The organism is Bradyrhizobium sp. CCBAU 51745 (assembly GCF_028128715.1).
In the GTDB taxonomy this organism is placed as follows: domain Bacteria; phylum Pseudomonadota; class Alphaproteobacteria; order Rhizobiales; family Xanthobacteraceae; genus Bradyrhizobium; species Bradyrhizobium manausense.
In genome coordinates, this window is record NZ_LBJP01000086.1 from 171,224 (window position 1) to 227,786 (window position 56,563).

Consider the following 56,563-nt stretch of genomic DNA (forward strand, 5'->3'; position numbering starts at 1 on the left):
CGGCCCCGACGCGCCGCCGACCTTCATCACCAACGTCATTCCTATCGCCTTCAGCATTTCGGGAAGCGACTTGTCGGCAAGGCCCGGCAGTGCCGCGAGCACCGCCTCGAAACCGCGCTTCATGTTCAGCCCGTGATCCCCATCGCCAATCGCCTGGTCGAGGCTCGTCAATTCCTCCGCGTGCTCGATCACTGAACCCGCCAGCGCTCGCACCAATCTTTCCCTGGCTACCCGATCAAGGCTCATGCCGCCACCCTCCAGCCATTCGCATCGAAAAACAGCGGTTTGTTGAGACAGAGTGACACGACATCTCCGGCGCCAAAGCCCGCCTCGGGATCCGCCAGGGTCACAACTGGCCGGCCGGCGAGGTCGAGATGGAGATGGCTCTGGTCGCCGAGATGCTCGACCCGCTTGACAATTGCCGAGACCTCGCCGCCGCCGCGGGCGATTGCCAGATGCTCGGTCCGCGCGCCGACCGTCGTGGCACCGGCAGGCCCACGGCCGAACAGAGCTGCCGGAAGCAGATTGATCGTCGGCTGGCCCAGCCTTGCTGCGACATGCGCGTTGATCGGGTTCTCGTAGATCTCGCGCGGCGAGCCGATCTGCAACAGCCGTCCGCCCTCGATCACGCCGATGCGCGAGGCCATGGTCATCGCTTCGGTTTGGTCGTGGGTGACATAAAGAATCGTCGCGCCGAGATCGACCTGGATGCGCTTGAGCTCGAGACGCAACTCGCCGCGCAGCTTGGCATCCAGCGAGGACAGCGGCTCGTCCATCAGATAGATCGAGGGCGAACGCACCAGCGCCCGGCCGATCGCAACGCGCTGCATCTGCCCGCCCGAGAGCTGCGTCGCCTTGTTGTCCAGCTTGTTCTCGATGTGAAGCAGACGCGCGACCTCCTGCACCTTCATGCGAATATCGGCTTCGCCCACGCGGCGGGTCGGCGCGCGCAACGCGAAGGCCATGTTCTCGAACACGGTGAGGTGCGGATACAGCGAATATTGCTGGAAGACGAAGGCCACATCGCGGTCCGCCGGCGCATTGCCGGTGACGTCACGCCCGTCGATCCGGATCGAGCCGCTATCCGGCTGCTCCAATCCGGCGATCAATCGCAATGCCGTGGTCTTGCCGGCGCCGGTCGGCCCGAGCAGCGCGACGAACTCGCCGTCGCCGACGGTCAGCGACAGATCCCTCAAGGCCTGCGTCTTGCCGAAGGCCTTGGAAACGGAGACGATCTCGACCTCAGCCATGCGCAACTCCCTCATGCAGCGCAGTGCGAATGGCCCGGCCCGACGCCTTGTCGAAGATCGACAGCGTGTCGGGCCGGAAGTCGAGCCCAACGGTCTCGCCCGTCCGAAACGATCTGCTGCTGGGCGAGCGGGCCTTGAGCGCGCCATAGCTCGTCGTCACCGTCACGATCTGCGTCGTGCCCAGATATTCTGTGCCATAGACCTCGCCGCGCACCATGCCGCGATCGGTGAAGCGCACATGCTCGGGTCGCACGCCGAGCACGAGCTCGCTCTCCGCCATCGCCTCGCGTGCAGCCGGAATGGCCACATCTCGCTCGCCGAGCCGGATTGCCTCGGCGCCGCTCTGCAGCCCGCCACGGAACGGCAGGAAGTTCATCGGCGGCGAGCCGATAAAATCCGCAACGAACAGCGAAGCCGGCCGGTCATAGATGTCCCGCGGGCTTGCGACCTGCTCGACAACGCCGTTGTTCATCACCGCGATCCTGTCGGCCATCGCCATGGCCTCGAGCTGGTCATGGGTGACATAGACGGTGGTCGCGCCGAGCCGGTCATGCAGGGCACGCAGCTCATGAATCATGGCCTCGCGCATCTCGGTATCGAGCGCGCCGAGCGGCTCGTCCATCAGGAAGCATTTTGGCTTGCGCACGATCGCCCGCCCGAGCGCGACGCGCTGCCGGTCGCCGCCGGCAAGGCCGGAGACGGAACGGTCGAGGAGATGGGAGATCCGCAGGATGCGCGCGGCCTCGACGACCCGGCGGTCGCGCTCGGCCGCACCGATGCCCTCGCATTTCAGGGGAAAGCCGATGTTGCGCCGGACATTCATGTGCGGATAGAGCGCAAACAGCTGGAACACGAAGGCGATGTCGCGCGCCGAGGCGCGGTTCATCGTCACGTCCTTGCCGTCGAGCCTGATCGTGCCTGCCGTCGGCAGCTCCAGGCCGGCGATCATGCGGAGCGTTGTGGTCTTGCCACAGCCGGATGGTCCGAGCAGGCAAAGGAACTGGCCGTCCTCCACGGTGAAGCTTGCGGACTTGACAGCATGGAAGTCACCAAAGGATTTGTCGAGCGCCTCGACCTTGATCTGTGCCATCGCGCTACTCCCGGACCTTCGACACGATGGTGAACATCACCGTGCCGAACAGGGTTGTTGCGAACGACCAGGAATACAGAGTCAGTGAGAATGGCTGCATCAGCATCACCACACCGGCAGCGATGATCGCGGTCGCCACGGCTTCAAGCGGGCCGCGGCGCAGAATGCGGTCTGCAAGCCCGCGAGGGGCGATGGATGGGGTAACATCGACACTCATTTGCGGACGGCTCCAAAGGTGATGCCGCGCAGCAGATGCTTGCGCAGAAGCACCGTGAACACCACAATCGGCACCAGGAACAGCGTGGTGCCGGCGGCGACCGCGGGCCAGTCCTGCCCGCCCTCGCCGATGATGATCGGAATGAACGGCGGCGCCGTCTGCGCGTTGCCCGAGGTGAGAAGCACGGCGAAGGCGTATTCGTTCCAGGCGAAGATCAGGCAGAAGATCGCGGTTGCCGCAATTCCCGTGGTGGCCTGCGGCAGCACCACCTTCACGAAGGCCTGGAAGCGGGTGTAGCCGTCGATCATCGCCGCTTCTTCGTACTCGCGCGGGATTTCGTCGATGAAGCCCTTGAGCAGCCAGACGGCGAGCGAGACATTGACCGAGGTGTAGAGCAGGATCATCCCGAGCCTGGTGTCTGACAATCCGATGGTGCGGTACGTCAGATAGATCGGGATCGCGACCGCGATCGGCGGCATCATCCTGGTCGACAGGATGAAGAACAGCAGATCATCCTTCAGCGGCACGCGGAACCGCGAGAAGCCGTAGGCCGACAAAGTGCCGAGCGCGACAGCGAGCACGGTCGAACCGAACGCGATGATCAGCGAGTTGACGAAGCGCGGCACATAGTTCGAGGGACCGGCAACCACCATGTTGCGGCTGCGCGCGATGTCGTCGCACATCCCCTGCGGCGGTCCCAGCGAACGGATGAACTCGGGCGTCTGGCGCGAGCGCGTCGTGAACAGGTTGCAGAAGCCTTCGAGCGACGGCTTGAACAGCACCTTGGGCGGATAGGAGATCGCATCGTCAGGCGACTTGAACGCGGTGAGCATGATCCAGACCAGCGGGATCATGGTGATGACGGCGTAGAGCACGACCAGCGAACCGGCAAAGCGCCGCGTCGTGGCCGAGGGCTCGACGACCGAATGGGCTGTGGTGGCTGAGGTCATCGGCTTTTCACCTTGTTCAGCGCCTTGACGTAGATATTGGCGAGACCGAAGACCGTCACGAACAGGATGATCGCGAAGGCCGAGGAATAGCCGGTGCGCCAGCTCTCGAACGCGGCCCGCTTGAGCGTGATCGAGGCAACTTCGGTGGTCGATCCCGGCCCCCCGCCGGTCAGCAGATTGACCATGTCGAACATCTTGAAATTCTCGATACCGCGAAACAGCACCGCCAGCATGATGAACGGCAGTGCCATCGGCAGCGTGATCGACCAGAACTGCCGCCATTTCGACGCGCGATCGACCTCCGCCGCTTCGTAGATGTAATCGGGGATCGAACGCAGGCCTGCGAGGCAGATCAGCATCACATAGGGCGTCCACATCCAGGCATCGACGATGACGATGGCCCAGGGGCTCAGCGTGACGTCGCCCAGCATCTGGAAGGACGAGGCCGCGCGTCCGGTGAAGAAGGCGACGACGTAGTTGAACAGTCCGATCTGGGGCTGGTACAGGAACGTCCAGAAATTGCCGACGACGGCCGGCGACAGCATCATCGGCAGCAGGATGATCGTGGTCCAAATCCCGTGGCCCCTGAACTTCTTGTCGATGAGATAGGCCAGGCCAAATCCGAGAACGGTCTCGATCACGACAGTCCAGATCACGAAATGCGCCGTCACCTGCATCGCCGCCCAGATGTCGGGATCGGTCAGGATCGACTGGTACCAGTCGGCGCCCAGCCAGATCGTCGGCACATTGGCTCTGTTGGCGCGATAGTTCGTGAACGACAGATAGATGGTCCAGAGCAGCGGAAAGATGTTGATCGCCAGTAGCAACACGATCGTCGGCGTGATGAAGAGCCACGCGAGCGTCCTGTCCGACAGGCCGCGGATACGATGCGCCACACTGGGCCGGACCATGACGGCCCGATAGGTGATCCGCGAAGAGGCACTCAATTCATTCATTGCAGCGACCGATCCTGGCACCCGGGATGTCGACGATGCGACAGTTCCGGTCATCGAAGGAAAGCCCGGAGCGCGAGCGCACGCGCTCCGGGAATCAACCTCAGAACTTCTTGCCTTCTTCCTTGAAGATCGCCTTCCAGTCCTTGACCAGACCGTCGAGCGCTTCCTGTGCGGTGCCCTTGTCGGCCACCACGTAATCATGCACGCGCTTCTGCTCGGCTTGCAGCAGCTGGGCGTAGGACGGCTCGGCCCAGAAGTCGACCACCATGCCCATCGATTGCAGGAACTCCTTGGCGAACGGCGCACTGCTCGGGAAGCTCGGATCGTTCAGCACCGACTTGGCGCAGGAATAGCCGCCGAGCGCCCACCACTTCTTCTGGACGTCGCCGCCGGAGAACCACTTGATGTATTGCAGCGCCTCGGGCTGGTTCTTCGAGTAGGAGACCACCGAGATGCCCTGTCCGCCGAGCTGCGTCGCCTGCGCGGCGGGACCGGCCGGATTGACGAAGAAGCCGATCTTGTCGCCGCCGACATTCGGGTCCTTGTAGAGGCCCGGGAAGAACGCGAAGAAGTTCATCTGCAGTGCGACCTGGCCGGACTTGAAGGCATCAAGCCCTTCCGACATGTAGGAGTTGGAGGCGCCGGGCGGCGTGCAGCACTTGTAGAGCTCCTTGTAGGCTTCGAGTCCCTTCACCGCGTTGGCCGAGTTCACGAACCCGTCCATCGCATAGGGCTTCTTCGGATCGTCGTATTTGAAGCCGTAATCGTAGAGGTAGTTCGAGACGCCCATGGTGATTCCTTCCGAGCCACGCTCGGTATAGATCGAGGCGCCATAGACCTTCTTGCCGTCGATCTCGCGGCCCTGGAAGAATTGCGCAATGTCCTTGAGCTCATCGAGCGTCTTCGGCACACCGATTTCGCGGCCGTACTTGGCCTTGAAGTCCTTCTGCACGTCCGGCCGTGCGAACCAGTCCTTGCGATAGGTCCAGCCCACCGCATCGCCCATCGCCGGCAGCGCCCAATAGTTCGGCGTGTTCTTCGGCCATTCGGAATAGCCGACCACCGTCGCCGGCATGTAGTCGTCCATGCTGATTCCTTCCTTCTTGAAGAAATCGTTGAGCTTGACGTACTGGCCGTTCTCCGCGGCACCCCCGATCCATTGGGAATCGCCGATGATGAGGTCGCACAGCGAGCCGTGCGAATTGAGTTCGTTCAGGAAGCGATCGGCATAATTGGTCCACGGCACGAATTCGAACTTCATACCGATACCCGATTTGGCGGTGAAGTCCTTCGACAATTCGACCAATGCGTTGGCCGGGTCCCATGCGGCCCAGCACAGCGTGATGGTCTTGCCTTGCGCCTGCGCGGGCGTGGTGCCCGCTCCGACGCCAAATGCGGCGGCGACTGCCCCGCATGCCACTACAAGCGTCTTCGTCGTCCGTTTCATTACACGTTCCCTCCTGGTGGACCGGCCATCGACATGGCGCGGCTTTCCTACCCGCTCGAATGCTTCGAGCAGAGCAACACAGTCCATGACGAGCTGAGTAACTAAACTGGTGTTTCCTCGCGCCACCCGGATTCTATAGGCCCGGCAGGCTCGATTTGTTTAGTGAACCACCAATTACTAAACATTGCAAGCGCAGTTTCTCAGGCTTCCGGCATCGGGCCCGCGGAGATTGCACTCCGCCTCCAGCACACGAAAATTCGGCGCGCCTACAGCACTTGTAGCCCGATTGATTTGATCACCGGCGCAAGGCTTGCCGAGGTGGCATCGACAACCCGCTGGAATTTCTCCGGACTTGAATCGCTGTCGGGCTCCATGCCCTGCGCGCGATAATTCGCCTGCAATGCTGGATCGGCCATCGCCGCCCGCGTTGCCTGCGCGATGCGGTCGATGATCGCATCGTCGGTTTTTGTCGGAGCGAAAAGGCCGAACCATCCCTCGTAGCTGAGATCAGGCATGCCGGATTCAATCGCGGTCGGGATGTCGGGCGCGCCGCTCAAGCGCCTGTCGGTGGTAACCGCAAGCAGCCTTATTTTGCCGGCCCGTCTCAGTTGCTGCAATTGGTCCGACATCACGGCAATGACGAGCGATATCTGGCCGCTGACGAGATCGTTGGTAGCCTGCGAGACTCCCCGATAGGGAACGTGGACGATATCCAGGCTGCCTGCCTGCTGCTTGAACAGCTCCCCCACGAGGTGATTGCCGGTGCCGATGCCCGGGGTCCCATAGGACAGCCTGCCCGGTTTGCTCCTGGCATAGGCGATCAGGCCTTGCAGATCCATAGCAGGCAGCGACGGATGGACGGCGAAAACCAGTGCGCTGCTGATCAGGCGATAGATCGCCCGGAAATCCGCGACCGAATAGGAAGGATTTGGCGTCGTCAGCGGAATGATGACCTGCGTGCTGCCGTTTCCCAGAAGCAGCGAATAGCCATCGGGCTTCTCGCGCGCCACCGCGGTTGTCCCGATCGCGCCGCCTGCACCGCCAACATTTTCCACAAATGTCGGACCGAGTTGATAGGACATCTTCTCGACCCAGGGGCGACCGATCTGATCACCTGAGCCGCCGGCCGCATAGGGAATCACAAGGCGAATGGGCCGCGATGGATAGTCAGCGGCTTTCCCGCTGCGCGAGAGTCCGGGGAGCGCAACGGCAAACGTGGCCGCGTTGACGAAATCTCGTCGCGAAAGGGAAGGCATGTCCTATTTCCGAACGTCGTAAGCTTTGATCAGCGGCGGGACCGGCTCCCAAAGCTCCAAACGCAGGAGACAGCCATCGTCAATGGCACATGCGATCAGCGTGCCATCACGGAATGCGCGCAGAACGAGAGTGTCCATCCGTTTTCGACTAAGGTCCCTGCGCAAGCCAGACAGCTCGGTGGAAGAGCAAGCCTCATCCACCAGTCTAACGCCTTCATCTAACTACAATATTTTCAAATGCGCTGGGCTGGCTGAAGCTACGGCGCGTAGACCTGAAGCGCTCCCGCTGCTTTCGTCGGGTTTACTGTACGCTTCGTTCTGATAGGACAAGGACAGACAACTTTGACTCCCCGCTGCGGGGACGATGGCGCGTGTCAGACAACAACCAAGACTCGGCCATTTCTTTTGGGCCATTTCGACTGTTTCCGAAGTCCCGTCTCCTGGAGAAGGACGGCGCGCATCTTCATGTCGGCGGCCGCGCGCTCGACATCCTGATCTTCCTGGCCGAGCGGCCCGGCGAAGTGGTCGACAAGCGGGAGCTCGTCAAGCGTGTCTGGGCCGACGTGAATGTCGACGATGGCAGTCTCCGTTTCCACATCGCGGCCCTGCGCAAGACACTCGGCGACACCGGCAAGTCGGCCCGCTACGTCGTCAACGTCCCCGGGCGCGGTTATTGCTTCGTCGCGTCTCTCACCCAGATTGCTCCCGCGCCTTCTGCTCCCGCGACGGCTATCCCTCCGCCCCGCTCCCTTCCCGCTCCGCTCGCGCGGGTGATCGGGCGAGACGAGGTCATCGAGAAGATTTCGGCCGGGCTCGCGATGCATCGTTTCGTGACGGTGGTCGGCCCAGGCGGCATCGGCAAGACCGCGGTGGCCGTGACCGTCGGCCATCGCCGGCTCGCCCATTTCGACGGGCATGTGTTCTTCGTCGACTTCGGACCGGTGCGGAAGCCTGAACTCGCAGCAATCACCATCGCATCAGCGCTCGGGCTATCCGTCAATGCGGAGGATCCGGTCCCGGCCCTGTTGACGCACCTGCAGACGAAACCGACGCTGCTGATCTTCGACAGTTGCGAGCACGTGCTGGAGACGCTTGCACCGCTGGTCGAGCGCCTCGTTCGCGAGGTGCCTCGATTGCATGTGTTGGCGACCAGCAGGGAATCCTTCCGCAGCGAGGGCGAAAGGATCTTTCGGCTGTTTCCACTGGATTGTCCGCCTCGGAGCGACGACCTCACCGTAACCGACGTCCTTGCCTATCCAGCCGCCCAGCTCTTCGTCGAACGTATCGCGCAGAGCTCCGGACCGTTTCAGCTGAGCGCAGAAGACGCGCCGCTGGTGGCCGACATCTGCCGCCGCCTCGACGGCATCGCGCTCGCGATCGAGCTCGCTGCGGGGCGCGTCAACGCCTATGGCATCGCCGGCACGGCATCCCTGCTCGACAGCCGCTTTTCGCTGCAATGGCGCGGACGGCGCACGGCCATCCCGCGACATCAGACGCTCGGCGCCGCGCTCGACTGGAGCTACGACCTGCTTCCCGCATCCGAGAGCGCGATCTTGCGGAGATTGTCCGTGTTCGCCGGGCCGTTCACGCCGGAGGCGGCTGCCGCCGTCGCCTCGGGCGACGGGCTCAGTGCCGCCGCGACCATGGAGGCGATCGACAATCTCGTCACGAAATCGCTGATCGCACCGTCAGCTGCGCGAACACTGCGCTATCGCCTGCTGGATACCACCCGCTCCTACGCGCTTGGCAAGCTGAACGAGGCCGGTGAAGCGAGGCGGATTGCACAGCGGCACGCCAAATATTTTCGCGACCTTTTCGAGCGCGCCGAGGCCGAAACGTCCGCTCCACTGGCGGACTGGCTCGACACCTACGGCGCCGAGTTGGACAATCTGCGCGCTGCGCTGGATTGGGCTTTTTCGCCTGAAGGCGATGCCCGGCTCGGCATCGCGCTGACGGCGGTGGCGGTCACGCTCTGGATCAGGCTTTCGTTGTTCGCCGAGTGTCGCGAGCGCGCCAGGACGGCGCTTGCCGCGCTGGGAGACCATGACGACGAGCGCGTGCGCATGCAGCTGCTGGCAGCGCTCGGCTGGTCGTTGATGTACGGCGAAGGACGCGCACGCGAGGCCCGCCCGATCCTCGAGGCCACGCTTGAACTTGCCGAGAAGCTCGACGACAAGGATTTCCGGTTGCGGGCCCTCTGGGGCCTCTCAATCGACCAGTTCAACAATGGAGCGTTCGGCAGGGCACGCGCGCTTGCCGACCGTTTCGCCGAAGCCGCGGCGCATTCACCCGACAACACGGATCTCATGCTGGCGGACCGGTTGACGGCCGTCGTGCTGCATTATCTCGGAGACCAACGCGAGGCCCGCCTTCGTATCGACCGGGTGAATTCGTCCCTGCATGTGCTGGCCGAGAAGCCGAAGATCTTCCCGCTCGATCTGCGGATTTCGACGCAATACTTCCGCGCCCGCATCCTGTGGCTCCAGGGTCATGCCGATCAGGCTCTGGCGTTGGCCGAACAGAATATCCACGAAGGGCGGGCCAACGGCCACGCCCTGACATTCTGTAGCGTGCTCGGACAAGCCGCCTGCCCGATTGCCTTCCTCGCCGGCGACTACGAGGCCGCCGAGCGCTACGGCACCGAGCTGCTCGAGCACGCCGATCGCCACGCCATCCGGCTCTGGGGGCTGTGGGCCCGTGCGTTCAACGCGCTGGTCGCTGCAAAGCGCACAGACGTCGACGCAGGCTTGCCGCTGTTGCGAGACGAGCTCAATCGCGCCGGCGATGCGCGCTTCCTGCCGCGCTTCCTTCCCCTGCTTGGCGAGCTCGCCGCGTGCTTCGGACAAGCCAATCAGGTTCACCATGGCTTCGACACGATCGAGAGCGCGCTGGCGCGCTGCAACGACAGGCAGGAGCGCTGGTATCTGCCGGAGCTGCTCCGCATCAAGGGTGAGCTGATGCGGAAGGAGTCACCGCAATCGGATGCCGCAGATGCCTGCTTTCACGAAGCCATGGAGCTGACAGCACAGCAAGGCGCGCACTTCTGGCAGCTGCGTTGCGCGATCAGCATTGCGCAACTCAGGATCGGACGAGACCAGCGCGCCGAGGCGCGCGCGGTGCTCGAGAAGGCATGCAACGCCATGGCCGAAGGATCAGCGATCGCCGACATGCAGATGGCGCGCGACCTGATCGCGCATTTGCGGGTCTGAATCCAACGTGTCTCGCGACGCCGCATCATGGTCGTGGCGCGCGGTTCCCGTCGTTCGATTCATCCAGCTCTCGGAATAAAGCCAGGGACACCGGTCTCAATCACCGAGTTGAATCTGACGTTCGTCTTGATCTGTTCCCGTATTTCCCGCATGGCCTCATCAGGCAAAGCGGAGATATCGATATTTTCCCGAATGCGCCGAGGGTTTGTCGAGGTGGTCAGAAAAGCGGAGCCGCGTTGTACGGCCCATGCCAGTGCGATCTGAGCCGGCGTCTTATGCAGGCGCTCCGCGACGGCGGTGATCACCGGGTCGGCCAAGACGTTCGGCTTCATGGCGTGTCCAAGCGCCGCAAACGCTTGCAACACAATGCCGTGCTCGCGGCAGAAGTCGAGCAGCTCCCATTCGGGAAGATACGGATGCGCCTCGACCTGCACCATGGCAGGCCTGATCCGCGCGACGGCCACGATCTCGCGCAGTTTTTCCAGGGTAATGTCCGAAAGGCCGATCGACTTGCAGTGTCCTTGATCGACGAGGCGCTCCATCGCGTGCCAGGTCTCAGCCAGCGTCACGCCTTTATCATAGATGACGTGGCCGCCCGCGTCCCGCGGATCCTGATCGTCGCCGGGCTGGAAGGCAAAGGGCGTATGGATGATGTAGCAGTCGATATCGTCGAGTTGCAGGCGCTTGCGGCTCGCGTCGAGGGCGGGCTTGACCCGCTCCGGCCGATGATTGGTATTCCACAGCTTCGTCGTCACGAACAGGTCCTGGCGTCGAAGCTTACCCGCCGTGAACGCGCCCTGCATCGCATCGCCGACGGCCGCTTCATTGCGATAGCGCTCGGCGCAATCGAGGTGCCGGAAACCGGCTTCCAGCGCGTCATCGGTGGCCCGTCTGGTCACGACTGGATCGGGAATGAGCGTGCCAAATCCCACTGCGGGAATCGTTCCGGACTCATGAGTGGGAATCCTCGTGTAGCGAAGCGAATCGGAGGTGGTCATATTGATGCTCCTTTGACGATCGCTCGCCGACGCTGCGGACGAGATGATCGAGGTTGCGGGCCAATGTCATGTCGCGGCTCGCCGGCATCAGCCGGCAGGCCGCGGCTTACGGAGAAAGAACACGAGCGGGATCACGACCAGCATGGCGAACATCAGGATCTCGAACTGATCGATCACGGCCACCGTAGCCGCCTGATGCGTGACCATGCCGTTCAGCGCCGCAAGACCCGGCTTGCCGATCGGGCCCACCGTGTTCGCAGCGATACGGAAGGGCGTGAGATGCTTGGCAAGCGCGACGTGCACGGCCTGGGTGTTGGCATAGAAGAACAGCTGAACCACCGCGATGCCGATCGTGCTGCCATAGAGGCGCGACAGATTGATCAGCGCGCTGCCTTCCGAACGCAGCCTCGGATCAAGTGTGCCGAATGCGGCCCTGGCGAGCGCCGGCAGCAGCATGCCGAGACCCGCGCCCTGGAGGAAACCGGCCTCGACGACAGGTCGCCAATCCATCTCGGGCGAATAGCCGAGCATCAACCAATTGGCATACACCACCAGCGCCATTCCACCCATGAGGAACGGCCGGTAGTCTAACTGGATCGGAGCAAGGCTCGTCAGCACCAGGGCCCCCACCAGGGCCACGCCGCGCGGAATGCTCATGTAACCGGTGGTGTCGACGGGGTAGTTGAGCAACTCTTCCAGCATCGGGGACGTCAAGGCCAGTGTCGGCAGCAGCACGAAACCGAGGGCGAAGGAAATCACCGTCGAGAGTACGAGATTGCGGTCCGTGAATAGCGCCGTACGGAGGAAGTGCTCCCTGGTCGTCATGACGTGGACGATGAAGAGATAAAAGCCGAGGAGCGAAACGCCCGCTTCGACCCGGATCTCCATCGAGGCGAACCATTCGAGGCGCTCGCCACGATCCAGCAGCATCTGGAGCCCGATCATGCCGAGCGAGAAGGTGATCAGGCCGAAGAAGTCAAAGGTCTTGCTTCGTTCAGCCCGCTTCTCGGTCAAGAGCGTAGCCATCGTCAGGAAGACGAAGGCCGTCATCGGCAGGCTGACATGGAAGATTGACGGCCAGCCGTAATATTCACTGAGCCAGCCGCCAATGGCCGGGCCGGTGCTGATGCCGAGCAGCGAGCAGACGGTCCACGCCAGGCTCACGCGCGCATGCCGGGCCGTCGGTGTCACCTCAAGCAGGATCGTGAGCGACAACGGCGCGAGCGGCCCACTCGCCGCGCCCTGGACAATCCTGGCCAGCACAAACTGATTGGACGTCGTTGCCAGTGTGTCGAGCATGAGACCAAGCGCGAATATAGCGAGGGCCGTCTGATAGACCGCCTTGCGACCATAACGCGTCGCCAGCCATTGCGTGACGGACATTGTGACGGCGCTAGCCGCGATGTAGGACGAGAATACCCAGCCGACCTCGTCATTCGCCATCGACAGCGTTGCCTGGATGTGCGGCAGCGCGGCGTTTGGCACGGAAATGTTGACCGCTTGCATGTAGGTCGCAAGGAGCGCCCCGGCAAACATCACATGACGACCGTCTGCCGCCGCGGTGGATCGGTGGGGCGTACTCATTCGACCTCGGTCGCAGTCGCGGGTTGGAGCAGATGCAGCCAGTTGCGGCGATGGCCCGTATCGACCCGCGCCGTCACGCTGATGCCGGAGAACAGCGGCCGGCTCGGATCAGAATCGTCGAGTTCGAGGCGCACCGGCAGCCGCTGCACGACCTTCACCCAGTTTCCGGTCGCATTCTCGGCCGGCAGGACCGAAAACTCCGATCCGGTGCCGGGGCTCATGCTGACGATATGCCCTTTGAATTTGTGGTCAGGATAGGCATCGACGTCGATCGTCGCCTGCTGGCCGGGACGCATGTGAGTCAGGCCGGTCTCGCGAAAATTCGCCTCGATCCAGACGTCCCGACTCGACATCAGCGAGAACGTGGGCGCACCTGCACTGACGAAGCCTCCGACCTGCAGGTCATCGACCTTTGTCACGATACCATCGTCGGGTGCCCTCACCGTGGCATAGGAAAGATCGAGGCGAGCCCGGTCTAGCTGCGCCCTGGCCGCGCGAACCGTCGGATGACGGTCGACATCGATGTCGGGGTCGCCGCTAAGCGCGACAACTGTGTTGGCGATTTGCTGATCGATCGATGCCGTCCGATTGCGCGCAACCTTCAAGTCGGTCTCAGCCCGCTCATAGACCGCGCGCGGCGTGAAGTCGGAAACGACCAGCATCTTCTTGCGGTCAAACTCGCGCTCGCTAAAATCGGCGGAATCCTTCGCCGATTGCAGTTCAGCCTGCTGCTGACGGTAGGTTGCCTTAAGGGCATCAATCTGGAGACGCGCACTCCCGAGCCGGGCCTCGGCCTGATCGACGGCAATCTGATAGGGCTCGGGATCGATGCGAAACAGGACCTGGCCGCGCCGAACACGCTCGTTGTCGCGCACCGCGATCTCCACCGCCTGGCCGGAAACCCGCGCATTGATCGTCACTTTCGCGGCGCGCACGAACGCGTCGTCGGTCGAGACGTATTGTAGTTGCGCGACATACATGTAGGCGCCGATCAGGGCGGCCGCTAGCGGCGCCCCGAGCATCAGGGGCCGGCGCAACCGCCTGGCAATATCCGCCTCGAACAACGGCGCACCGGCCGCACCGCTGCGAAGGCTCTTGCTATCGCCCAGCCAGCCGGCGATTGGCGCAAACATCGAACCCATCGTCCTTACCTTGCCTTATTTAGCTAACGATCGTTACAAATATCTGTACTCAAATGTCGCAATCAAGACGGCCGGCCATTGATTTTTATAACGATGCATACAAATATACGTGTAGACCGTCGCAACCAGGATCATGCTGATATGGCACGGAAGAAGAGCGGCACTGGCCCGGTGCGCCGCGGACGACCACCCGCCTATGATGCGAAGACGGCCCTGAAGCGGGCCACGGAAACGTTCTGGCGGACCGGCTATTCCGGCACGTCGCTTGACCAGGTTGCCGCCGCGACCGGCATGAGTCCGCCGAGCCTCTATGCGGTGTTCGGCAACAAGCACGCGATCTATCTCGAAGCGCTGGCACGCTATTGGGAGATGAGCCTTTCGGCGACGCGTGAGGCCCTTGCGGGGGACCATCCCTTGGACGAAGCCCTGATGCTGGCCTACGACGCGGCGCTATCGATTTATTTTTCCGGCAGGGGCACCGCGCGCGGCTGCTTCGTGGTCGGAACCGCGGTGACCGAAGTCGCGGAAGATGCGGCCATTCGCAACAGCGTTGCGGCGGGACTGCGCGCGATCGATGCTGATTTCGAAGCCCGCTTCCGCCGCGCGCAGGGGAACGGCGAACTGCCCCCGGACGCCGATCCTGCCGCACTTGCGATCCTTGCCGCCGCGACGATGCAGACCATCGCCATTCGCGCACGCGCCGGTGCCCGCCGGGCCGAGTTGCGCGAGCTTGCCCGGAAGGCCGTGAACGTGATCTGCGGGCGCCGACCGAAAGGGGAGCAGTGCACGGCAAGCGCCTGAGGTCGCAGGTTCGACGGGCCGAGCGAGGCCGCAGCGAGCCAAGCGCCATCAGCGCACCGACGCACGGGTGCATCAGTCGGAATCGTGTCATCCGGCTCACCGATCCAATGTGTGGTCTTTACGCTAAGCGTCCGGTCACGACTCGCTTTCTTGCGTGTGACCGGCGGGGCTCACCCCAACCCGTCGACGATGCGGATATCCCGCGCGCAGGCATCGCCGACCGCCTGAAGTGCTTCGCGATAGGCGCAGCTCTCGTGAGCCGCGATGGCGAGCTCGACACTGTAGCCCTTCGCCATTGCTAGCCTCCGGCAACGGCGGCGCGTCGGGGCAGCTTCCAGTCGGGCCGGATGAAGTGACAGGTGTAGCCGTCAGGGTAGCGTTCGAGATAGTCCTGATGCTCGGGCTCGGCCTCCCAGAATTCACCAACGGGAGCGACTTCCGTCACGACCTTGCCGGGCCACAAGCCCGATGCTTCGACATCGGCAATGGTGTCTTCGGCAACGCGCTTCTGCTCATCCGACGTGTAGAAGATCGCAGAGCGGTAGCTCGTCCCCAGATCATTGCCCTGGCGATTGAGCGTTGTCGGATCGTGAATCTGGAAGAAGAACTCCAGCATGGTCCGGAAGCTGGTCTTCGCGGGGTCGAAGATGATCTCGATCGCTTCGGCGTGACCGTCGTGATTGCGATAGGTGGCGTTCTTCACCCGTCCGCCGGTGTAGCCGACGCGCGTTGCGATCACACCTGGCTGCTTGCGGATGAGATCCTGCATGCCCCAGAAGCAGCCTCCAGCCAAAACCGCGCGCTCTGTCGTCATGTGTCAGCTCCCGTCGTGCCAGGGATGTCCATCCGGTTCCAGCCCTTCAGCGAGGAACCGGATGGCCAATCTATTCGAAGCGGGCCGACTAGACCAGCTTGGCGTCGAGGCTGATGTCGGCGTTGAGGACCTTGGATACCGGGCAGTTCTTCTCGGCCTCGCCGGCAATGCGGGCAAAGCCGGCATCGTCGAGATTAGGGACCTTAGCGCGCAACGTCAGCGCCGACCTACTGATCTTGAATCCCTTCCCTTCGGGCTCGAGGGTGACGGCGGCCTCAGTGGAGAGCTCGGTCGGGGTAAAGCCCGCGAGTTGAAGACCGAACGCCAGCGCCATCGTGAAGCAGCCGGCATGCGCGGCCGCGATCAATTCCTCGGGATTGGTGCCCTTCTCGTTCTCGAAGCGAGTCTTGAACGAATAGGGCGTCTCGGCGAGCACGCCGGATTCGCTAGAGAGATGGCCGGTGCCGTCGCGACCAGTGCCCTGCCATACAGCTTTTGCCTTGCGGATCATCTCTCGTTTCTCCTTGCTTGATTTGGGGTCGTCCAGCGGCGCTCCCCACCGATGAAAGAGCCATTGGCGCGCCGCCCCCGTGTCGCCTACAACCGGTCGAGCGCCGCAGCGGTTCCATCAACTGCCAACCTGTCGGACGTGGAAGCCCACCGGGTTCTGGCGTGGGCCGCGCATCAGGTCGGCAGCGGCTGGCCGGCCTGCTCGCGTACGATGTAATCGGCGTACCAGTCCGGCCAGTTCTCGTCGTGTCCGCCGGTTCGCTTCTCGTGCTCGCCATGCGCCGCGGCGGCGCGCCGCAGCGCGCCTGCAAGCTCGCTTGACGAGGCGAACGCGGTGTCCTCCGCTTCGATGCGACCCGGCAACCGGGTCGTGACCTCCTGAAGCAGCCAGCCGTTGCCGTCTGGATCTCTGAATGAAGCAAACGAGCTGTAGCTGCCGCGTTTCGGATCAGCGCCGTTGAGCCTGATGCAGCCAAATAGATAAGGCTCGTCCGTCCCGGCGTGAACATCGCCGCCGCCATGGAAGGGTTCACTGACCCCAACGCCACGCGCGAGCAGATCCTGAGTTGCGGCCTTGAGGTCGGAGACGACAAGATACAGGCCTTGGGCCGAGCCAGGGACCGCTGATGTGACGTTCTTGCCGAAAATCACCGAGCAGGCCGAGCCCGGCGGCGTGAACTGAATGACGCGCCAGCCATCGGCAGAGGCGAAATCGGCATCCAGTCTCCAGCCGAGGCTCGCATAAAATATTTTGGCGCGGTCCACATCCGATACCGGAATGACAATGACTTCGAGCTTGAGATCGGCTCGCTGCGATCTCGACGCTTTTGTTTCGACGTCGTGCGCCGTCTCGGTGATGGTCATGTCGAACTCCCTGAGTTGAAGTGCAGGTTCGAGCGTGAAGCCGCCGTTCAGGCCGCCCCAAGCGGCATCGCGATGGATACGCGTGTACCGGCATGGGCGGCTTCGCCATGCATCCGGGCACCAATGCTGCGTGCCAGACCTTCCAGGATCCGGCTGCCGGCGCCCTGAAGCGGTCCGGTCGCGCCGACGCCATTGTCGGTCACCGTGCAGAACCAGCAGCCCTCACGATTTGCCACCTCGATGCGGATAAGGGCTCCGTTCTTGTTCGAAAAGACATGCTTCGCGGCATTCGTGACCAGCTCCGTCAGCATCAGAGCGAGCCGATGGCACTGCCATGCCGGCAGCGCGCCGCTCTCGATCGCTGCCTCGCAGCGGACGGCCGCCGGTTCCAGCACCGCCTGGGAAAGCGCACCGCACAGGTTTTCGAAGAAGGCCTCAACGGAGATCTGCGTGAGATCGTCATTGTCGGACAGAAGCTGATAGAGCCTGCCGAAGGCGACGATCCGCCGCTCCAGCCGGTCCACCGCGACCGAGATGTCTCGCCCTCCGGCCCGCGTGAAATCACGACGGACTGACGCACCCAGCAGCGTCAGCGTGTTCTTCATGCGGTGGTGTGATTCACGCAGCACGAGTTCCCAGTCGCGCGAGACGTCGTCCAGATTGCCGGCGAAATGTGTTCGAACGCCGCCGTCATTCGGCCGAGAGTTGATATCGGGCATCATAGTCTTCCCCCGTTGGGAACAGGCCTGATCGCAGGCTATACTGATACAGACTCGCACCTCATGCTCGTTAGACGTTGCAAGATTTTGTTATGATCGGACGGCACGTGATCCTTGCGTGATACGACGGGTGCACCCATTCTGAATGCGCGCGCGGCTGGAAGCTTCGGGGCGCGATGAGCCTTGCTCTCGTCTGGCGGCGGGATGGCCGGAAGGTCGGCGCGCAGGCTCTGCTTGCGCCGCTTGTTGCGCCCGGAATTAGGAGCGTCTTCAACAGGATACCGCAAGATCTGGCTCTTGCAACTCCTAACAACTTCTAACACGCCAGGCCGCGCCCACTCCGCCATGGTGATCCCAATTCATGGTGGATGCAGTGAGACATGGCACTTCTCGACGATGCGATCGACGCCTGCGGGGGACTGGCCCGCTGGAACAGCTTGAGCCGGTTCACCCTGCATTTGTCCGTCGGCGGAACGCTGTTCGCGGACGCCGGGCATGCCCGCGAATTCAAGGATGTCACCGCGGAAGGATCGATGCGCACACAATCGGTGCGCTTCACGGGGATCACCGGCGGCGAACAGTCAGGCGCGTTCGCGCCTGATGCGATCACGATCGAAACCCTCGACGGTCAGATGCTGCGGACGTTGAGCAACCCCAGTCTCGCCGTCCCCAGCAATGGCACGCATGCACTGGCGGACGAGCTGCATCTGGTTTTCTTCTGCGGCGTCCAGATATGGAACTATCTCACCACCCCGTTCCTTCTCGCCCGTCCTGACGTTGCGATCGAGGAGCTGCCGCCGTGGCGGGAGAACAATGAGACGTGGCGGCGCCTTCGCGCGCAATTGCCGCCGAGCCTGATCAATCTTGCGTCCGAACAGGTGTTCTACTTCGATGAAAATGCCTTGCAGCGGCGAACCGATCACGATCTCCTCGGCGCACGTGTCGCGCACTATTCGTGGGCTCACGACAACTTCGACGGCATCGTCGTTCCAACCCTGCGGCGCACGCTGATGCAACAGCCCGACGGCAGCGCTATCGCCAAGCCGGTGCTGATCGACGTCGAGATCTTCGACGCCGTCTTCGAGTAGCGGGCCAAGTCGCTGAGACCTGGTTCAAGGGAACTTTTCTGCGATCGATGACTGCAGATTGTCCGCATCTACAGAATCTAACAGTTCCTAACGGGCTTCCAGGCCGGAGCGCGCATATCCTGTCACCATGCCAAGGGTTCGGAATCCCGTGGTCACAGCGAACGAGCTTTGAGAGAACAGGCGATGCTGACGGAATTGCAGACGGTTTACACCCGGATCGACCTTGCGGCGGAGCCCGGGGATCACGAGGTCCGCCCCGAATTGCCGCGCGCCAAGGTCAATGCTCTGCCGAAATGGCGGCTGCGACGCGTCGAACAACACATCGCTGCTCATTTCGAACGCGGCATCAGCCTGTCCGAGCTGGCCGGCGTCGCAGGCCTCTCCAGGATGCATTTCGCCGCGCAGTTCCGCGCAGCGACCGGATATCGTCCGCGCGAATATCTGCTCAATCATCGCATCGAGCAGGCGAAGTCGCTGTTGACGACGAGCGAGAGACCGTTGGCCGAGATCGCGCTTGCAGTCGGCTTCAGCACTCAGGCGCACTTTTCGACCGTCTTCAAGCGCATCAGCGGCGAGACCCCGGCGCGCTGGCGTGCGGCCAGCAAGAGCCACCGGCCTGACGTTGAAACGCTGCCACGACGGCGTCCATCATGGGATCAGGCCCACATCGTGAGCACGGCTGCATGACAACGCTCTCGACAACCCGCTTGGCGTAGGTGCGCTGCCACTTGCGCCGGCTCGCGCCCTCCTCCTCCCGGGCCTACGAGCCTCTTGGGGCCGCCCTGCACCCTCACAGGACGGCCCCTTTTTTCATGGCGCCGCGGTTTTCGGCATCACGAATGCGCCCTATCCCGTCGGCAGCGCATCCAGATGACAGGCGACCCATTGCTCGCCTTCCGCCGAACGAAGCTGCGGCTCTTCGGTCCGGCAGCGATCGAAGACGTACGGGCAGCGGGTATGGAAGCGGCAGCCTTTCGGAGGGTTGATCGGGCTCGGCACGTCGCCACCGAGGATGATGGGACTGCGCTTGGCCCCCGGGTCCGGCAGCGGGACCGCCGAGAGCAGCGCCTTGGTATAGGGATGTCGCGGCGCTGCAAAGATCTGCCGGCGCGGCGCCACCTCGACGATCTTGCCGAGATACATCACCGCGACGCGATGGGTCATATGCTCGACGATGGCGAGATCATGGCTGATGAAGAGCAGCGCCAGGCCAAACTCGCGCTGCAGATCCTGCAGCAGGTTGACGATCTGCGCCTTGACCGAGACGTCGAGCGCCGAGACCGCCTCGTCACAGACGATCAGCTCGGGCTCGGCCGCCAGCGCCCTGGCGATGCCGATGCGCTGACGCTGACCGCCGGAGAACTCGTGTGGCCGGCGGTTCAGCGCCTCGCGCGGCAGGCGCACCGTGTCCATCAGCGCGGTCACGCGCGTTTCGAGATCGGTTGCCGATTTGGCGAGGCCGAAATTGCGGATCGGCTCGGCCAGAATGTCGCGCACCCGCATGCGCGGGTTGAGGCTCGAGAACGGATCCTGGAACACGACCTGCACGCGCCGGCGCATCTGGCGCATCGTGCTCGGCAGCGCATCATCGATGCGCTGGCCGTCGAGGATCACCTGGCCCGACGTCACATCGAACAACCGCAGGATCGCGCGGCCGACCGTCGACTTGCCGCAGCCGGATTCGCCGACCAGCGACAGTGTCTCGCCGCGCGCGATCTCGAACGAGACGCCGTCGACGGCATAAACGAATTCGGACTTGCGCCCAAACAGGCCCTTGTTGACAGGAAAATGCTTCTTGAGGTCGTTGACCTGGAGCAGCGGGACACTCATGCCGCGACGGCTCCCTTGGCTGCGTAGTGGCAGGCCGCGATATGGCGCGGCCCCTTCTCCTCGAGCCCCGGCGCATATTGCCGGCACAGATCGGTCGCGAGCGCGCAGCGGCCGGCGAAGACGCAGCCGGTGATCGGTTTGCGCAGATCGGGCACTTGCCCCGGAATTTCAGCGAGCCGCGTCGTGGTGCCTGATAGCGAGGAGCCGAGTTTCGGCACTGCGCCGAGCAATCCTTGCGTATAGGGATGGCGCGGGGAACGGAACAGCTCGGCCACCGGCGCTTCCTCGACCTTGCGGCCGGCATACATCACCATGACGCGCTCGGCGATCTCGGCGACGACGCCGAGATCGTGGGTGATCAGGATGATCGCGGCGCCGACGCGGCGCTTCAGATCGAGCATCAGCTTCAGGATCTGCGCCTGGATGGTGACGTCGAGCGCCGTGGTCGGCTCGTCCGCGATCAGGAGCTTCGGATTGCAGGCGAGCGCAATCGCGATCATCACGCGCTGGCGCATGCCGCCGGAGAGCTGGTGCGGATATTCCCGCACGCGCCGCTTCGGCTCGGGAATGCCGACCAGCGTCAGCATCTCGACCGCGTGCGCCTCGGCGGCCTGCTTGTCCAGGCCCTGATGAATCATCAGGGTCTCGCGGATCTGGCGGCCAACGGTGAGGACCGGGTTGAGGCTGGTCATCGGCTCCTGGAAGATCATCGAGATGTCGTTGCCCCTGATGGCCCGCATCTCGCGGTCGGACATTTGCAGCAGATCCTTGCCGGCGAAGCGGATCGCGCCGGCGATCCTGCCCGGCGGCTCCGGGATCAGCCGCATCAGCGACATCGAGGTGACCGACTTGCCGCAGCCGGACTCGCCGACGATGGCGAGCGTCTCGCCCTCATTGACATGGAAGGACACCCCGTCCACCGCGCGGTTGATGCCGCTGGGAGTGCGGAAGTGGGTCTGGAGATTTTCGACTTCAAGCAACGCCATCGCGATCAGCCCCGGTCAGAGACGCTTGGCCATGCGCGGATCGAGCGCATCGCGAAGGCCGTCGCCGAGCAGGTTCACGGCGAGCACGGTGACGGACAGGAAGGCCGCCGGGAAGAACACGATGTAGGGCTTGACCTGCCACAGCGCGCGGCCCTCGGCCATGATGTTGCCCCAGGACGGAATCGTGGGTGGCGTGCCGGCGCCGATGAAGGACAGGATCGCCTCGGTGATCATGGCGCTGGCGCAGATATAGGTCGCCTGCACCAGCATCGGCGCAACCGTGTTGGGCAGGATGTGGCGCAGGATGATCATCGGCGCGCGTGTGCCGCACGCGACCGCCGCATCCACATAAGGCTGCTCGCGCAGCGACAGCACCACGCTGCGGACCAGGCGCGAGACGCGCGGGATCTCGGCGATGGTGATGGCCAGGATGACGTTGCCGACGCTGCCGCGCGTCAGCGCCATCAGCGCGATCGCGAGCAGGATCGGTGGGATCGACATCAAGCCGTCCATGAAGCGCATCAAGATGCCATCGGCCCAGCGGACGAAGCCCGAGACCATGCCGATGGCAAGGCCGGCCGCGGAGGCAAAGATCGCGACCGACAGCCCGACCGTGAGCGAGACCCGTGCGCCGAACAGCACGCGTGAGTAGATATCGCGGCCGAGCACGTCGGTGCCGAACCAGAACGCTGCCGACGGTGCCCTCGTGCGCTTGGCAGGCGCGAGCGCAGTCGGGTCGACCGTCCAGAGATACGGCGCAAAAACCGCGATCAGCACCAGCGCCAGCAGCAACACGCCGCCGATCGCAACGGTCGGATGGCCGCGCAAGAACCCGATGAAGCCGCGGCGGATCGTGACCGGCCGGAGGATGTCAGGCAGTTGCGGCGCGAGGACGAGGCCGGCCGGAAGCGACTGCGGGTTGACGGTGGTATCGGTCAATAGCGGATCCTCGGGTCAACGAGCGTATAGGTGACGTCGATCATCAGGTTGACGAGGACGTAGACAAAGCTGAACAACAGCACGATGCCCTGAATGACGGGATAGTCGCGCCGCAGGATCGCATCGATGGTGAGACGGCCGAGGCCGGGAATCGCGAACACGCTTTCGGTCACGACCGCGCCGCCGATCAGGAGCGCGATGCCGATGCCGATCACGGTGACGATCGGCACCGCCGCGTTCTTCAGCGCATGAATGAACAGGATGCCGCCCTGCCCGAGGCCCTTGGCCTTGGCGGTGCGGACATAGTCCTGCTGCAGCACTTCGAGCATGGCGGCACGGGTGATGCGCGCCACCAGCGCGATATAGACGCAGCCGAGCGCAATCGCCGGCAGGATCAAATTCTGCAGCCACGGCCAGAAGCCCTGGTTGAGCGGCGTATAGCCCTGCACCGGAAGCCATTCGAGCTCGAGTGCGAAGATGTAGGCCAGCATGTAGCCGACCACGAAGACCGGCAGCGAGAAGCCGAACACGGCAAAGCCCATGATGGCCCGATCGATGAAACTGCCGGCCTTCCACGCCGCAACGACACCGAGCGGCACCGCGACGACGATCGTGAGCAGCAGCGTGATCACCATCAGCGATAGCGTCGGTCCGAGACGCTGCCCGATCATGGTCGACACCGGTAGGTTGGTGAAGATCGAGGTGCCGAGATCGCCGTGCATGAGACGCCAGACCCAGCTTCCGAACTGGATCAGGAACGGCCGGTCGAGACCGAGGCTCTGGCGGATGCGCTCCACATCCTCCGGGCTCGCCTGGTCGCCCGCGATCACCACGGCCGGATCACCCGGCGCGATGTAAAGCAGGCTGAACACGAACAGTGCGACAATCGCCATCACCGGCAAGGTGGCGACGATGCGCCGGAGGATGTAGGAAAGCATCTGGCCTCAGTGCAGGATCATGCGGTCTTCGACACACCCCAGAAGAACGGCAGCGGTCCCTTGGTGACACCGGAGACGTTCTTGCGCCACGCGGTGTAGGTCAGGAAGAAGCCGGTCGGCGCGTAGACGACGTCATCCATCGCCGCCTTGTTGAGACGGCCGATCGCGGCCTTCTCTTCGTCGAGGTTCTTGGCTTCGAACCAGGACGTGACCTCCTTTTCCGTGCCGGCGCTGGTCGGCCAGCCGAACCAGGCCTTGTCGCCATTGGCACGAATGGCGGTGTAAGGCGCGGGATTGATGCAGTCCGCGCCGGCATGCCAGGTGTGGAACATGTTCCAGCCGCCCTGGCCCGGCGGCGTCTTCTGTGCGCGGCGCGAGCCGACCGTGCCCCAATCCGTCGCCACGAAGTCGACATTCATGCCGAGCTTCTTGAGGAGGTCCGCGGTCACATCGCCCATCGCCTTGGTGATCGGCTGGTCCTGCGCGACGAGACACGTCACCGGCTGGCCGGAATAGCCGCTCTCGGCGAGCAGCTTCTTGGCGGCATCAAGATCCCGCTTGCCCTTCAGGACCTCGCCACCCACCTCGGTGTAAAGAGGCGTATCGGGCGTGAAGAAGCCGGGCAGCGGCTTCCACAGCGAATCGTCGTCGCCAACGAGCGCGCGCATGTAGTCTTCCTGGCTCATCGCCATCAGCACGGCGCGCCGCGCGCGTACGTCGTTGAAGGGCGGATAGAGGAAGTTCATGCGGAACGAGCCGATATTGCCGAGCGGATCGCCGATATCGACATTGATGTTCTTGTTCTTCTTCAGCACCGGAACGAGATCGGCGATCGGGTTCTCCCACCAGTCGATCTCGCCATTCTGCAACGCCGCCGCCGCGGTCGCCGGATCCGGCATGATCACCCACTCGATGCGATCGAGCAGGATCTGCTTGCCACCCGCGAGCCAGGACGACTTCTCCTGCCGGGGTGCATAGTCGGCGAATTTTTCGAACACCGCTTTCGCGCCCGGCACCCATTCGCCCGCGACGAACTTCATCGGGCCGGAGCCGATATAATCCGAAATCTGCTTGAACGGATCGGTCTGCGCGATGCGCTCCGGCATGATGAAGGCGCAGGGCGCATTGTTCTTGGCGAGCGCGTAGAGCAGCTTCGGAAAGGGCTGCTTCAGGACCCATTTGAAGGTGCGGTCGTCGACAGCGGTGAGTTCCTGCTGGATCGCCTTGAGCATCAGGCCCATGGGATCGCGCGCAGCCCAGCGAGTGAGGCTCGCGACGACGTCCTTGCTCCGCACCGGCTCGCCGTCATGGAATTTCAGGCCCGAACGCAGCTTGAACGTCCAGGTCATGCCGTCGTCGGTCACTTCCTCGGATTCGACCATCTGGCGTTGTGGCTGGAACGAGGAATCGATGCCGTAGAGCGTGTCCCAGACCATCGCGGCCGCATTGCGCACGACATATTGAGTGCCCCAGATCGGGTCGAAATTGGCGAGATTGGCCTGCGGCACGAAACGCAGGGTACGGGCTGCCGCGCCTTGCGCGATCGCCGGGGCCGAGAGGCCACCGGTGAATGCCAGACCGCTCGCGCCGGCCAGTCCCTTCAATACCGTCCTGCGATCCATAAAGTCCTCCAGTAAAGCCGTGGTGCCAGCCAATCATTGGCCAAAGGCAGGTGAAACAGAGCCCATCGGCTTGCAAATGGTATGCCAGCAACCGTTCCTTCGCCTGCGGGCTATTGGCGACTTGCGGCCGTCGCCGCGCAGCAGCGCGGACGGCGATCGTCATCGCGCCGGGTGCGCGATCACAGCAGTTTTGCTCCGAAATTCCGCTCCGGGTCCATGTCCGCCACGAGCCGACCGGTCGGCTTCGCCGCCTCGCCGCCGCTGCGCGCCAGGAATTGGCCACTGCCGGCGCTGGCGAGACATTTGCCGCCGTCGACGATCAGCCGGCCGCGCGACAGCACGGATACCGGCCAGCCCCTGAGCTTGCGGCCGGCGAACGGCGTATAGCCGGCGAGATCGTGCATCATCTCGTCGGCGATCACGGTCTCGCGGTTGGGATCCCAGATCGCGATATCGGCATCGGCGCCGACGGCGATCGAGCCTTTGCGCGGATGCAGATTGTAGATCTTTGAGGGCGCCGTCGCGGTCAGCTCGACGAACTTTTCGAGGCCCAGCCGGCCCTTCGAGACCATGGCGTCGAACAGCAGCGGCAACCGCAGCTCCAATCCCGGAAGGCCGTTGGCGACCTGCTTGAAGTTCGGATTGGGGCCGGCGCGCAGCTTGCCGGTCTCATCAAAGCGATAGGGCGCGTGATCCGACGAGATGGTCTGGAGATCGCCGAGCGACAATGCCTGCCACAGCGCTTCCTGGTCGGAACGTGTGCGCGGCGGCGGACTGCACATCCACTTCGCGCCTTCCGCGCCGGGCTTGTCGAGATCGCTAGCGGTGAGGAACAGATATTGCGGGCAAGTCTCGGCAAACACCTTCAGCCCCTGCCCCCGCGAGTCGCGGATCACCTTGGCGCCTTCGGCGGTCGAGACATGGAAGATCATGATCGGCTGGTCGATCAGCGCCGCCATGCCGATCAGCCGGGTGAAGGCTTCCGCCTCAGACACGCGGGCGTGGCTGACGGCGTGGTATTTCGGCATGGTGTAGCCGCGCGCGAGCAGCCGCTTCACCATCCAGGCGATGATGCCGTGGTTCTCCGCGTGCGCACACAGCATTGCGCCGGACTGGCGCGCGGCGAGGAGGATGTCGAGCAGCGGCTCGTCGTCGACCTTGAGCCGGTCATAGGTCATGAAGATCTTGATCGAGGCATGGCCCTGCTTCACCAGTGCGGGAATGTGCTCTTCGACCGTCTCCCTGGTCGCATCCGCAATGATCATGTGAAAGGCGTAGTCGATCACGGCGCCCTTCCTGGCGAGTGCGTGATAATCCTCCACCACCTGCGGCAGCTTCATGCCGACATGCTGCGCTGCAAACGGAATCACCGTGGTGGTGCCGCCAAAGGCCGCCGATACGGTCGCGCTCTCGAACGTATCGGCATTCATGATGCCGGCCGCGGAGAGCTGCTCGATATGGGCGTGGCTGTCGACGCCACCCGGCAGCACCAGCTTGCCGCGCGCATCGATCTCGCGCTTGGCCGGAGGCAGACCACGACCGATGGCCGCAATGGTCTCGCCGGAGATGGCAACGTCGGCCTCGAACACGTCTGTTGTTGTGGCGACGCGCCCGCCGCGGATGATGAGGTCGTAGGTGGGTTCGGTCATGAGGCACTCCATGGTTGATCGCCAGCTTGCGAGAAGGCCGTCCGCATCACGTCTCAGGCGGCGGCACCGCACCGGTGCGGCTGGTGATCAGGCCGTAATGCTCGATGCGGCGATGCCTGGCGAAGTCGAAGATCGTGGTCTTGCCGAAGGTGGTGGCGTCGAGGTCGCAGGCGTGGACCAGAACCTCGTCATCGTCGGTCTTTGCTTCGGCAACGATCTCGCCATTGGGATCGACGATCAGGCTGCCGCCGAACAGCGCATGCCCATCCTCGACGCCGGCCTTGGCGACCGCAACCACCCAGGTCGCATTCTGATAGGCGCCGGCCTGCACGGAGAGGCGGTTGTGGAACAGGCGCTTCTCGACGCCCTCTTCGCTCTTCTCCGCATTCACCGACGGCGTGTTGTAGCCGATCAGCACCATATCGACGCCCTGCAAGCCCATGACGCGATAGGTCTCGGGCCAACGGCGATCGTTGCAGATGGCCATGCCGATGATGCCACCGAGCTCGCGCCAGACGTTGAAGCCGAGATCGCCCGGCTCGAAATAGCGCTTCTCCAGGTGCTGATGCGAGCGGTGGGATTCGTATTCGACATGGCCGGGCAGATGGACCTTGCGATATTTGCCGACGATCCTGCCGGATTTGTCGGTGAGGATCGCGGTGTTGAAGTGGTGACCGTCGGGGGTCAGCTCGGCATAGCCGAAATTCATCGCGATTCTGTGCTGCGCCGCGCGCTCGAACAGCGGCATGGTCGCCGCATTCGGCATCTCGCGCTCGAACCAGCTGTCGAACTCGGCTCGGTCCTCCACATACCAGCGCGGGAAGAACGTCGTCAGTGCCAGCTCGGGATAGACGATGAGATCGGCTCCTCTTCTCTTGGCTTCGTCCATCAGCGCGATCATGCGCTTGACCACGGCCTCGCGGCTGTCGGCCCTCTGAATCGGGCCCATCTGGGCGGCTGCAACTGTGACGATACGCATCAGCGATGTCCTGACTTCTTGACGACTTTTTTTGGCGAGGCTGGCGATCGCAGCTTCAAGGGCGGGTCTGCGCGCGCAGCATAACGTGGCCGAGCGGCGTTTTGCCAGCCAAGCAGCTTTCATGCCGTCCATTCTCCCCGTTCGGCACCTTGCAGCCGCGCCACGGTAAACCCTCGGGCGCGGAGATGATGCTCCACGTCCAGAGGATGCGCGCTCACCTCCATCTCGGTGGACCGCACTGCCCGCGGAATGAGCAGATGAGCATAGGGATAACGTGCAGCGCACCACGGATTTTCCGCGATGAATTAGCGACTTTCGCCGCGCTGCAATCGAAGGAATTGAGCTGTCTGGCTAATTTACAGGCGTTCGCGCGGCAATACCGGATCGTCGGATGCCTATGAGCTATGCACGCGCGTCAGCTCAGCTCAGCGCAGCATCCACCGCAGCCGATCCGCGGCTCGTGACGATGGCGGCAGACGAGACAAATCCGAATTTCGGCAAAGCGGAATATTTCGAATGTATGGCGCGACGAAACGGGGGGCGCCGCAAGCCGCTCTCTCCGCCGTCATTCCGGGGCACGCCGTTTGGCGCGAGCCCGGAATCCATTCACCCTCACAACGCGCGGCACGATGGATTCTCAGTTGCGCAATTGCGCACCATAGTTCGCGCTTCGCGCGCCCCGGAATGACGGCGGAATCTTGTTGGATTGATCTTCCGCGTTCGCTCAAGAACCGCACCATCGGGCTGCAATCTTTCGAACGACATGATCATGATACAAAACGTCAACTCACGGCACCCGCGGAACTCTGGTATTCGCTTCTCGTTGATGATCTAAGCGTAGCCCTCGCACGCGATCGCGTGCGTTTCCCCCGGAGTTTCACCGATGGCCTCAGCCGACCGGCCGGCGACGCGGCTCGCCACGCGCCTCTCGTTCCTGGTCGCCGGATTCGGCCTTGCGTGCTGGGCGCCGCTGGTTCCGTTCGCGAAGGCGCGGCTCGCGGTCGACGACGCCGTCCTCGGCCTGCTGCTGCTCAGCCTCGGCATCGGCTCGGTTGTGGCGATGCTCGCGACCGGCATTTTGAGCGCGCGTTACGGCACCAAGCCGATCATCATCGCCGGCGGGATCGGCCTTGCCCTGATGTTGCCGCTGCTGGTCGTCGCCGGCACGCCTGTAGCGTTGGCGCTGTCGCTGCTCGCATTCGGAGCTGCGCTGGGCTCCATCGATGTCGCCATGAACATCCACGCCGTCGAGGTCGAACGCGCGGCAGGACAGCCGCTGATGTCGGGCTTTCATGCGCTCTTCAGCATCGGCGGGTTTGCCGGCTCGGCCGTGATGACGGCGCTGCTGTCGCTGCATCTTGGACCGCTCGGAAGCGCATTGATCTGTTCCGTACTGATGCTGATCGCGATGGCGATGACTTGGCCGCGCCTGCTGCGCAGGACACAGGCGCAGGAGGGACCGCTGTTCGTGCTGCCGCACGGCATCGTGCTGTTGCTGGCGCTGCTGGCCGCGGTCACCTTCCTGATCGAAGGCGCGATGCTGGACTGGGGTGCCCTGCTCGTCATCGGCGCGGGCCTCGTCAGCGAGGCTCGCGGTGGGATCGGCTACATCGTGTTCTCGATAGCGATGACCGTGGGCCGGCTCGGCGGCGACGCTGTCGTTGCGCGGATCGGCGATCGCGCGACATTGATCGGGGGAAGCCTGCTTGCGGTCGCGGGCCTTGCGGTGCTGCTGCTCGCGCCGAGCGCGGCCCTTGCCATCGCCGGTTTCCTGCTGATCGGCCTTGGCGCTTCGAACCTCGTGCCGGTGCTGTTCCGTGGTGCGGCCAGGCAGACCGCCATGCCCACCGGGCTTGCGGTGGCGTCTATCACCACCGCCGGCTATGCCGGTGTGCTGGTTGGCCCTGCCGGCATCGGCTTTGTCGCCCATGTCATCGGATTGCCGGCGGCATTCTGGATGCTCGCCGCGCTGATGTGCATCGTCACGCTGTCGGCGCGCGCCGTGACCAGAAGAATTTAGCGCGTCATGCGCCTTTGCTTGCAAAGGTTGCCCGCAAGCGCCGCCAGCCGATCACGATTCCGGTGACGGAGAACGCCAGGCCGAGCGCGCAAAGCCCGACGATCAGGCCATCGCGCAGGCGCGAATGCGCCATGAGGACGGGGACGTCCAGCGTATGCAGCGCGCTGTAGGCCCAGCGATAGGCCCGCCGCGAGGCGTCGAGCCTTTGCAGAATGCTGCCGTCAGCGCCGTCAACGTCAAACCAGAGATCGCCGCAGCGTGAGCGATAGACGGGAGCGCCGGGAACGCTGGACCGGGCCGGATAGGCGTCGTCATCCGCAACAACCGACACCGCGCCGCAGCCTCGCGCAAGGCGCGTCGTCAAGCGGAGGACCTCCTGCTCATCCAGGAACGTCTTCTGCCGATCGCGGGCTGCCTCGCCCGCTTTGGTCAAGATCTGGCGGCCAAGATCAGTCCGGTCGCGCCGAAAGACACTCACGTTGAAAGCAAACCATTCGACATCGCGGGCAGAAATCGACAGCGCCAGCTGATCGAGCGATGGAGCCGTGCGCCAGTCCGGGACAGCATTCGTTATGCCCGCCTCAGCCACGGTCAATTGCCCGCGCGAAAACAGCCGGCCGTGATCCATGGAGAGCCAGCCGCTGAAAATCCAGGTCAGCACGAAGACGGTCGAGACGAGACCGATGACGTGGTGCAGAGCGTGCCAGCCGCGATAGGGTGACGAGACCCGCCCCCGGATCTTGATCCTGATGACACCGAGCAGCGCCCCAAGCACCGCCGCGATCAGGGCCACCAGAGACAGCGTCGAGACGACCTGGTCCCACAGCACCCAGTTGCTCCTGAGAACCGTTGGATAGATCCAGTGCACGACGCTGCCGACCCAATTCCATCCACGCTCCCAGCGGGTCGTGTCCAGCACCACCTCGCCGGTGCGCGACGACACGTAGATTTCCGTCCCGGCTCCATCGCCGAGAGCGATGCGAAACAGCGGCCGGTGGCGATCAAACCCGTTCGGCACACTCCATTGATCGTAATCGGCGCGCGCAATGATCGCAGCGTGTGCGGCATCGAACCCGCGTCGGCGGGCATGGTCCTGTGCAATGGCGAGCGCGACATCGGGAAATTCCACCGAGGCGTCGGCTCCGTCTGACGCATGGACCGCCCGAACCCGTGACGGTCCCGACACGACATAGACCGGCCCGTCGCTGCGCTGGATCAGGCGAATGCGCGTGGCGTCCGTGATCCCGCTTGCGGCGACCGCGTCGGCAACCGGAATGATCGATGCCCCCTCCACCGGCGCCAGACCGGTGAAGCGTTCCGCCTCCGTCAACGCGGGAAACGGAACGAAGTGCATCACGATGCCGCTTGCGAACCACATCGCGAACATCAGGCAGAACGCGATGCCGAGCCAGCGGTGCAGAAGGATGATCACGCCGGTCATGCGATCCCCCCTACCATTTGAACGCGGCGGCGATCTCGTAGGTCCGGGGCGCACCAAGCAGGATCTGGTCGGGATAGAACGGGTCGCCCCAAATCGCGTAGCGCTTGTCGGTAAAGTTGCGCACGCGAAAGGTCAGTCGGGCCTGGTCGACGGCATTGAAAACCGTCTTGGGAATGTCGACGAAGGCGTAAACGTCGCCGACGATATAGGCATTCATGGTCACCGCGTTGGCGTCGCTGTTGGTGCGATCGCCGACATGGCGGCCGGTGATGCCGACCTCGACGGGCCAGGGCGTGAAGAAGCGCCAGGACGCGCCGGCATTGGCGACGATGCGCGGCACGTTCGGTGGCCTATTGCCCGAGAACGAGCCGCCGGTGAAATCATAGTCGGCATAACGCGCATCGACATAGGCGATGTTGCCCCAGAGACGCAAAGGCGCGATGGGGCGGATCGATCCGGCAAGCTCGACGCCCTTGGATTCCTGCCGCCCCGCAATGTTGAGCGTCTGGCCGCCGGCCGCGGCATAGACGTTCTTGCGCTCGATATCGTAGGCCGAGAACGACCACTCCGCCCTGTTGTCCCAGAGCACGTGCTTGACGCCGGTCTCGTAGGTGCGTGCGGTGGTCAGATCGAGCGGCTGGGTCGGCCCGAGCAGGAAGATGTTGTTGGCCGAGACATCTGCGCCGGTGGCGTACTGGCTGAAGAAGGTCAGGCCGGGAATGGCCTCCCAGGTGTAGCCGACGCGCCCCGTGACGGGCGCCCAGGATTTCGTGAACGGGAATCCCGCGTTCTCCAGCCCGTTGACGTCGGTCGAGTTGCGGTCGAGCCCGATATGTTCGACGCGCAGGCCGCCGATCAGAGCGAATGTCCGCGTCAGCTTCAGCCGGTCCTCGAACGACAGCGCCTCGTTGTCGATCCGCGCGGTCTGCGGCCTGGTCGTGAGCAGGCCATAGAAGCCACGGTCGGGATCGACGAGATCAACGGAATCGCCGGGGAAATTCGCCGCGCCCGGCCGGACGAAATCGAGATAGCTCGACGAAAAGGTCGTGACGAGACGATTTTCGAGGCCCGCGATATCAGCATCCCACGTCAGGTCGGTGATATTGCCGACCAGACGCTGGCTGTGCGCGACATAGAAGCGGCTGCGATCGACCGTATTCGTCGTTGTGTTGAACGCCTCAACCTCGTTGTTGAGCCAGGAGCGCTCCGCGCCGTAGGCATAGGCCTGACTCTTCAAGGTGAGGTCGGGCGCGAGCCCCAGCTCGAAGCCGCCGCGGAGCCACACCTCCTGAGCCACGTTGCGGTTGTCGAGAACGTTGTAGTTGGTGTTGAAGGTGCGATCGTCGATGGTAACAGGGCCGAGATTGGTCCCGTTGAAGTTCGAGATATAAGTGCCCGAGACGATGCCTGCCGTCGCGTGCGAGCCGCTGAAGGCCACGGGCACCAGCGGCGTGCCCCAATAGGCCCGTCCGCGATCCTCGCGATATTCGATCGCGCCCCAAACCTTGAGGCTGTCCGAGATGCGGTAGTTGAGCTGGCCAGACACATCGAACGTCCTGGTGCTGGTATCGTCGGCAAAGCCGTTAAGCGTGGAGCGGCTGATATCGAAGCGGTAGTCCAGCCCCTGCACATTGGTGCTGCCGCCCGAGCCGTAATGCGCGCGGAACGAGTTCAACGAGTCCCAGGAGAAGTCCGCTTCGTTCCGGATCGGCCCAGTGTGCGGCTGCTTGGTAACGAAATTGATCGCGCCGCCGGCGGCGCCCTCGCCCGAGATCAGCGAGGCCGGGCCTTTGAGGATTTCCACGGCTTCGAGATTGGCGGTGTCCATGATCCGCGAGGTCATGTTCTGCGGGCCGATCTTGATGCCGTTGTAGAGCGTGTTGATCTGGCTGTTGGTGAAGCCGCGCATCGAGAAGGCTGAAGGCTCGGCGGGATTGTCGCCGGCGGTGACGCCAACCGCGCCTTGCGCGACATCGGAGACGGTGCGGTAGCCCTGCTCGCGCATGGTCTCGGCGGAGATGACTTCGACCGTTGCGGGTGTCTGTCGCACCGTCAGGCCGAGGCGCGAGGCGCTTTCGGCAACCGCATTGCTGTTGAGCGGCGTCGGCGCCGCATTGTTCGTCACGACCGGTCTTGGCGCGACCTCCGCCGCGGCCGGCTTGCGCGCTGTCGCGCGGCGGGTGCCTGCCGCGTCCCGGGCGGCCGGCTTGGCCTGCTTGCGGGATTGCGGGGGCGACACCTCCACAGCCGGCAGCGTCTCGCGGGCCTGCTGCGCCAAAGCGGCGGGCATATCGACAAACGCAAAAGATGTCAGAGCGGCGGACGCCAGCAAAATGCGGCGTGGTCGTACAATACGGCTGGCAAACACGGTCCTGGACCTCGGAGTGACGTCAGTGGCACGTCACCGCAAACCAAGGTCCATCATCAGGCACTAAGCCTTCCGATGAAGCCTGATGTCTGTACTCCCCGACCGACATCTTCGCGTGTGACCACGGCTGACGGCAGGTCTCCTGGCTCGCGGGTCGTGACCGCTTCGTCGCCTTCCCGGGACCGAGGACCCAGTGGCTTTAAAGACGAAGGATTCACCGCTTACAGTTGCGGGGGCAGCTACGGCATTGGGGACAACGTCCCCGCACCGCATTCCCTTTTCATCCCCTCTCGGGGAAACCGTCGCCAGCATCTAGGATTACGACCAAGACGGAGTCAATGTGCAAGACGCGGCGATATTGCCACAGCCACCAACTTCCCCCGGAGATTGACATGGAAGGCGCGACCTTCCTCTGGCTGATCCGACATGCGCCCGTCGACGGCGTCAAAGGGACGATCCACGCGGCCGATGCGGCGGCGGACCTGACCGATCGCGCGCAACTGGAGGTGCTGCGGTCGCGCTTGCCGCGCGACGCTGCGAGCTATGCGAGCCCTGCGCGGCGCACGATCGAGACGGCGCGCGCCCTGGGGCTCGAACCAGAACTGGTGCGCGAGTTTGGCGAGCAGGATTTCGGCGACTGGACCGGCCGGCGGCATGACGAGCTCGCCAGCAGCGGTGGCGAGGCCTATGCGCAGTTCTGGAACGCCCCTGCACACCAGAGACCACCGGGCGGTGAAAGCTTTGAAGATCAGGTCGCCCGCGTCCGTCTGGGTCTCGCGCGGGTCGGCGCGGGTCCGGCGGCGCTGATTGTGCATTCCGGCACGATCCGCGCCGCGCTGTGCATCGCGCTCGACCTGACGCCGGATGCCGCCTTGCGCTTCGTGATCGATCCGCTGTCGCTGACCCGGATCGACCGGCTCGCGACCGGCTGGCGGGTCTGGTCGGTCAACCAGCGGGTCAGCTAGGCCTGTCAGGCACGTTGGCCTGCGCGAAGGTCGCCATGTCATTGTGGAGCGCGCAGGCCGATCGCACCAGCGGCAGCGCGATCGCGGCGCCAGAACCTTCGCCGAGCCTGAGATCGAGGCTGATCAAGGGCTGCACGTTCAGCGCACGCAACACCAGCCGATGCCCCTGCTCCGCCGATTGATGCGACGGCAGCAGGAATGGCTGGCACGACGGATTGAGCCGCACCGCCGCCAGTGCCGCGACCGAAACGATGAAACCGTCGATCAGCACGGGAATGCGCGCCTGCGCGGCCGCGATGATCGCGCCTGATATCGCCGCGATCTCGAGGCCGCCGACGGCGCACAGGATGTTTTCGGGCGAAGCGCTCGCCACACCGTGGCGCGCGATTGCCGCCTCGATCACGCCCACCTTGTGCGCACGGCCGGCCGCATCGACGCCGGTACCACTGCCCGCGATCTCCTCGGCGCTGATGCCGAGCAGGCTCGCAGCAATCGCCGCAGAAGCCGTGGTGTTACCGATGCCCATTTCGCCGAAGATCAGCAGGTCAGGCTGATGGGCCTTCGCCCGCGCTACCGCGCGCTCGCCGGCCTCGAACGCAAAGGCCAGCTCAGCCGGCGTGAGCGCAGGCTCAACGCTGAAATCGCGCGTGCCGTGGCGCGGCTTGTCCGTGATGATATCAGGCATCGCCTCCTCGGCCAGCGTGCCGGCATCGACAACTTCGAGCGTCGAACCGAGCTCGCGCGCCAGCACCGAGATCGCGGCACCTCCGGACGCAAAATTCGCCATCATCGCGATCGTCACAGCCTGCGGATAGGCCGACACGCCCTGCGCGACGACGCCGTGATCGCCGGCGAAGATGATGATCGGCACGCGCGCGGCGCGCGGGCGTTCGGTCGCCTGCAGGCCGGCAAGCTCGATCGCGAGCTGCTCCAGCCGGCCGAGCGCACCGGTCGGCTTTGTCAGTTGTGCCTGCCGCGCGATCGCCGCTTCGCGGTGGTCGGCGGAGATTTCGGGGCATTTCTGGGTAACCCATTCAGGGAGCATGCTGCCTCGCTTATGGCCTGCGCTTGAGAATGTAGCTGTCCATGATCCAGCCGTGCCGCTCGCGCGCGTCCTGCCGCGCGGCGACGATACGCGGGCCGACCTCAGTCAGGGCGCCGGACAGGATGATCTGGTCGGCCATGCCGAGATAGGCGCCCCACCAGATCTGAAGGCCTTCAGGATCCAGCGACTGGAACGCCGTGCCGCCGTCGAGCATCACGACGACCGTGTCGACGCCTTCAGGCCAGCCGCCTTCGCGCAAGCGGCGCCCGGTCGTCACCAGGAACGGCTCGCCGATATCGTTGAGCGGCAGCGCATGCGCCGCGCACAGCGCCTGGATCGAGGTGATGCCCGGCACCACTTCGATCTCAGGCAAGGGATCGAGCCGGCGCGCGATGCGGAGCGAGGAATCGTAGAGCGAGGGATCGCCCCAGATCAGCAGCGCGACCTTGCCGTCTGCGCCCAGATGATCGGCGATCGTCTGCGACCAGGTCGCCGCGACCGCGTCGTGCCAATCGTCGACGCCCTTGCGGTAATCGGCTTCGCGGGCGTCGCGCACGGGAAGATCGAATTCGGCGATGCGCGTGGTGTCGTTGGTGAGAACTTCGGCGCAAATCGTCCGCCTGAGTTCGGCGAGGTCGGATTTTGCGGCGCCCTTGCGCGGGACCAGGATCAGGTCTGCGGTGTTGATCGCGCCAATTGCCGCGCGCGTAAGCTGCCCGGGATCGCCGCAGCCGATGCCGATCAGGGAGAGGGTCATCATCACGATCCGCCCTCCGCCAGCGCGCCGAACAGGATGACGGCGGCCGTGGAGGCCGCGCCGCCGCGCGCCAGCTGATCGGCCAGCTCGACAACAGTGGTGCGGACCAGACGCTCGTCAGCGCGGCCGAGCGATTCCGCGAACAGCGCCGGCGTGCTCGGCGAGAGGCCATGCTCGATCAATTTCGCGACCAGCGCCGGAAAGGTTCGCCGGCCCATATAGACCACCGTCGTCGCATCGGGATCGGCAAGAGCCACCCAGTTCAAATTGGGCGGCAGCTCGCCGGTGACATCGGCACCGGTCACGAATTGGACCCGGCGCGAGGTGTGGCGACGCGTCAGCGGAATGCCGGCATGTGCGGCGGCGACGCAGGCCGAGGTGACGCCGGGAACGATCTCATAGCCGATGCCGGCCTCGCGCAGCATCTCGATCTCCTCCTCGAGCCGGCCAAAGATGCCGGCATCGCCCGACTTCAGCCGCACGACGCGGACGCCCGTCGCCGCATAGTCGACCAGCAGGCGGTTGACATGATGCTGCTTTGTCGATGGCCGCCCTGCCCGCTTCCCCACCGCGACGAGGTTGGCCCCGGGCCGCGCCAGATCGAGGATCGCCCCGGAGGCGAGATCGTCATAGAGCACGACATCAGCCTCGCGCAGCCGCGCGGCGCCCTTGAGCGTGAGCAATTCAGGATCGCCGGGACCGGCGGAGACGAAGGAGACAAAGCCGCTCACCGGTCCTCCGCGATCAGGTGAAAGAAGGTGCCGGTGACGTGGCGGCGCCGCGAGCCGGTCTCGGCGATGACCGCACCGGTCGCATCGTGCACGACCGCCAGCGGCGTGTCGGGCTGGGCGAGAATGGTCGAATAGTGAAACTCATGGCCGCGCAGCCGCGCCCCAACCTTGTGCCCCGGCATCGGCGCCGCAAGCGCTGCAAGACGATAGCCAAGATGCATGCGGCGCTTGGCGAAACTCGTCTCGAGGCCGAGCAGACCTGTCATCTCATGCCTGATACCATCGGCATCAGTCAAAGCAGCTCCCAGCACCATATACCCTCCGCATTCGCCATGCACCGGCCGCGTCTCGGCGAAGGCGCGCAGACCGCTGCCGAAGCGCGTGTTCGCGGCGATCTTGCCGGCGTGAAGCTCGGGATAGCCGCCGGGGAGCCAGCACACATCGGCGCTCGCGTCGGGCGCTTCATCTGCGAGCGGCGAGAAGGTCGATATCTCCGCGCCGGCCGCGCGCCAGGCTTCCAGCATATGCGGATAGACGAAGGAGAACGCGGCATCGCGGGCGAGCGCGATGCGTTGGCCGGGCGGCGTCACGTTCAAGCCGTTCACGACCGGCTGCGGCGACCAGCTTGCGGCCGATTGCAGCACCGCATCGAGATCGACATGCTCCGAGACAAAGCGCGCGGCCTCCTCGATCAGTTTTCCGATCTCCGCCTGCTCCTCGGCCTGCACCAGGCCGAGATGCCGCTTCGGCAGGCTGATCTCGGCATGGCGCGGCAATGCGCCGAACACGGCAATCCCGGCCTCGTTCATCGCACGTCGCACGAGGTCTTCATGGCGCGGGCTGGCGATGCGATTGAGCACGACGCCCGCAAGGCGCACGCCGGCGCGATAATCGCGCAGGCCAGCCGCGATCGCCGCCGCTGTCTGCGCCTGTCCGGACGGGTCGATCACCAGAACCACCGGCCAGCCCAGCTTCTCCGCGATGTCGGCGGTCGCACCGGTGCCGGAGACACCGCGCGCAGCGACCCCGTCGAACAGGCCCATCGAGCCCTCGGCGAGCACGACATCGGCGTCCGCGCCGCGGCTGATCAGGTGTGAGATCGTCGCGCTGTCCATCGCCCAGCTATCGACGTTGACCGAAGCGCGGCCCGTAGCGGCGGCATGGAAGGCGGGATCAATATAGTCAGGGCCGCTCTTGAAGCATTGCACGTTCAGGCCACGATTACGCCAGGCACGCGCGAGCGCCAGCGTGAGGGTGGTCTTGCCGATGCCGGAGGCTGGTGCGGAGATGACGAGGGCAGCTGCCATCACGACGCCTCCGGAAAGCGCGGCTCGGCGCCAACGGGCCGATAGCGGCGGTCGTAGTCGGCGGCATAAAGCCGGCTCTCGTCGAAATCCGCCGCGCCAAGCGTCTTGCCGACCAGGATCAGCGCGGTGCGCTCCATCTCGGCGCCGAGCGCAGCATCGAGCGTCGCCAGCGTGGCGCGGACGACGCGCTGGTCCGGCCAGCTCGCACGCCAGACGATCGCGACCGGGCAGTCTGTGCCGTAATGCGGGGTGAGCTCGGCGACGACCATGTCGAGCTGATGGATCGAAAGATGAATGGCGAGCACCGCGCCTGTCGCGGCGAAGGCCGCGAGCTTCTCCCCATCGGGCATCGCGCTGGCGCGACCCGCTGTGCGCGTCAGCACAACCGACTGGGAGAGACCGGGCAATGTCAGCTCGGCTTCCAACGCGGCAGCGGCTGCGGAGAAGGACGGAACGCCCGGCGTGACAGTAAAGGGAATGCCGAGCGCGCGCAGGCGGCGCAGCTGCTCGCCCATCGCCGACCAGATCGAGAGATCGCCGGAATGCAGCCGCGCGACATCCTTGCCTGCGGCATGGGCCGCGGCAATCTCGGCGATGATCTCGTCGAGCGACAGCGGCGCCGTATTGACGATCCGCGCGCCTGGAGGGCAATGCGCCAGCACGCCTTCCGGCACCAGCGAACCCGCATAGAGGCAAACCGGACAGGCCGCGATCAAATCACGCCCGCGCAGGGTGAGCAGATCGGGCGCGCCCGGCCCGGCGCCGATGAAATGCACCGTCATGGGCCGTCTCCTTCGGCGATTGCAGCGGTCGCCGTGCGATCCTGCGAGACCGCGCGCGTTGCGATCAGCCGCGCGTGAGGGCCGGCGGCCGCGAGGGCCGCGGCTTCGGCGAGCGAGCCCGTGCCGAACCTTTCGGTGATCCGCTGCGACTGCGTCGGCGTTGCGATGCCGGCCAGGGTCTCGGCGGGCACCGCCTTGATCGGAACGCCACACTCGCGCGCGAGCTGCTTCAGCGGCTCCGCATCCGCCTTGTCGCTGACGGTCGCGACCGCAGCCAGCCCTGCGGAACCGCCGGCTGCCAGCAGCGCCTCGCGCAAAGAGGCCAGCGTCACATCCTGCTTGAATCCAAGCCCGGCGACCTTCATCGGACCGCACTCCACTGCACCACCGGCCGCGTCGCCTCCCACGCGCGGTAACGGCCGAGCGGAGCGGCACGCGCGATCTCGACCCGCATCAGCTCGCCGCCATGCTGTTGATGCAACTCGCCGAGCAGCGCTTCCGTCTCCAGAGTCACGGCATGGGCGACGAACCGCGTGCCGGGCGTAATCCGCAACCAGACAGCTTCGAACAGAGCGGTGTCGAAGCCGCCCCCGACGAACACAGCATCCGGCCCGTCCAGCGCAGCGAGCGCGTCGGGCGCGGTGCCCGCAACAACCGTGATCTTATGTTCCACCCCGAACGCTTCCGCATTGCTGCGGATGTTGGCGGCACGATCCTCGCGCGTTTCGACGGCGACCGCTGACCCGCCGCCCAATGCCCACTCTACCGAGATCGACCCCGAACCTGCACCGATGTCCCACAACTTTCTGCCAGGGCATGGACCGAGTGCCGAGAGCGCCAAGGCGCGGATCGGCCGCTTGGTGATCTGACCGTCGTGAGCAAAGAGAACATCCGGTAGCCCCGAACTGCGAGAGAGACCGTCCGGCCCTCTTGCCTCCAGCGCCACAGCAACGAGGCTTCCGGCGGAAACGCGCGTATAGGTCTCCGCGTGATGCTTGCCGACCTTTTCATGGGGGCCGCCAAGCGCGGAGAGAGTCCAGAATAGCGAGACACCCCACCCGCGCTCCGTCAGCCATCTCGCCAGATCAACGGCGGCCTTGCCGTCTCGCACCAGACAGATGATCCGCGCGCCATCCGCCAGATGGGGTACAAGCCGTTCGAACGGCGCGGCATGAAGGCCGAGGCAAACGGTGGATTCGAGCCGCCAGCCCAACCGCGCCGCGGCGAGCGAGAAGGTCGATGGCGCGGGATGCGCGATCCACTCATTGGCATTCAGCTTCTCGGCGAGGCCAGCGCCAGCGCCGTACCAGAAGGGATCGCCGGATGCCAGCACTGCCGTCGGCCGGCCACGGCAGCTCAGCACGACGTCAGCGTCGAACGGTACCGGCCACGCGCGGCCGCGGCTGCCAGCAGCGGCAAGCGCAAGATGGCGCTCGCCGCCGAACACGGTTTCGGCCTTGGCCAGCGCCTTTCGGCTTGCCTCCGACAGCCCGGCAAGGCCATCTTCGCCGATACCGATGATGGTCAGCCAAGGATTAGCCGGGGAATCAACCATGATGCGCGCCCTTATTCTGGGCGGAATTGCCGACGCGAGCCTGCTCGCCGCCGAGATCGCGCGCGCAGGGATCGATGCGGTGTATTCCTATGGCGGGCGCACCAGAACCCCTGCCGATCAACCGCTGCCGACCCGCATCGGCGGCTTTGGCGGCGTGAGCGGTCTTGCTGATTACATCAGCCGCGAACGCATCACGCATGTGATCGACGCGACCCATCCCTTCGCGGCCGAGATGAGCCGCCATGCCATCGCCGCGTGCGCGGCGGCCGGCACGCCGCTGATCGCGCTGGAGCGTGCCCCCTGGGCGAAAGCGCCTGATGATAACTGGATTGAAGTGGTTGACGTCAACGCAGCAGTCGCTGCGCTGCCCGAAGCACGGGCCAACGTGTTCCTGGCCATCGGCCGCCAGCACATCGCGCCGTTCGCGGCGAAGCCGCAGCATGCCTACACGCTGCGGTTCGTCGATCCGCCCGAAGTGCCCCTGCCCTTCGCCGCCGATGTGATCGTCTCGCGCGGACCCTTCACGATTGACGGCGAATTGGAGATGATGCGCATGCGCGGCATCGCCTGGATCGTCGCCCGCAATTCCGGCGGCGACGGCGCCCGTGCCAAGATCGACGCGGCCCGCCTGCTCGGCCTGCCCGTGATCATGATCTCGCGGCCAAACTTGCCCGAGCGCAAGCGGGTCGAGAGCGTCGCGGAAGTGATGCAGTGGCTTGGTCATCGGACTTGCCTCGGCGCATAGACCCAGCGACCAACGCGGCGCGTCTGCGAGTTGCCGACGATCACCAGCGTGCGCATGTCGGCCATCTCGGGCGTCGCATCATTCAGCGGGACGGTCACGATCGTCTCGTCAGGCGCGCTGATCGCGCGCGCGAAGATCACAAGACGCCCGCCACAGCCCGCTTCCTTCAGCACCGCGAGCGCGCGGCCAAACCCGTCCGGCCGGCTCGCGGAGCGCGGATTATACATCGCAATTGAAAAATCCGCCTCCGCTGCGAGCCGCAGCCGTTTCTCGATCATCGCCCATGGCTTGAGATTGTCGGAGAGATTGATCGCACAGAAGTCGTGACCAAGCGGCGCACCGGCGCGTGCGCTCGCTGCCAGCATCGCGGTGATGCCAGGCAGCACGCGGATCGGCAGGTCCCGATATTGCGGCGCCATTTCGAGCGCCTCGAACACGGCCGAGGCCATGGCGAAGACGCCAGGGTCGCCGGAGGAAACGATAACGACCTTGCCGCCTTCGGCGGCCAGCCGCAGCGCCTCGCTCGCACGCCGGAGCTCTTCACGATTGTCGGATGGATGCACGGTGAGGCCAGGACGCGGGGTGACGCGCGCGACATAGGGCGCGTATCCCAAAATATCGGTCGCGGCGGCAAGCGCGGCGGAGACCTCCGGCGTCACCAGCGCTTCACTGCCCGGGCCGAGGCCCGCGATGGTCAGCGTGCCCGTCATTCGGCGGCGTCCGGAAGCCGGCCCTTGCCGTGCACCAGCACGATCGCGAAGTAAGGACACTCGGTGGCGTCGATCTCAACGAGTCGCGCGACGCGCTCCCCCGGCATGGTGCCGCGCTCGACCAGCCAGGCATCATCCAGCCGCCCGGCGGCCGCGAGCGCGCGCCGCACCTTTGCAAGATTGCGGCCGGTCTTCATGATCACAAGTGCATCGGAATCGCGCATACGGCGTTCAAGCTCGGCCTCAGGAAGCGTGCCCATCAGCACCGTCGTCACGTCGTCGCCGAGGGCGATCGGCTGGCCGACGCCGTTCCAGCAGCCGACCATGCCGGGAATGCCGGCGATCACCTCGATCTCGACGCGGCCCTGCAGGCGCGTGTGCAAATGCATGAACGAGCCGTAGAAGTAGGGATCGCCCTCGCAGAGCACGACGACGTCGACGGCACGGGAAAGCCGCGCCAGGCGTTCGGCCCATTCGTCGTAGAAGCCGGAGAGCTGCTGCACGTAGTCCGGGCTGTCGAAGGCGATCTCGGTGGTGACAGGATATTCCATGGGATATTCGGTGACGTCGGCAGCGAGCATGCCCTCGACGATGCGCCGCGCCTGGCCGGGCCGCCCCTTCTTGCGGAAATAGGCGACGTGCTTGGCCGCCCGCACCATGCGGTCGGCGCGCACGCTCATCAGATCAGGATCGCCGGGGCCGAGACCGCAGCAGATGATGCGTCCCATGGCTATTCGCTCCGGCTCGCCAGCGCATTCACGGCGGCGACCGTGATCGCGGAGCCGCCGAGGCGGCCTTCAACAGTGAGCGCCGGCACCGGCGGATCAGCCATCAGCGCGGCCTTTGACTCGGCGGCACCGACGAAGCCGACCGGGCAGCCGATGATCGCCGCGGGACGCGGACAGTCGGGATCCTCGAGCATGTTGAGCAGATGGAACAGCGCCGTCGGCGCATTGCCGATCGCGACAATGGCGCCGTTCAGATGCGGCCGCCACAGCTCCAGCGCCGCAGCCGAGCGCGTGTTGTTCATCGACTTGGCCAATGCCGCAACGGTCTCGTCGCCCAGCGTACAGATCACGGCATTTGCCGCAGGCAATCGCGCACGGGTAATGCCCTCGGACACCATGCGCGCATCGCACAGGATCGGCGCGCCCTTCTGCAGGGCCGTCCGCGCAGCCGTCGCCATGCCGGGCGTGAAGCGGATATGCGCCTCGAGTCCCACCATGCCGGCGGCATGGATCATCCGCACCACGACCTGCTCCTCGTCAGCCGTGAAGCGCGCCAGATCGGCCTCGGCCCGGATGGTCGCAAAGGATTGCCGGTAGATCGCCGCGCCGTCGGTCTCGTAGGTGTGCGGCATCAGTGCCCTCCCATCAGGATGGAGGGATCACGAACGATATCGTCACGATCGAGCCCGCGCAGGACGGGCTCGTCGCGGGTCGAGCCGCCGCGCACGAGATCGAATCCCTTTGCCGTCGCGACCAGCGTGATCGCGGCCGCGCCGGAATGGGCGCAGCCCTTGGTGCAGCCAGAGACGTGAAGCTGCGCGGCCCCGCCGATGTTTGGCGCCAGCGCCGCCGCCAGCCCCCGCGTATCGGCATGGGCCTCGCGGCAGCGCGGCGCACCGCTGCACGCGATGACGCGCAACGCCGGATCATGGGCTTCGGTGATCAGGCCGGACGCGGTCGGCATGGTCCGCTTGCCTTCGCTCAGGACCATCCGCCACGGCGTCATCCGCAACGCATGCCCGCAAGCAGCGAGCTGATCGAGCGTCGCATGCGACATCTGCCCGAAGGCGATGCCGACCATGGCGCCTTGCGGATAGAGGCCGGGACGCGCTGCGGCCATGATCGGCGCAGGCTCGGCCTCGCCGCGGAGCGCCTCAGGCAATTTTGCGCCGGCCGCAAGATGCGCTGCCATGCGCCCGCGCCCATCCCTGACGCCTGACGCGACGAACCAGCGCGCAACAGCAATCGCGGTGCCCACAACCTCACCACGCGCGACGCTGCGGCCGAGCCGGGCGCCGTCCGCGCGCACGAGGAGATCACCTGAAACCTCACGCTCGATCCGCACGTCGGCGGAATCGCCGGCGAGCACGCGCGAGTTGCCGTCGTCGATGGCGAAGCCGAATTTCGTCGGCAGTTCGAGCATCGAATCTGCCAGCGCCTCTTCGAGCTCGGCGGCGAGCGCCTGGGTCTCGTCGCCGTCGCGCCAGAACGGCGTGACCAGGATGTTGCGCCGGGATTCGGTGTCGGCATCGGGGTCGAGCAGCGTCAGTTGCGCAAGACCGTCGAGCAGCGACCGATGGTTGCCCTCGCTGACGCCCCTGATCTGGAGATTGGCGCGGCTGGTGACGTCGATCAGGCCATTGCCGTGGCGCTCGGCGAGATGCGCGAGCCCGGCCGTCTGTGCCGCATCGAGCCGGCCGCCGAACGGGCGCACGCGGACCACGAGCCCGTCGCCCGATTGCATCGGCCGCAGCGCGCCGGGACACCAGCCCTTCACTGACGCCGCACTCATGACGCCTCCTTCAGCGCCGCCGCGATCGAGTTGCGGCGCGTCCGCCAGAGCGAGGCCTCGTGCAGGCGCGTGAAGCACGTTTCCATCGCGGCAAGCGCCGCCGGATTTTCGCGCGCCAGGAAGGCGCGGACATCGGCGTCGCCCAGCGTCGCGTCGTAATAGAGATCGAACAGATGCGGCGGCACCGCGCCGGCCAGATGCGCGAACGCGGCCATGTGCTCCAGCGTCGCCGATATCTCGGCTGCGCCGCGAAACCCGTGGCGCATCATGCCGGCGATCCAGGCCGGATTGGCGGCGCGGGCGCGGACGACGCGGGAGATTTCTTCGGTCAGCGTGCGCGCATGCGGCTCGTCGGGCCGCGTCGTGTCGAGGTGATAGAGCGATGGCCCTGATGCGCCGAGATGCGCCGCCGCCGCGGCGATGCCGGCTTCATGCGCCGCATAGTCGGCGGCGAGCAGGAGGTCGGTCTCGGGCAGATCCTGGGCGTGAACGAACGCATCGGCCGAGGCGAGCCGCTGCTCGATGCCGGCGCGATCGGGCTTGATTGCACCATCGGCAGAGAACGCCCAGGACGAAGCGGACAGCCAAGCCTCGCCGGCGGCATCGCGCGTCTCCGATGTGAACGCATCGGGGATGGCCGAGAGGCCGACGCCGTATTGTCCGGGCCGCGGCGCGAACACACGCGACGCACGCTCACGATACGGATTCTCCTCGCCCTCCTCGTCGCGGCTGGCGAGCGCTACAGTGGCCGCTTCGAACAATTGCGCAAGGCCGGCGAAGACATCGCGGAACAGGCCGGACACACGCAGCGTCACGTCGATGCGGGGACGGCCGAGTTCGGCCGGCGCGATGATGTCGTAGCCGGTGACGCGGCCGGAGGCGTGATCCCAGCGCGGCGCCAGCCCAGCGAGATGCAGCGCCATCGCAAACTCCTCGCCCGCGGTGCGCATCGTCGCCGAGCCCCAGAGATCGACGACGAGGCCCTTCGGCCAGTCGCCGTGATCCTGCAAATGACGACGCAGCAGCTCTTCGGCGAGCTTGATCCCCTGTGCATGCGCCGACGGCGTCGGCACCGCGCGGGGATCGACAGCGAACAGATTGCGCCCGGTCGGCAGCACGTCCTGACGCCCGCGATAGGGCGAGCCGGACGGACCCGGCGCCACGCGCTGGCCTGAAAGCGCGGCGCGGAGCGCGTCCCGCTCGGCCTCGCCACAGGCGCCACGGCCGAACATATGCAGGCCGTCGCCGAACTGGCTTTCCTTGAGGTCGCAGACGAAACGATCGATGCGCGGAATGGCTTCCGCCGGCGCGGCCGAGGCATCGATCCCGAGATCGTCTTCGAGGCCGGCCGCACGCGCCTCGTCGCGGATCGCGGCGATCAGGCGTTGGCGCCGCGCGGGGTCGAGACCATCGGCGGTCGAATATTCGTCAAGCAGGCGTTCGAGTCGGCGCAGCCCTTCCGGCACAGCGGATTGCTCGAGCGGCGGCGGCAGATGGCCGATGGTGACGGCGCCAATGCGCCGCTTGGCCTGCGCGGCCTCGCCGGGATCGTTGACGATGAAGGGATAGATGACGGGGAGATCACCAGTCAGCGCTTCCGGCCAGCACGCGGACGACAGCGCCACCGACTTTCCCGGCAGCCATTCCAGCGTGCCATGCGCGCCCATATGCACGACGGCATCGATCCCTTGCGCGCGGAGCCAGAGATAGAACGCGACATAGCCATGGCGCGGCGTGCGGGCGAGATCGTGGTAGTCGGCATCGCGCGTGATCGCGTTGCCACGCTCGGGCTGGACCGCGATGATCGATCGGCCGCATGGGATCGCAGCGAAGTGGAACGCGCCGTCGCGGCAACTCGGATCGTTTTCCGGCGCGCCCCAGGCCTGCGCGAGATCGTCCTGCAGGATTTGCGGCAGGCGCGCGAGCGCGGCGCGGTAATCGGCGACGCTCCACGTCAATTTCTGCTTCAGCAACATCTCGCCGAGTGCATGCACCGACGCAACATCGAAGCCGGCCTCGGCGAGATCGGTCACCAGCGCTTGCACCGAAGCGAGTGCATCGAGACCGACCGCATGCGCGATCTGGTGCGGACGGCCGGGATAGTTCGACAGCACGATGGCCAACCGCTTCTCGGCGACCGGCGTCTTGGCAAGCTTCCGCCACGCCGCGACGCGGGCTATCACGGCATCCACACGCTCCTGATCCGGTCTGTGGGCCAGATGAGAGATTTGCAGATCGGGATCGCGCGTTGCGGCTGACTTGAAGCTCACCACGCCGGCGAACAGGCGGCCGTCGACCTCGGGCAACACCACATGCATGGCGAGGTCGCCGGGCGACAGCCCGCGCAGCGATTCCGCCCAGTCCTCGCGCCGCGCCGAGGAGAGCGCGACCTGGAAGACCGGACATTGCGCGGCATCGAACGGCGTGGTGCCGTCGTCGCCCATCGCCGAGAACGCGGTCGCATTGACGATGGCCGCCGGCGGATTTTGCGCGAGATGCGCGCGCAGCCAATCCGCGACGCCCGCCGCCTTCAGCGACGTGACGAAAGCCCCATAGGCATGAAAACCCTTCTCGCGCAGTGCTGCGATCAGCGCATCGACAGGCCCGGTGTCCGCAGCGGTGAGATAGGAGCGATAGAATGTCACGAGCGCGAAGGGCTTCCCCTCGCCCGGCGGCGGCGCAATGACGCCGCGCACGGGATCGTAAAAGCCCATCTCGGGCACGTTCATCTCGCCGGTAACAGGCCCGGCATAGAGACCCGAGGCCAGCGCGAGTTGCGCGATCGCGGCTTGCGCCGCGACGGGACCGCCGGTGTCGCAGAGCACCTTCAGCCGCCGCAGCGTCGAGACCGGCAAGGTCGAATACGCATCCAGCCTGGTGTCATCACGGCCATCGGCCGGCAGCACCGCGAGCACGATGCCCCGATCCTTTGCCAGTTGCTGGAGCGCCGCAAGCCCGTACGACCAATAGGACTCACCACCGATCAGCCGCACCAGAATGCCGCGCGCCTGCGACAGCGTGCGCTCGATATAGGTGTCGACCGAGAGCGGATGACGGAGCTCCGCAAGGTTCGCCAGCCGCAGCGACGGCAGGCCGTCGCGGCCACGCCGCCAGCCCGCCGCAAACGCTGCCAGGTCCGAATCCGAGAACGAGAGCACCACGAGATCGGCCGGGTCCTGGCCGATGTCCCTTGGCGTCGCGGTCTCCTCGAGACCACGGCTCTCGCGGAAGACGACGTGCATCAGACTCCCAATCCCGCCCTGATCGCGGCTTCGTCAATATCGCCGTGCTCGCCGATCACGACGAGCTTTGACTGCCTGTGGCCCGCGCCCCAGGGCTTGTCGAACTGGTGGCGCACGCGTTCGCCGACCGCCTGCAGCAGCAGCCGCATCGGCTTGCCCGCAACCGCGATGTAACCCTTGGCCCGCAGCACGTTCTGCTCGCGCGCCAGCCTCTGCACGGAGGCGACCAGCGCATCGACGTCGGCGACCTCAGGAAGATCGATCACGACGGAGGCGAAATCATCGTGCTCGTGCTCCTCCTCGCCATCATGATGCGAGGGGCGCGCGGCAAGATCGTTCTCGGCGGCAGCGCCGAGGCCGAGGATGACGCGCGCATCGATGGCGCCGTCGGTGATCGGCAGCATCGGCACGCGACGCGACATCTCCGCGGCGATCGCGGCCTTTGCGGCTTCGATGCCGGCAGCGCCCGCAAGATCGGCCTTGGTCAGCAGCACGATATCGGCGCAGGCGATCTGGTCCTCGAACACTTCGGACAGCGGCGTCTCGTGATCGAGATTTTCGTCCGCAGCGCGCTGCGCCTCGACCGCATCCGGATCCGGCGCGAAGCGGCCGGCCGCGACGGCCTCGGCATCGGCGAGCGCAATCACGCCGTCAACCGTGATGCGCGAGCGGATCTCCGGCCAATCGAATGCCTTGAGCAGCGGTTTTGGCAGCGCCAGCCCCGAGGTCTCGATCAGGATGTGATCGGGCCGCACGGGGCGCGCCAGCAGCTGCTCCATGGTCGGAATGAAATCGTCGGCGACGGTGCAGCAGATGCAGCCATTGGCGAGCTCGACGATGTTCTCTTCCGGGCAGTTCGCGTCGGCACAGGATTTCAGGATCTCGCCATCCACGCCCTCGCTGCCGAACTCGTTGACGAGCACGGCGAGCTTCTTGCCGCCCGCATTGCTGAGCAAATGCTGGATCAGCGTGGTCTTGCCGGAGCCGAGAAAACCCGTGACCACGGTCACGGGGACTTTTGCAAGCGAGTTCATTCGGCGGCCTCCGGCAACACGGCGATAGGGGGAATGCGGGCAAGCGACTGCTTGCGGAAGATTTCGGGCCGGCTGCGCCAGGGCACGAGACCATCGGGCGCGGCGGCATAGGCGGCGGCGCCGGCGACGACGTCCTGCGCGTTGGCATCCGTCAGGCGGCCATAGACATAGGACCAGCGGCCGGGCGCGCTGAGTGCGACCGAGCAGCCCTGGCTGCATGCCGACAGGCATTCGACGGGAACCACGGTCACACCCTCGGGCACGCCGGCCTCGAGGATCGCACCATGCAGGCGCTTGCCGGGCGTGACCTCGCCCTCGCCCAGCGTCTGGCCGGCGCGGCAGGTGATGCAGACATGCAGTGTGACAGTCATCGCCTCTTCCAGAAGTATCAGCGGGAGGCGAAGAGGCCCACGGACCATCCTTGCGAAGGCCCGCTTCCCCGTCGCGGAACACCCCGTCCGCCGGTCCACAAATCGTCCGCGCTGGCAGGTCTCCCGGCTTGCGGAGCAGGGTTTCCCCTTCGATCCCCGCCTTCCCGATCCCTTCAGGGGATCAGTGGCTTTGGGCATCTCTCCGGTCACGGTCGCGGGGGCGGCTGCATTTTGGACCCAAATCTTGCCGATTCGGACCCTATCGCATTCCCTCTTCGCCTGTCATAGGACAGGAACCAACGCCGGAGCACCATTTGCCCCCGGCCGCCTCTTGTCAAGCCGAAGGACCGATCCGATGACGAGCGAGCCGGAGACCGAAACGGCAGATGAAACCGACGCCAAGCACGCCGCCAAGATGGCGAAGATCAAGGTCGCCCGCGACAAGATCATGGCGACCAAGAGCGGCGAAAAGGGCCTCATCATCGTCCACACCGGCGCCGGCAAGGGCAAGTCGTCCTCCGCCTTCGGCATGATCGTGCGCTGTGTCGCCCATGGCCTGCCCTGCGCGGTGGTGCAGTTCATCAAGGGCGCCTGGGATACCGGCGAGCGGCGCCTGCTCACCGGCCATTTCGGCGAGCTCTGCCAGTTCCACGCCATGGGCGAAGGCTTCACCTGGGAGACGCAGGACCGCGCCCGCGACATCGCGGCGGCGCGCGCCGGCTGGGAGAAGGCGAAGGAGCTGATCCTCAATGAGAGCCTGCGCATGGTCGTGCTCGACGAGATCAACATCGCGCTGCGCTACGACTATCTCGACATCGCAGAGGTCGTCGATTTCCTCAAGACGTCGAAGCCGCCGATGACGCATGTCGTGCTCACGGGACGCAATGCCAAGGACGAGCTGATCGAGATCGCCGATCTCGTCACCGAGATGACGCTGGTGAAGCATCCGTTCCGCTCCGGCATCAAGGCGCAGCCCGGCGTCGAGTTCTGAAGTCGATGGCACGCGCGCTGATGATCCAGGGGGCGGGCTCGGACGTGGGCAAATCGCTCATCGTCGCCGGCCTCGCACGCGCCTTCACGCGCCGGGGATTGCGCGTGCTCCCCTTCAAGCCGCAGAACATGTCGAACAATGCCGCCGTCACCGTCGACGGCGGCGAGATCGGCCGCGCCCAGGCGCTGCAGGCGCTCGCAGCGGGCGTCGAGCCGCATACCGACATGAACCCGGTGCTGCTCAAGCCCGAGACCGATGTCGGTTCGCAGGTGATCGTGCAAGGAAAGCGCATCGCCACCGCACGCGCGCGCGAATATGCGGCGATGAAGCCCGCGCTGATGGGCGCCGTGCTGGAAAGCTTTGAGCGGCTGAAGGCGCGTTCCGATCTGGTGCTGGTTGAAGGTGCCGGCAGCCCGGCCGAAGTGAATTTGCGCAAGGCCGACATTGCCAATATGGGCTTTGCCCGCAAGGCCGACGTGCCGGTGGTTCTGGTCGGCGACATCGACCGCGGCGGCGTCATCGCACAACTCGTCGGCATCAAGACGGTGATCGACCCTGATGATGCCGCGATGATCCAGGGGTTTGTCATCAACAAGTTCCGCGGCGATCCCACGCTGTTCGACGACGGCTACGGGCTGATCGCGCAAAAGACCGCATGGCGCGGCCTTGGCGTGCTGCCCTGGTTTTCGCGCGCCGGCGAGCTGCCGGCCGAGGATGCGCTGGGCCTGAGCGATGCGCGCAAGCCCGGCCAGACCAAGATCGCCTGTCTCGCGCTATCGCGCATCGCCAATTTCGACGATCTCGATCCGCTCAAGCTCGAGCCGGCTGTTGATCTCGTGATGGTGCGCCCGGGCGAAGCGATCCCGGGCGATGTGCGCCTCGTCATTATCCCGGGCTCGAAATCCACCCGCGGCGATCTCGCCTTTTTGCGCGCGCAGGGCTGGGACATCGATTTGCTCGCACATCACCGGCGCGGCGGCCATGTGCTCGGCCTCTGCGGTGGCTATCAGATGCTGGGACGCAGCGTCGCGGACCCCGAAGGTATCGAAGGCCGTGCGGGCGATACGCCGGGCCTGGGACTGCTGGATGTCGAGACGGTGATGAGCCCGCAAAAGACGCTGACGCGTGTTGCGGCCGTGCATACGGCAACGGATCAGCCGATCGAGGCTTACGAAATCCACATTGGGCGCACCGACGGGCCAGATCGCGGGCGGCCGTTCGCCAAACTCAACGGCGAGCCGGAGGGCGCGATGTCGCGCGATGGCCGTGTGCAAGGCAGCTACCTGCACGGCCTGTTCACGTCGGATGATTTCCGCAAGGCGTATCTGGCAAAGCTCGACATTCCCGCGGGCGACGAGCCGTATCACGCCAGGGTCGAGAGCGCGCTCGAGGCCCTCGCCGATCACATCGAGAAACATCTCGATGTCGAAGGCCTGCTCACGCTAGCGCGCTAGCATCTCGGCGAGGCGCGTCCATTCGGCCTCAGCGCCCGGAAGGCCGAGACGCAACCACGAGGGGTTCTGCGTGAAGACCCGCGACCAGATCTGACCGCGCGCGAGCCTCTCCTGCGCGGCAAGCGCATCCGGCGTCTCGTAGAGACGGAACAGTGATGCGCCACCGACGAGCCGCCAGCCCTGCGCATGCGCCATCGCGTCGAGGCGCGCACAGTCCCGCAAAAGCCGCGCTGACGTCGCCTTGGCCCAGGCCTCATCGCGCAAAGCGCGGCAGCCGATCGCGATCGCGGCGCCCGAGACCGGCCATGGCCCCGATGCCGCCGCGAGCTTGTCAATGTCGGCTGCATGGCCGATCGCGAAGCCGAGCCGCAGGCCGGCCAGACCGTAGAACTTGCCGAACGAGCGCAGGATCAGCAAGCCCGGCCGGCCGGCTTCCGAGGCGAGCGAGAACTCGGGAACGGCATCGGCAAAGCTCTCGTCGATGACGACGTGACCGACGCGCGGCGACAGCGCAAGCAGATCCTTCGGCGCATGACGGCGGCCATCGGGATTGTTGGGATTGACGACGATGGCAAGATCCGCGCCCGCCAGCGCGTCGAGCTCCCTCACCTCCTCGACCTGCCACCCCGCGACCGAGAGAACGGGCGCATATTCGTTGTAGGTCGGCGCGAGGATGCGGGCCAGGCCACGCGGCGCGAGCCGTGGCAGCAGTTGAATGGCGGCCTGTGCGCCGCCCATCGCAACGACAGGCGCCGACGCGCCATAGGCGTGTTGGGCGGCCTGATGCAGCGCCTCGATCTCGGAGCGCGAGGGCAAGGCTTGCCAGTGATGCGCTGATATCTCGCCGATGGGATAAGGCAGCCGGTTGATGCCGGTCGACAGATCGATCCAGTCCTCCGCGCGCCCGCCAAAACGCTGCTGGGCCAGATCGAGATTTCCACCGTGCTCGCGCATGGCCCGTTGTTTCACGCGTACGCCAGGATCGCAAGCACGCCTGCGAGCAGCAGCATGGCGCGGCGGTAGATCGCCAGCCCCTCATGAATGTCCGCTGCAAGCGGATCGCGCGCACCTTCGTTAAGCCAGGGCTCTTTCGTGACACAGCCGTGATAGATGCGCGGGCCACTGAGCCGCACGCCGAGCGCGCCGGCCATCGCAGCTTCCGGCCAGCCGGCATTGGGCGAACGATGCCGGCGCGCATCGCGCGTCATGCACGACAGCGCCTCCGAGCGCCGCGGTGCGAGCAACACGAACAGCAAGCCGGTCAGGCGCGCTGGAATGAAATTGGCGACATCGTCGATGCGAGCAGCGGCCCAGCCAAAGGCTTCGTGACGATCGCTGCGATGGCCGATCATGGAGTCCAGCGTGTTGATGGCCTTGTAGCCGAGGATTCCCGGCAAGCCGAACAGCGTCCCCCAGAACACCGGCGCGACGATGCCGTCGGAGGCATTCTCGGCGAGGCTCTCGATCGCCGCGCGTGCGATGCCGGCTTCATCAAGCGCGGCCGGATCGCGGCCGACGATGCGCGAGACCGCCTCGCGCGCGGCGGCGATGTCGCGGGTCAGCAGAGGCTTGGCGACCGCGGCGACGTGATCATGCAGCGAGCGCAGCGCCACCAGCGGCCAGGCCAGGACGCCGGCCAGCACGAATCCGATCCAGCCTGAGGGAAGCAAGGACTGAAGCACCCAAGCGAGCGCCACCGCGAGCGCGATCACCAGAAGCGCGCCGGCAATGCCGGCGGCGCGGCGGAGCGCCAGGGCATCGGACTCGCGATTCCAGCCGGCATCGATGGCATCGATCAGCAGGCCCAGCCAGGTCACGGGGTGGCCGATCCGCGCGAACAGCCATGACGGCCAGCCCAGGAGGGCATCCATCGCCATCGCCACCACCATCGCGCCTGCAAAACCCAAACCCGCCTCCTGTCCCGCCCCTGTTGCGCAAAGCGAGGGGCGAGCGCAAGCCCCTGCCGGGCTGATTTTCGGCTTTGTCTTTGGCCGCGATTGGTGATTAGTCAGGCTCACAGGAGAGCTTTATGGCCGTCATCTTGATCACAGGCGGAGCGCGATCGGGCAAGAGCGCCCGCGCGGAAGCGCTTGCGCGCAGCTTTCCGGAGCAGCCGCCGATCTACATCGCTACGGCCGAGGCGCTCGATGCCGAGATGGAGGCGCGCATCGCTGGGCATCGCGCGCGACGCGGACCCGGCTGGATCGAGCGCGAGGTGCCGCTCGATCTCGTGCGTGCGCTCATCGCAAGTGATGGCGGCGGTGCGAGGCTGGTGGACTGCCTGACGCTGTGGCTCTCCAATCTCATGCATGCGGAGCGCGACTGGCAACGCGAAGTGAGCGAGCTTGCCGCCGCCCTGCCCCGCCTCGAGAGCCCCGTCATCTTTGTCACCAACGAGGTCGGACTCGGCATCGTGCCCGACAACGCATTGGCGCGCAGCTATCGCGATGCAGCCGGCATCATGAACCAGACCATTGCTGATGTCGCCGATAAGGTCGAGTTCGTGGTCGCCGGCCTGCCGATGAAGCTGAAATGACGCCGCGCGCCGACATTCTGAAAGACGTCGCCGCCGATCTCAGGATCGCCGCGTCCTTCGTCACGATCCTTCCCGTGGCCTCGTCGAAGCCATCAGGCGAAGGCGCCGTCGCGCGCGCGACATGGGCCCTCCCAGTGGCCGGGCTGCTGGTCGGCCTTGCCGGCGCGCTCGTCTACAAGGTCGCCATTCGCGTCGGATTGACGCCTGATATCGCCGCCCTGCTCGCGCTCGCGACGACCACGCTCATCACCGGCGCACTGCACGAGGACGGGCTTGCCGACACCGCCGACGGCCTCGGCGGCGGGCGGACGCGCGAGCGCAAGCTCGAGATCATGCGCGACAGCCGGATCGGCAGCTATGGTGTCTGCGCCCTGATCCTGTCGTTCGGCCTGCGCTGGAGCGCGCTTGCGGCGATCGCCAATCCCTGGGCCGTGATGCTCGCGCTGTGCGCAGCTCATGCCGCGGCCCGCGCGGGCTTGCCGGCCTTCATGTCGCTGGTTGCCCCGGCCCGTCCCGACGGTCTTTCCGCGAACGCAGGAGCGCCGCCGGGCCGCAGCGTGGCCACGTCCTTCGCCATAGGAACGCTCGCGCTCGCTCTGGCGTTGGGGCCGGGCAAGGCGCTGGTCGGCCTGGTGCTGCTCTCCCTCGCCGGGCTGATGCTGGCGCGGCTTGCCATCCGCCAGGTCGGCGGGCAGACCGGCGACATCCTGGGCGCATTCGAGCAGGTCGGCGAAATCCTGATCCTGCTGGTCGCGGCCGCCTTCCTCCACGGGGGAGGATGAAATCATGGTCGAGTTCGACGACACCTTCCGCCTTCAATTGCGCGAGCTGTTCGTGTGGCGCCGCGACGTGCGCCGCTTTCGTAACCAGGCACTGCCCGACGGCGCGATGGAGCGGCTGATCGAGACGGCTTGCCTGTCGCCCTCGGTCGGCCTGAGCCAGCCCTGGCGCTTCGTCATCGTCGATGATCCCCAGCGGCGCCGCGCCGTGATCGACGATTTCAAGGCGTGTAACGCCGATGCACTCAACTGCTATTCCGGCGAGCGCGCCGCGCGCTACGCCACGCTCAAGCTCTCGGGCCTCGAACAGGCCCCTGGCCACCTCGCCGTGTTCGCCGACAAGGCCAGCGACACCGGCCACGGCCTCGGCCGCGCCACCATGCCGGAGACGACAGAATATTCGGTGGTCGCGGCCATCACCGCGATGTGGCTCGCCGCCCGCGCCGAAGGTATCGGGCTCGGCTGGGTCTCCATCCTCAGCCCGCAGCGTATCCACGGCCTGCTCGACGTGCCCGCTTCCTGGAAGTTCATCGCCTATCTCTGCATCGGCTATCCCGAGGCGGAATGCGACCAGCCCGAGCTCGAGCAGGCGAAGTGGGAGCACCGGCGGGACGCGAGCGAGTTCACGCTGCGGCGGTAGCAGCCCGCTCCATCCACCGAGACCGCTGCGAACGAACATTCACAAGCGTATTTTTCATCAATTGTGGTTGCCGTCCTTTCGCGTTATGCACCTTCCCCGGGGACAACTCTTGCGAAACATTTCATGAGCGAGCGGCCTGCTCCTGCCCGCGTCGTGCCGGCGGTCGTCCGCCGCGATTTCATTCGGCTTGCGGGAGCAACCGTCGCAGGCTTGCTTGCCCTCGACGCAACGTCGGATCGCATGCGAATCGTCGCCTCGATCACCGCTCTGGCGCTCGATGACGAGCTGACCCGACGCAACATGAGCGAGAGTTCGAACTCTCGCCTCGGTGCGCTGATCGCGGGCTTGCGACAACGCGGCTGGGTCGAAGGGGTCAATTATCGTCTCGAGGTTCGCTCGACATTCGGCGGGCCCGACAAGTTGCAGACCGCGATCGCGGAGCTCATCGATCTCAAGCCGGATGTCATCCTGACCGGCTCGACTGTCGAGACCGCGGCCGTCATGGCGGCCACCAAGACGGTCCCGATCGTTTTCGCGACCTCCAACGATCCCGTCGGCAACGGCTTCGTCGAAAGCCTTGCCCATCCCGGCGGCAATGTCACCGGCTTCACCAGCAGCACCCCCGATATGGGCGGCAAATGGCTTCAGCTGATCAAGGAAGCCGTGCCTGACATCCGGCGCATCGGCGTCCTGTTCAACCCGGCCAGCACCCCTCGCGCCGGCCGCTATTAC

General features: G+C 65.3%; 53 protein-coding genes, 1 pseudogene and 2 riboswitches (2 of these 56 cut by a window edge). Of the genes and pseudogenes, 13 read left to right on the forward strand and 41 right to left on the reverse strand.

Annotated elements, in window-relative coordinates; translation table 11 throughout:
• The 8 genes from dhaL to XH98_RS27540 all read right to left on the reverse strand — a co-directional run.
• Positions 1–246, reverse strand: the 5' portion of a protein-coding gene (dhaL, locus tag XH98_RS27505) for a dihydroxyacetone kinase subunit DhaL (protein WP_271602098.1). 369 nt of this gene lie to the left of the window's left edge; 246 of the gene's 615 nt are visible here — the first part of the coding sequence; its start codon is at positions 244–246; its stop codon lies beyond the left edge, outside the window.
• Entirely contained in the window at positions 243–1,250 is a 1,008-nt protein-coding gene (locus tag XH98_RS27510) for an ABC transporter ATP-binding protein (RefSeq protein WP_271620490.1), read from the reverse strand. The genes dhaL and XH98_RS27510 overlap by 4 nt, the downstream gene beginning before the upstream one ends.
• A complete protein-coding gene (locus XH98_RS27515; RefSeq protein WP_271620491.1) occupies positions 1,243–2,340 on the reverse strand; it encodes an ABC transporter ATP-binding protein in 1,098 nt (365 codons plus the stop codon). The genes XH98_RS27510 and XH98_RS27515 overlap by 8 nt, the downstream gene beginning before the upstream one ends.
• Before the next feature lie 4 nt (positions 2,341–2,344).
• Entirely contained in the window at positions 2,345–2,557 is a 213-nt protein-coding gene (locus XH98_RS27520) for a hypothetical protein (RefSeq protein WP_220002794.1), read from the reverse strand.
• Positions 2,554–3,507, reverse strand: coding sequence for a carbohydrate ABC transporter permease (locus tag XH98_RS27525; RefSeq protein ID WP_271620492.1), 954 nt, complete (start codon positions 3,505–3,507; stop codon positions 2,554–2,556). Before XH98_RS27525 ends, XH98_RS27520 begins: the two co-directional genes overlap by 4 nt.
• Positions 3,504–4,463 (reverse strand): carbohydrate ABC transporter permease, encoded by a 960-nt coding sequence (locus XH98_RS27530; protein WP_057758818.1) that lies wholly within the window; start codon positions 4,461–4,463, stop codon positions 3,504–3,506. The genes XH98_RS27525 and XH98_RS27530 overlap by 4 nt, the downstream gene beginning before the upstream one ends.
• Before the next feature lie 100 nt (positions 4,464–4,563).
• Positions 4,564–5,910, reverse strand: coding sequence for an ABC transporter substrate-binding protein (locus XH98_RS27535; protein ID WP_057758819.1), 1,347 nt, complete (start codon positions 5,908–5,910; stop codon positions 4,564–4,566).
• A 266-nt stretch (positions 5,911–6,176) separates the two neighbouring features.
• The gene (locus XH98_RS27540; protein WP_271620493.1) at positions 6,177–7,166 is read right to left on the reverse strand and encodes a Bug family tripartite tricarboxylate transporter substrate binding protein; all 990 of its coding nucleotides are present in this window, start codon (positions 7,164–7,166) and stop codon (positions 6,177–6,179) included.
• Between the two features lie 371 nt (positions 7,167–7,537).
• Between XH98_RS27540 and XH98_RS27545 the strand changes: the two genes are divergently transcribed.
• Entirely contained in the window at positions 7,538–10,375 is a 2,838-nt protein-coding gene (locus tag XH98_RS27545) for an ATP-binding protein (RefSeq protein WP_271620494.1), read from the forward strand.
• A gap of 59 nt (positions 10,376–10,434) precedes the next feature.
• Here the strand turns inward: XH98_RS27545 and XH98_RS27550 are convergent, their stop codons facing one another.
• The 3 genes from XH98_RS27550 to XH98_RS27560 all read right to left on the reverse strand — a co-directional run bounded on the left by XH98_RS27550 (position 10,435) and on the right by XH98_RS27560 (position 14,090).
• Positions 10,435–11,373 (reverse strand): aldo/keto reductase, encoded by a 939-nt coding sequence (locus XH98_RS27550; protein ID WP_271620495.1) that lies wholly within the window; start codon positions 11,371–11,373, stop codon positions 10,435–10,437.
• 87 nt (positions 11,374–11,460) lie between these two features.
• Entirely contained in the window at positions 11,461–12,957 is a 1,497-nt protein-coding gene (locus tag XH98_RS27555; protein ID WP_271620496.1) for an MDR family MFS transporter, read from the reverse strand.
• The gene (locus XH98_RS27560) at positions 12,954–14,090 is read right to left on the reverse strand and encodes an HlyD family secretion protein (RefSeq protein WP_271620497.1); all 1,137 of its coding nucleotides are present in this window, start codon (positions 14,088–14,090) and stop codon (positions 12,954–12,956) included. The genes XH98_RS27555 and XH98_RS27560 overlap by 4 nt, the downstream gene beginning before the upstream one ends.
• Positions 14,091–14,240: 150 nt before the next feature.
• Here XH98_RS27560 and XH98_RS27565 point away from each other — a divergent pair, with 150 nt between their 5' ends.
• Positions 14,241–14,900 carry a TetR/AcrR family transcriptional regulator gene (locus XH98_RS27565; RefSeq protein WP_271602108.1) on the forward strand — a complete coding sequence of 220 codons (660 nt, stop codon included), beginning with the start codon at positions 14,241–14,243 and terminating at the stop codon, positions 14,898–14,900.
• Between the two features lie 170 nt (positions 14,901–15,070).
• Here the strand turns inward: XH98_RS27565 and XH98_RS27570 are convergent, their stop codons facing one another.
• The 5 genes from XH98_RS27570 to XH98_RS27590 all read right to left on the reverse strand — a co-directional run bounded on the left by XH98_RS27570 (position 15,071) and on the right by XH98_RS27590 (position 17,807).
• A complete protein-coding gene (locus XH98_RS27570; protein ID WP_271602109.1) occupies positions 15,071–15,196 on the reverse strand; it encodes a hypothetical protein in 126 nt (41 codons plus the stop codon).
• A 2-nt stretch (positions 15,197–15,198) separates the two neighbouring features.
• Positions 15,199–15,714, reverse strand: coding sequence for a peptide-methionine (S)-S-oxide reductase MsrA (msrA, locus tag XH98_RS27575; RefSeq protein WP_271602110.1), 516 nt, complete (start codon positions 15,712–15,714; stop codon positions 15,199–15,201).
• An 88-nt stretch (positions 15,715–15,802) separates the two neighbouring features.
• Positions 15,803–16,225, reverse strand: coding sequence for an OsmC family protein (locus XH98_RS27580; RefSeq protein WP_220002788.1), 423 nt, complete (start codon positions 16,223–16,225; stop codon positions 15,803–15,805).
• A 173-nt stretch (positions 16,226–16,398) separates the two neighbouring features.
• Positions 16,399–17,088 carry a VOC family protein gene (locus XH98_RS27585; RefSeq protein ID WP_271620498.1) on the reverse strand — a complete coding sequence of 230 codons (690 nt, stop codon included), beginning with the start codon at positions 17,086–17,088 and terminating at the stop codon, positions 16,399–16,401.
• A 47-nt stretch (positions 17,089–17,135) separates the two neighbouring features.
• Positions 17,136–17,807, reverse strand: a complete 672-nt coding sequence (locus tag XH98_RS27590; protein WP_271620499.1) for a sensor histidine kinase — start codon at positions 17,805–17,807, stop codon at positions 17,136–17,138.
• A gap of 380 nt (positions 17,808–18,187) precedes the next feature.
• Here XH98_RS27590 and XH98_RS27595 point away from each other — a divergent pair, with 380 nt between their 5' ends.
• Together XH98_RS27595 and XH98_RS27600 are read left to right on the forward strand one after the other, a co-directional pair.
• Positions 18,188–18,895: a hypothetical protein gene (locus XH98_RS27595; protein WP_271602113.1), complete on the forward strand. Its 708-nt coding sequence runs from the start codon at positions 18,188–18,190 to the stop codon at positions 18,893–18,895.
• 243 nt (positions 18,896–19,138) lie between these two features.
• A pseudogene (locus XH98_RS27600) lies at positions 19,139–19,582 on the forward strand (helix-turn-helix domain-containing protein); the annotation flags it as partial.
• 159 nt (positions 19,583–19,741) lie between these two features.
• Here the strand turns inward: XH98_RS27600 and XH98_RS27605 are convergent.
• From XH98_RS27605 to XH98_RS27635, 7 genes are all read right to left on the reverse strand, one after another.
• Positions 19,742–20,725, reverse strand: coding sequence for an ABC transporter ATP-binding protein (locus XH98_RS27605; RefSeq protein ID WP_271602114.1), 984 nt, complete (start codon positions 20,723–20,725; stop codon positions 19,742–19,744).
• Positions 20,722–21,711, reverse strand: coding sequence for an ABC transporter ATP-binding protein (locus tag XH98_RS27610; protein WP_057758835.1), 990 nt, complete (start codon positions 21,709–21,711; stop codon positions 20,722–20,724). Before XH98_RS27610 ends, XH98_RS27605 begins: the two co-directional genes overlap by 4 nt.
• A gap of 15 nt (positions 21,712–21,726) precedes the next feature.
• Positions 21,727–22,650 carry an ABC transporter permease gene (locus XH98_RS27615; RefSeq protein WP_271602115.1) on the reverse strand — a complete coding sequence of 308 codons (924 nt, stop codon included), beginning with the start codon at positions 22,648–22,650 and terminating at the stop codon, positions 21,727–21,729.
• On the reverse strand, positions 22,647–23,588 hold the full coding sequence (locus tag XH98_RS27620; protein WP_220002783.1) for an ABC transporter permease: 942 nt from the start codon (positions 23,586–23,588) through the stop codon (positions 22,647–22,649). The genes XH98_RS27615 and XH98_RS27620 overlap by 4 nt, the downstream gene beginning before the upstream one ends.
• A gap of 17 nt (positions 23,589–23,605) precedes the next feature.
• Positions 23,606–25,210, reverse strand: a complete 1,605-nt coding sequence (locus tag XH98_RS27625; protein WP_271620500.1) for an ABC transporter substrate-binding protein — start codon at positions 25,208–25,210, stop codon at positions 23,606–23,608.
• Between the two features lie 179 nt (positions 25,211–25,389).
• Positions 25,390–26,859 (reverse strand): dihydropyrimidinase, encoded by a 1,470-nt coding sequence (gene hydA / locus XH98_RS27630; RefSeq protein ID WP_271602117.1) that lies wholly within the window; start codon positions 26,857–26,859, stop codon positions 25,390–25,392.
• Between the two features lie 46 nt (positions 26,860–26,905).
• Positions 26,906–27,838 (reverse strand): N-carbamoyl-D-amino-acid hydrolase, encoded by a 933-nt coding sequence (locus XH98_RS27635; RefSeq protein WP_271620501.1) that lies wholly within the window; start codon positions 27,836–27,838, stop codon positions 26,906–26,908.
• A gap of 883 nt (positions 27,839–28,721) precedes the next feature.
• Here XH98_RS27635 and XH98_RS27640 point away from each other — a divergent pair.
• A complete protein-coding gene (locus tag XH98_RS27640) occupies positions 28,722–29,858 on the forward strand; it encodes an MFS transporter (RefSeq protein WP_271620502.1) in 1,137 nt (378 codons plus the stop codon).
• A gap of 4 nt (positions 29,859–29,862) precedes the next feature.
• On the opposite strand, the gene XH98_RS27645 is transcribed toward XH98_RS27640, so the two are convergent.
• Both XH98_RS27645 and XH98_RS27650 read right to left on the reverse strand, forming a co-directional pair.
• The gene (locus tag XH98_RS27645; protein WP_271620503.1) at positions 29,863–31,299 is read right to left on the reverse strand and encodes a PepSY domain-containing protein; all 1,437 of its coding nucleotides are present in this window, start codon (positions 31,297–31,299) and stop codon (positions 29,863–29,865) included.
• Between the two features lie 10 nt (positions 31,300–31,309).
• Positions 31,310–33,667, reverse strand: coding sequence for a TonB-dependent receptor (locus XH98_RS27650; protein WP_271620504.1), 2,358 nt, complete (start codon positions 33,665–33,667; stop codon positions 31,310–31,312).
• Positions 33,668–33,782: 115 nt separating this feature from the next.
• Positions 33,783–33,986: riboswitch (cobalamin riboswitch) on the reverse strand.
• A gap of 73 nt (positions 33,987–34,059) precedes the next feature.
• Between XH98_RS27650 and XH98_RS27655 the strand changes: the two genes are divergently transcribed.
• Complete coding sequence (locus XH98_RS27655) at positions 34,060–34,632, forward strand: histidine phosphatase family protein (RefSeq protein WP_271620505.1); 573 nt, start codon at positions 34,060–34,062, stop codon at positions 34,630–34,632.
• Here the strand turns inward: XH98_RS27655 and cobT are convergent.
• From cobT to cbiE, 7 genes are read right to left on the reverse strand one after another with little or no spacing between them, the layout of a single operon-like run.
• Positions 34,625–35,677 carry a nicotinate-nucleotide--dimethylbenzimidazole phosphoribosyltransferase gene (gene cobT, locus XH98_RS27660; RefSeq protein ID WP_271620506.1) on the reverse strand — a complete coding sequence of 351 codons (1,053 nt, stop codon included), beginning with the start codon at positions 35,675–35,677 and terminating at the stop codon, positions 34,625–34,627. The genes XH98_RS27655 and cobT overlap by 8 nt on opposite strands.
• Positions 35,678–35,687: 10 nt before the next feature.
• The gene (cobF, locus tag XH98_RS27665) at positions 35,688–36,437 is read right to left on the reverse strand and encodes a precorrin-6A synthase (deacetylating) (RefSeq protein WP_271602123.1); all 750 of its coding nucleotides are present in this window, start codon (positions 36,435–36,437) and stop codon (positions 35,688–35,690) included.
• The gene (cobA, locus tag XH98_RS27670) at positions 36,437–37,165 is read right to left on the reverse strand and encodes a uroporphyrinogen-III C-methyltransferase (RefSeq protein WP_271620507.1); all 729 of its coding nucleotides are present in this window, start codon (positions 37,163–37,165) and stop codon (positions 36,437–36,439) included. The genes cobF and cobA overlap by 1 nt, the downstream gene beginning before the upstream one ends.
• Positions 37,162–38,472 (reverse strand): cobyrinate a,c-diamide synthase, encoded by a 1,311-nt coding sequence (locus XH98_RS27675; RefSeq protein ID WP_271620508.1) that lies wholly within the window; start codon positions 38,470–38,472, stop codon positions 37,162–37,164. The genes cobA and XH98_RS27675 overlap by 4 nt, the downstream gene beginning before the upstream one ends.
• On the reverse strand, positions 38,472–39,254 hold the full coding sequence (cobM, locus tag XH98_RS27680) for a precorrin-4 C(11)-methyltransferase (RefSeq protein ID WP_271620509.1): 783 nt from the start codon (positions 39,252–39,254) through the stop codon (positions 38,472–38,474). The genes XH98_RS27675 and cobM overlap by 1 nt, the downstream gene beginning before the upstream one ends.
• The gene (locus tag XH98_RS27685) at positions 39,251–39,619 is read right to left on the reverse strand and encodes a cobalamin biosynthesis protein (RefSeq protein WP_271602127.1); all 369 of its coding nucleotides are present in this window, start codon (positions 39,617–39,619) and stop codon (positions 39,251–39,253) included. Before XH98_RS27685 ends, cobM begins: the two co-directional genes overlap by 4 nt.
• Positions 39,616–40,809, reverse strand: coding sequence for a precorrin-6y C5,15-methyltransferase (decarboxylating) subunit CbiE (cbiE, locus tag XH98_RS27690; protein ID WP_271620510.1), 1,194 nt, complete (start codon positions 40,807–40,809; stop codon positions 39,616–39,618). Before cbiE ends, XH98_RS27685 begins: the two co-directional genes overlap by 4 nt.
• Here cbiE and XH98_RS27695 point away from each other — a divergent pair.
• Positions 40,808–41,554, forward strand: a complete 747-nt coding sequence (locus tag XH98_RS27695) for a cobalt-precorrin-6A reductase (RefSeq protein ID WP_271602129.1) — start codon at positions 40,808–40,810, stop codon at positions 41,552–41,554. The genes cbiE and XH98_RS27695 overlap by 2 nt on opposite strands.
• Here the strand turns inward: XH98_RS27695 and cobJ are convergent.
• Genes cobJ through XH98_RS27730 form a run of 7 tightly spaced genes read right to left on the reverse strand, consistent with a single transcriptional unit; the run spans position 41,530 to position 49,431 of the window.
• Positions 41,530–42,264 carry a precorrin-3B C(17)-methyltransferase gene (gene cobJ / locus XH98_RS27700; protein WP_271620511.1) on the reverse strand — a complete coding sequence of 245 codons (735 nt, stop codon included), beginning with the start codon at positions 42,262–42,264 and terminating at the stop codon, positions 41,530–41,532. The two genes, XH98_RS27695 and cobJ, sit on opposite strands and share 25 nt — an antisense overlap.
• The gene (locus XH98_RS27705; protein WP_271602131.1) at positions 42,261–42,992 is read right to left on the reverse strand and encodes a precorrin-2 C(20)-methyltransferase; all 732 of its coding nucleotides are present in this window, start codon (positions 42,990–42,992) and stop codon (positions 42,261–42,263) included. The genes cobJ and XH98_RS27705 overlap by 4 nt, the downstream gene beginning before the upstream one ends.
• Positions 42,993–42,994: 2 nt before the next feature.
• A complete protein-coding gene (locus XH98_RS27710; RefSeq protein WP_271620512.1) occupies positions 42,995–43,624 on the reverse strand; it encodes a precorrin-8X methylmutase in 630 nt (209 codons plus the stop codon).
• Positions 43,624–44,784: a precorrin-3B synthase gene (gene cobG, locus XH98_RS27715; protein WP_271620513.1), complete on the reverse strand. Its 1,161-nt coding sequence runs from the start codon at positions 44,782–44,784 to the stop codon at positions 43,624–43,626. Before cobG ends, XH98_RS27710 begins: the two co-directional genes overlap by 1 nt.
• On the reverse strand, positions 44,781–48,026 hold the full coding sequence (cobN, locus tag XH98_RS27720) for a cobaltochelatase subunit CobN (RefSeq protein ID WP_271620514.1): 3,246 nt from the start codon (positions 48,024–48,026) through the stop codon (positions 44,781–44,783). The genes cobG and cobN overlap by 4 nt, the downstream gene beginning before the upstream one ends.
• Complete coding sequence (gene cobW, locus XH98_RS27725; RefSeq protein WP_271620515.1) at positions 48,026–49,060, reverse strand: cobalamin biosynthesis protein CobW; 1,035 nt, start codon at positions 49,058–49,060, stop codon at positions 48,026–48,028. Before cobW ends, cobN begins: the two co-directional genes overlap by 1 nt.
• Positions 49,057–49,431 (reverse strand): DUF1636 family protein, encoded by a 375-nt coding sequence (locus XH98_RS27730; RefSeq protein WP_057758883.1) that lies wholly within the window; start codon positions 49,429–49,431, stop codon positions 49,057–49,059. The genes cobW and XH98_RS27730 overlap by 4 nt, the downstream gene beginning before the upstream one ends.
• Before the next feature lie 96 nt (positions 49,432–49,527).
• A riboswitch (cobalamin riboswitch) is annotated at positions 49,528–49,747 on the reverse strand.
• 39 nt (positions 49,748–49,786) lie between these two features.
• Here XH98_RS27730 and cobO point away from each other — a divergent pair.
• Entirely contained in the window at positions 49,787–50,422 is a 636-nt protein-coding gene (gene cobO, locus XH98_RS27735; protein ID WP_271602136.1) for a cob(I)yrinic acid a,c-diamide adenosyltransferase, read from the forward strand.
• A gap of 5 nt (positions 50,423–50,427) precedes the next feature.
• Positions 50,428–51,876: a cobyric acid synthase gene (locus tag XH98_RS27740; RefSeq protein ID WP_271620516.1), complete on the forward strand. Its 1,449-nt coding sequence runs from the start codon at positions 50,428–50,430 to the stop codon at positions 51,874–51,876.
• Here XH98_RS27740 and cobD read toward each other — a convergent pair.
• Positions 51,865–52,830 carry a threonine-phosphate decarboxylase CobD gene (gene cobD / locus XH98_RS27745; RefSeq protein WP_271620532.1) on the reverse strand — a complete coding sequence of 322 codons (966 nt, stop codon included), beginning with the start codon at positions 52,828–52,830 and terminating at the stop codon, positions 51,865–51,867. The genes XH98_RS27740 and cobD overlap by 12 nt on opposite strands.
• An 11-nt stretch (positions 52,831–52,841) precedes the next feature.
• Positions 52,842–53,783 carry an adenosylcobinamide-phosphate synthase CbiB gene (gene cbiB / locus XH98_RS27750; RefSeq protein ID WP_271602138.1) on the reverse strand — a complete coding sequence of 314 codons (942 nt, stop codon included), beginning with the start codon at positions 53,781–53,783 and terminating at the stop codon, positions 52,842–52,844.
• Between the two features lie 122 nt (positions 53,784–53,905).
• On the opposite strand from cbiB, the gene cobU reads away from it, so the two are divergent.
• The 4 genes from cobU to XH98_RS27770 form a co-directional block, all read left to right on the forward strand.
• Positions 53,906–54,412, forward strand: a complete 507-nt coding sequence (gene cobU, locus XH98_RS27755) for a bifunctional adenosylcobinamide kinase/adenosylcobinamide-phosphate guanylyltransferase (protein ID WP_271620517.1) — start codon at positions 53,906–53,908, stop codon at positions 54,410–54,412.
• A complete protein-coding gene (gene cobS / locus XH98_RS27760) occupies positions 54,409–55,194 on the forward strand; it encodes an adenosylcobinamide-GDP ribazoletransferase (protein WP_271602140.1) in 786 nt (261 codons plus the stop codon). Before cobU ends, cobS begins: the two co-directional genes overlap by 4 nt.
• Positions 55,195–55,198: 4 nt before the next feature.
• Positions 55,199–55,831, forward strand: a complete 633-nt coding sequence (bluB, locus tag XH98_RS27765) for a 5,6-dimethylbenzimidazole synthase (RefSeq protein ID WP_271620518.1) — start codon at positions 55,199–55,201, stop codon at positions 55,829–55,831.
• 123 nt (positions 55,832–55,954) lie between these two features.
• Positions 55,955–56,563 carry the 5' portion of an ABC transporter substrate-binding protein gene (locus XH98_RS27770; RefSeq protein WP_271620519.1) on the forward strand. Its footprint extends 435 nt past the window's final position, so only the first 609 of its 1,044 coding nucleotides appear in the window; the start codon lies at positions 55,955–55,957; its stop codon lies off the right edge, out of view.

Bases quoted from the DNA above. Each gene is read 5' to 3' on its own strand.
- XH98_RS27510 (WP_271620490.1), bottom strand. From the start codon at position 1,250: ATGGCTGAGGTCGAGATCGTCTCCGTTTCCAAGGCCTTCGGCAAGACG.
- XH98_RS27515 (WP_271620491.1), bottom strand. From the start codon at position 2,340: ATGGCACAGATCAAGGTCGAGGCGCTCGACAAATCCTTTGGTGACTTC.
- XH98_RS27520 (WP_220002794.1), bottom strand. From the start codon at position 2,557: ATGAGTGTCGATGTTACCCCATCCATCGCCCCTCGCGGGCTTGCAGAC.
- XH98_RS27525 (WP_271620492.1), bottom strand. From the start codon at position 3,507: ATGACCTCAGCCACCACAGCCCATTCGGTCGTCGAGCCCTCGGCCACG.
- XH98_RS27530 (WP_057758818.1), bottom strand. From the start codon at position 4,463: ATGAATGAATTGAGTGCCTCTTCGCGGATCACCTATCGGGCCGTCATG.
- XH98_RS27535 (WP_057758819.1), bottom strand. From the start codon at position 5,910: ATGAAACGGACGACGAAGACGCTTGTAGTGGCATGCGGGGCAGTCGCC.
- XH98_RS27540 (WP_271620493.1), bottom strand. From the start codon at position 7,166: ATGCCTTCCCTTTCGCGACGAGATTTCGTCAACGCGGCCACGTTTGCC.
- XH98_RS27550 (WP_271620495.1), bottom strand. From the start codon at position 11,373: ATGACCACCTCCGATTCGCTTCGCTACACGAGGATTCCCACTCATGAG.
- XH98_RS27555 (WP_271620496.1), bottom strand. From the start codon at position 12,957: ATGAGTACGCCCCACCGATCCACCGCGGCGGCAGACGGTCGTCATGTG.
- XH98_RS27560 (WP_271620497.1), bottom strand. From the start codon at position 14,090: ATGTTTGCGCCAATCGCCGGCTGGCTGGGCGATAGCAAGAGCCTTCGC.
- XH98_RS27565 (WP_271602108.1), top strand. From the start codon at position 14,241: ATGGCACGGAAGAAGAGCGGCACTGGCCCGGTGCGCCGCGGACGACCA.
- XH98_RS27570 (WP_271602109.1), bottom strand. From the start codon at position 15,196: ATGGCGAAGGGCTACAGTGTCGAGCTCGCCATCGCGGCTCACGAGAGC.
- msrA (WP_271602110.1), bottom strand. From the start codon at position 15,714: ATGACGACAGAGCGCGCGGTTTTGGCTGGAGGCTGCTTCTGGGGCATG.
- XH98_RS27580 (WP_220002788.1), bottom strand. From the start codon at position 16,225: ATGATCCGCAAGGCAAAAGCTGTATGGCAGGGCACTGGTCGCGACGGC.
- XH98_RS27585 (WP_271620498.1), bottom strand. From the start codon at position 17,088: ATGACCATCACCGAGACGGCGCACGACGTCGAAACAAAAGCGTCGAGA.
- XH98_RS27590 (WP_271620499.1), bottom strand. From the start codon at position 17,807: ATGCCCGATATCAACTCTCGGCCGAATGACGGCGGCGTTCGAACACAT.
- XH98_RS27595 (WP_271602113.1), top strand. From the start codon at position 18,188: ATGGCACTTCTCGACGATGCGATCGACGCCTGCGGGGGACTGGCCCGC.
- XH98_RS27605 (WP_271602114.1), bottom strand. From the start codon at position 20,725: ATGAGTGTCCCGCTGCTCCAGGTCAACGACCTCAAGAAGCATTTTCCT.
- XH98_RS27610 (WP_057758835.1), bottom strand. From the start codon at position 21,711: ATGGCGTTGCTTGAAGTCGAAAATCTCCAGACCCACTTCCGCACTCCC.
- XH98_RS27620 (WP_220002783.1), bottom strand. From the start codon at position 23,588: ATGCTTTCCTACATCCTCCGGCGCATCGTCGCCACCTTGCCGGTGATG.
- XH98_RS27625 (WP_271620500.1), bottom strand. From the start codon at position 25,210: ATGGATCGCAGGACGGTATTGAAGGGACTGGCCGGCGCGAGCGGTCTG.
- hydA (WP_271602117.1), bottom strand. From the start codon at position 26,859: ATGACCGAACCCACCTACGACCTCATCATCCGCGGCGGGCGCGTCGCC.
- XH98_RS27635 (WP_271620501.1), bottom strand. From the start codon at position 27,838: ATGCGTATCGTCACAGTTGCAGCCGCCCAGATGGGCCCGATTCAGAGG.
- XH98_RS27640 (WP_271620502.1), top strand. From the start codon at position 28,722: ATGGCCTCAGCCGACCGGCCGGCGACGCGGCTCGCCACGCGCCTCTCG.
- XH98_RS27645 (WP_271620503.1), bottom strand. From the start codon at position 31,299: ATGACCGGCGTGATCATCCTTCTGCACCGCTGGCTCGGCATCGCGTTC.
- XH98_RS27655 (WP_271620505.1), top strand. From the start codon at position 34,060: ATGGAAGGCGCGACCTTCCTCTGGCTGATCCGACATGCGCCCGTCGAC.
- cobT (WP_271620506.1), bottom strand. From the start codon at position 35,677: ATGCTCCCTGAATGGGTTACCCAGAAATGCCCCGAAATCTCCGCCGAC.
- cobF (WP_271602123.1), bottom strand. From the start codon at position 36,437: ATGATGACCCTCTCCCTGATCGGCATCGGCTGCGGCGATCCCGGGCAG.
- XH98_RS27675 (WP_271620508.1), bottom strand. From the start codon at position 38,472: ATGGCAGCTGCCCTCGTCATCTCCGCACCAGCCTCCGGCATCGGCAAG.
- cobM (WP_271620509.1), bottom strand. From the start codon at position 39,254: ATGACGGTGCATTTCATCGGCGCCGGGCCGGGCGCGCCCGATCTGCTC.
- XH98_RS27685 (WP_271602127.1), bottom strand. From the start codon at position 39,619: ATGAAGGTCGCCGGGCTTGGATTCAAGCAGGATGTGACGCTGGCCTCT.
- XH98_RS27695 (WP_271602129.1), top strand. From the start codon at position 40,808: ATGATGCGCGCCCTTATTCTGGGCGGAATTGCCGACGCGAGCCTGCTC.
- cbiE (WP_271620510.1), bottom strand. From the start codon at position 40,809: ATGGTTGATTCCCCGGCTAATCCTTGGCTGACCATCATCGGTATCGGC.
- cobJ (WP_271620511.1), bottom strand. From the start codon at position 42,264: ATGACGGGCACGCTGACCATCGCGGGCCTCGGCCCGGGCAGTGAAGCG.
- XH98_RS27705 (WP_271602131.1), bottom strand. From the start codon at position 42,992: ATGGGACGCATCATCTGCTGCGGTCTCGGCCCCGGCGATCCTGATCTG.
- XH98_RS27710 (WP_271620512.1), bottom strand. From the start codon at position 43,624: ATGCCGCACACCTACGAGACCGACGGCGCGGCGATCTACCGGCAATCC.
- cobG (WP_271620513.1), bottom strand. From the start codon at position 44,784: ATGAGTGCGGCGTCAGTGAAGGGCTGGTGTCCCGGCGCGCTGCGGCCG.
- cobN (WP_271620514.1), bottom strand. From the start codon at position 48,026: ATGCACGTCGTCTTCCGCGAGAGCCGTGGTCTCGAGGAGACCGCGACG.
- cobW (WP_271620515.1), bottom strand. From the start codon at position 49,060: ATGAACTCGCTTGCAAAAGTCCCCGTGACCGTGGTCACGGGTTTTCTC.
- XH98_RS27730 (WP_057758883.1), bottom strand. From the start codon at position 49,431: ATGACTGTCACACTGCATGTCTGCATCACCTGCCGCGCCGGCCAGACG.
- cobO (WP_271602136.1), top strand. From the start codon at position 49,787: ATGACGAGCGAGCCGGAGACCGAAACGGCAGATGAAACCGACGCCAAG.
- XH98_RS27740 (WP_271620516.1), top strand. From the start codon at position 50,428: ATGGCACGCGCGCTGATGATCCAGGGGGCGGGCTCGGACGTGGGCAAA.
- cobD (WP_271620532.1), bottom strand. From the start codon at position 52,830: ATGCGCGAGCACGGTGGAAATCTCGATCTGGCCCAGCAGCGTTTTGGC.
- cobU (WP_271620517.1), top strand. From the start codon at position 53,906: ATGGCCGTCATCTTGATCACAGGCGGAGCGCGATCGGGCAAGAGCGCC.
- cobS (WP_271602140.1), top strand. From the start codon at position 54,409: ATGACGCCGCGCGCCGACATTCTGAAAGACGTCGCCGCCGATCTCAGG.
- bluB (WP_271620518.1), top strand. From the start codon at position 55,199: ATGGTCGAGTTCGACGACACCTTCCGCCTTCAATTGCGCGAGCTGTTC.